Origin of the sequence: Brevibacterium ammoniilyticum, from assembly GCF_038429965.1 — a bacterium.
Taxonomy (GTDB): domain Bacteria; phylum Actinomycetota; class Actinomycetes; order Actinomycetales; family Brevibacteriaceae; genus Brevibacterium; species Brevibacterium ammoniilyticum.
The window spans coordinates 1-56,806 of the sequence record NZ_BAABNP010000017.1 but is presented as its reverse complement, the minus strand read 5'-3'; the positions used below and the strand labels follow the sequence as shown (position 1 = coordinate 56,806).

Genomic DNA, 56,806 nt, shown 5'->3' with positions numbered 1-56,806 from the left:
CATGATCCAGCGCCTCGGCAAGCCGGAGTTGCAGCCGCTGGCGGACTGGCATCCGCTCAACGAGGTGCTCTCGATCTCGCGCGGCATCCTCATGAACGGCTATGAGATCCCGTATGAGTACTTCGGGTACTTCGCCGTCTGGGCCTTCGGGATCTTCGCATTCGGCTTCGTCTTCTTCTGGCAGGCCGAGGAAAGGTACGGTCGCGATGAGTGAGGCAGAGAAGGTCCACACCGAGGTGACCGAGACAACGCCTCCGGTCGTCATCGCCGACGACGTGCACGTCATCTACAAGACACTGGCGACGGGCAAGAAGCTCAAGCTCGGCGGTGCCGGCGGCATGCTGCAGAAGACCCGCGGCCTGCGTGAGGTGCATGCGCTCAAGGGCGTGAGCTTCGTGGCGCATGCGAATGAGTCGATCGGCGTCATCGGCAGCAACGGTTCGGGCAAGTCGACGCTCATGCGGGCGATCACCGGGTTGACCCCGACCTCGCAGGGAGCGGTGTATGCGAGTGCGCGGCCGAACCTCCTCGGCGTGGGTGCGGCGCTGATCCCGGATCTCTCGGGTGGACGCAACATCATCCTCGGCGGGCTGGCTCTGGGGCTGACCCGGGCGCAGGTCGAGGAGAAGTTCGATGACATCGTCGACTTCACCGGTCTGGGTGACTTCATCGACATGCCGATGCGCACGTACTCCTCGGGCATGTCGCAGCGGTTGAAGTTCGCGATCGCCACCGCGGTCCAGCATGAGATCCTCATCGTCGATGAGGCGCTGGCGGTGGGCGATAAGAAGTTCCAGCAGCGCAGCGAGGGGCGGATCCGTGAGATCCGGGAGAACGCGGGAACGGTGTTCCTCGTCTCGCACTCGATGCGGTCGATCAAGGACACGTGCAATCGCACGCTGTGGATCGAGAAGGGCGTGCTCAAGGCCGACGGCCCCACCGACGACGTCGTCAAGGAGTACGAGTCGTATAAGTAGGGGAGTGGTCGTGGGCTCTTTGCTCGCTGATGGCTGAAACGTGAATGTGCTGTGAGCGCCCGGTTTCCAGGGCGCCCACTACTTAGTTCAGTCAGGTCGACACGGTGCCTAGTTCCACACGCCTCGGGTGTCGTGGACGATCTTCTGCGCGAGCAGGGAGCGGTCGATGCGGGCGAACTCGTTGTGAACGACGAGGGGGACGATATCGGCCTCCTTGACCGCCTCGTTGAGCTCAGTCAGGGTGGCGTTTTCGCGTGCGGTGAGATCGGACGGCAGCTGATCGATGTTCGGCTCAACCGCCATGATCGTGGCCTCGGGCAAGTCATCGGAGAGCTGATTAACGATCTGCCGTGCGGGGCTCTCGCGCGGGTCGTCGATGTTCGGCTCGAACGCCAGACCGAGTGCGGCGATGCGTACGTCCGTGATCCGCTTTGCCTGCGCCAGTGGCTTGTCGAGGACGAGCTGCGGCTTCGAATCACTGACCGCACGTGCTCTGTCCGAAACCAACTAAAACACTCTCTATGAAACACGACAATTGAAAGTCGACCTCTATCCGTGCAGCGACTCGCCGAGACCGGAGATCACCGACCTGCACTCTCGTTTACGAAGAGCCGCCAATCCTTCCACACCTCCAGCATCGGCATCTCCTTCGAGGCCACCGACCTCGCCGACCCGCGCCTTGACCCGGCGGCGTCCAACCTCGACGACCTGCTCAACTCGCTCGGCAGCCCCGCCCCGCGGTTCGGCGGCAATGGTCTCGATCGGCGCACGTTCTGGACATCGTCGGGGGAGACCCCTCAGGAAGCGAAACAGGTCGCCGACACGCCCGACGATCTCAGACGGCTGAAGAAGCGGCTCGACGCCACCGGTTCGACGGTGACGATCGGCATCCCAGTCGGCACCTACGACCCCAACTGGGGGGGGCCGACATGGCAGCGAATGCCGTCGACATCCTCGGCGACTCCCTGTTCGGGCTCGCCATCGGCAACGAACCCAACGGCTACACCGTCAAAGACGTGCCCAACGGAGCCGTCCGCGGCGACGGCTGGAACAGGGCTGAGTACGTCAAACAGCTCGAGGCCCACGCCGACGCCATCCACGCGAAACGACCCGACGCTCCCATCATCGGGCCCGACGCCTACGACCGTGCCTGGATGGACGCCTTCCTCGGCTCCGATGTCGACAACAAGACGGCACTCTCCCAGCACTGTTACCAGCTCTACGACTGCGACGCCACCCAGGTGCCCGGCCGCGGACCGCAGGCTGAGAACCTCGTCGACCCCTCCGCCAAGGCGGCCGCGAAGGAGAACATCGGCATCGGCAAAGCCAAAGCGGACGCCGCCGGCCTACCGTTGTGGCTCGAGGAGACCGGGCCGACGAGCTGTGGGGGCACGGACGACACCTCCCTTACGAACGCGATGTCCCTGTGGACCGCCGACTTCACGCTCTACGCTGCCTCACTCGGAGTTCAACGTCTCGCCATGCACTCGATGCTCGAGGCCTGCAACGGTGGAGCTCCGATGTCGCTGGTCTGCGACCCCGCCGGCCGCGGCACCGCCTCGTCGACCCTCCAGGGCCGCCCGCACTTCGCCGCGCTGCGCCTCCTCGTGCCCAGCATCGGCGGCACCTTCACCAAGACCACAGTGACCGGCGGCGGGAACATGAGCGCCTACACCGTGACGAAGAACGACGGGACGACCCTGGTCACGACGATCATCAACGCCAACGATGCCGCAGCCTCAGGTGGCAACCCCGTCACCCTCGAGATCCCCGAGGGCTTCTCCGTCGACAAAGCCACCCAGATCTACGGGCCCTCGAACGACGCGAAGAACGCCACGCAGGTCATCCCTGCGAACCCGTTACCAGAGAGCGTTCCCTACAGCGGACCGGCACCGACCGCCTCAGAGGCCGCCGATGACAACGACCTGCGGATCGATCTCGCCGGAAGCTCGGCGACCGTCTTCATCATGAGCAAGAACTGAAGCGCGCCGGCGTCTGGGCCGGTGCCAAGCCAGGACCGAGCCGCGGTGGACGACCTCAGTACCCGAGGGACGCGACGTAGCGGAGGAACTCCTTGAGATCCTCCCCGGCCAGCGCCTGACGCAGAGCCGGCAGCGCCTCGGCGTCGAAGGTCACCCGCACCGTGCCGTCGTCGACCCGCTGGGACTTCGCCGGCACCGTGACCGCAATGACGTCGTCCTGCGGGATCTGCCGGATGACATTCGCAAGCTTCCCCAACTCGATCGTCGTCAGCCCCGCATCCGTACGCACTCCCGCCGCTACCGCGCCGAGGACCGCCGTGAGCTTCGCCGGATCCTTCGCCAGACCGCCCTGCCGCAGCGCCTGCACGAGGGCGCGCAGCAGTGCGCGCTGATTGCGGGTGCGCGTCTGTCCCGGATCGTCGACGGCATCGGCGGCAGCGAACGTCACCGCCGCGGCACCGTCGAGCGAGTTGGTGCCCTCGACGAATGCGATTCCGCCGGACTCGAAGGCCGTGCGACTATAGACCGCCACCGGTCCGATGACGTCGATGACGTTGCCGAGCGCATCGGCGGAGAGCTCGATGATGTTATCGACGCGGATGCCGAGCACTTCCTCGGCAATCGCGACGAACACCGGCCACCCGCCCTCGTCGACGAGACTGCCGAGGCTGCGACCCGCCTCGATCTCGACGGAGGGATTGAGCACGAGGAACGCCGCGGTATCCCCGCTCGCGGGCACATGGATGAGCGCGAAGAGGTCGCGCAGGCTCGATGTGGCACCGCCTGCCTCGGACGACGGCGAGCCGGTCGCTGCCGCACCGGCCGAGGTCGTGATGCGCAGGGCAAGCATCCGCGCATCGCCGGCGGCGGGTCGGATGTCCGCGGGCAGGAACGCCTGGTCCTCGGCGAGCTTGCGCGAAGGATCGTCGAACTGCGACCGAGCCCGGTTGACGTCCCCCAGTGACCCCAGGGCCGATGCCACCGTTTTGAGCTTGACCATCGTCGTTCCCTTCCCGGAGCGCTGTGCAGTGTGTTCGAGCGTGCCGCGTCCCCGGCCATCGCAACCATCGCAGTGACAGTGGGTGACCGGACAGTGACCTCGACCGGCCGCACTGCCGGCCGACATCGTGTCTGTCACGACTGCGGGGGGAGGGGCTGGTGAGGGGCTCACTGACGCATCTCAAACTCTAGCCGCAACGACAGGACAAGTGGAGCGAGAACCACGGGGCGGACGCACATTCGTGCCCCCGTCCCGTGGATGGTGCCGACCGTTCAATCGGCCGTCATATCGTGGTCACGTCCGCGACAGTGCTGTCGCGGATTCCCCCGAGGTCGCCCCCACGGAGGTGTCCGACCCTGCTGGCGTCCCCGCCGAGGTGGTCGCGCCGGCCGAAGTCGTGACCCCAGCCCCCGCCTCGGCGGCGTCCGCAGACGCCCCCGTAGACTCTCCGTCAGTCTCACCCGCACCCCCGTGCGCCTCCGGGTCGAGGCTGAGTTCGTCGAACGGGCTCGACCCATCGAGTGCCGCGCGGGCCTGGCCGAGGTCGATCTCCTTCGTCCACGTGCCGATGAGCAGGGTGGCCACCGCGTTGCCGGTGAAGTTCGTCAGCGCACGGGCCTCGGACATGAACTTGTCGATGCCGACGATGACGCCCATGCCGTCGAGCAGCTCGGGCCGGTGCGCCTGCAGGCCCGCGGCCAGGGTGGCCAGACCCGCACCGGTGACGCCGGCGGCACCCTTCGAGGCGATGATCATGAAGACGAGCAGCGAGATCTGCTGGCCCAGGTCCATCGGCATTCCCATCGCGCTGGAGACGAAGAGCGCGGCCATCGTCAGGTAGATCGCCGTGCCGTCGAGGTTGAACGAGTACCCGGTGGGCACGGTGATGCCGACGACGGGCTTCGAGACCCCGGCGTGCTCCATCTTCGCCAGCAGCCGCGGCAGCGCCGACTCCGAGGACGAGGTGGAGAAGATGAGCAGGTACTCCCGGGCGAGGTACTTCATGAGGCGGAAGATGTTGAGCCCGGTGACGATCTTGAGCAGACCGCCGAGGACGATGACGATGAAGAGGGCACACGTGAGGTAGAAGGCACCCATGAGCACGGCCATCGACCCGATCGCCGCCCACCCAGTGGCGCCGACGACCGCGGCGATCGCCCCGAACGCACCGACGGGGGCGGCCCACATGATCATCATCATGAGCTTGAAGACGACAGCCTGGACGTTGCGGATGCCGGTGAGCACCGGTTCCCCGGCCTTGCCCATCGACTGGAGAGCGAACCCGACGAGGAGGGCGAGGACGAGGGTGGGCAGGACGGGGATGTCGCCGGGGATGAGGCTGAGCAGGAACACGACGGTCGCATTGTCATCGCCGCCGCCGGCCGCCTCGTAGGGCTTGAGCTGGAGTCCCGTGCCGGGGTGGATGATGTTGCCGACGACGAGGCCGATGATGAGCGCAAGCGTGGCCATGCAGAGGAAGTAGAGCATCGCGAGCCCGCCGACCTTGCCGACGGTCGCGGCCTTCGCGACCGAACCGACGCCGAGGACGATCGTGCAGAAGATGATCGGGGCGATGATCATCTTGATGAGCGCGATGAACGCGGTGCCCAGGGGCTTGAGCGCGATGCCGAGTTCGGGGGCGACGAGTCCGATCGTTGCTCCCGAGACCACGGCGATGATGACCATGATGTAGAGCCAGTGGGTGCGGTCCTTCTTCTTCGCCGGTCGGGTCTGACCGGTGACCGCGGGTGTGCTGGTGGTAGGCGACATTGCCCCTCCTCGTTGAGCGTCGATGATCCGGCTGCGCGCCGGTCGAAGTGCCCACTCAGAATGACAAGGATCACACGTCCTGTCGTGGTTGCGTTCATAGTGTTCACAGCCGGCCGTGGGCGTCTTCCCGGCACTCACCGAGGCGGGGAGTCGTGCGAAGCTTGTCCGTGTGAGGACAACGACGACGCCCCTGACCGGCCGCACCCGCACGCGGCATGTGCCGTTGGCGCGTCGCCTCTTCCTCCTCCAGCTCGTCCTCATCGTCGCGGTCTGCGCCGTCCTCAGCGTCACCAGCTACCTCTCGGCCCGGGATTCCGCGCGTGATGCCGCCGCCGACCGTGTCCTCAGCATCGCCGAGACCCTGGCCCACGATCCCTTCGTCGCCGAGGCGGTCGCCGGCCCCGACCCGTCCGCTGCACTCCAGCCCTACGCGCAGACCGTCATCGACACCGCCGAGGTGGACTTCGTCACGATCATGGACGCCGACCGCACCCGCTACACCCACCCCGACCCGACCGAGATCGGCAAGCCCTACATCGGCAGCATCGGCACGGCGCTGACCGGGCAGAGCGAGGTCGAGGAGTACGCCGGGACCCTCGGTCCCTCGGTGCGGGCGATCGCGCCGATCATGGACGCATCCGGCGAGGTCACCGCGATGGTCGCCGTCGGCGTCACCCTCGAGACGATCTCGCTCACCCACGCTGCAGCGCTGCCGCAGATCCTCATCGTCGCCGCCGTCGCGATCGCCCTCGGCGGGCTCGGCGCGTGGATCCTCAGCCGCTACCTCAAGCGCGTCACTCTGGGCTACGGTCCCGAACAGCTCAAACGGCTCTTCGCCTTCTACGACTCCGCCCCCATTCGCTGCGCGAGGGTCTCATCCTCGTCGACGACCGGGCCCGACTCGTCCTCTACAACGACGAGGCGGCGGCCCTGCTCGACCTGCCCCGTCCCGCTGACGGTGAGCCGGTTCCCCTCACCGAGGTGGCCCTGCCCGCCTCGATCCGCGCCCTCCTGACCTCGGGGCGGGTCGCCGTCGACGAAACCCACCTCACCGCCGACCGTGTCCTCGTCATCAGCCAGAAGGCCGCGGCCGGGCCCGAGGCGCGAGCCGCCGGGCAGGAGGGCGCCGAGGCGTCCGGCACCGTCGTCACGCTGCGCGACCGCACGGACTTCGAGGAGCTCTCCGGGGAGCTTGCGACGATGCGCACGCTCTCCGAGGCGCTGCGCGCCCAGACCCATGAGCACGCGAACCGGCTGCACACGGTCTCCAACCTCATCGAACTCGGCCGCATCGACGATGCCCTGGAGTTCGCCGTCCGCGACGAACAGGAATCCCAACGGCTCACCGACACCTTCGTCGACTCCCTCGACGAACCCTTCATCACGGCACTGATGATCGGCAAGGCCGCGCAGGCCCACGAGCGCGGCATCGAACTCACCGTCACCGCGACAGGGGAGCTGCCGCCCGGCAGCCTCGACGCCCGCGACCTCGTCACGGTCGCCGGCAACCTCCTCGACAACGCCCTCGACGCGGCCGCCGACTCTCCGGACCGGCACGTGTGGGCGGACTTCGTCGCCGCCGACGGGGAACTGCTCATCACCATCGCCGACTCGGGCACCGGGATCGACCCGGCGGACATCGACACGATCTTCCGACTCGGCACCACGGAGAAGACGGCGCCGGTGGACGCGGGCGGGCGCGGATTCGGGCTTGCGCTCGTCCGCCAGGCCGTCGCCCGCCTCGGCGGGGATCTGCGCATCGAATCCGACGGCGGGGCGATCTTCACGGTGACGCTGCCGCTGGCGGCGGACACTCGGAGAGGTGGGGACGCAGATGACGAATGAGCCGAAATCGACCGAACCCGAACTGCGCGTCCTCATCGTCGAGGACGATCCGCTCACGGCGGAGGCGCATGCGGACTTCGTCCGGCGGGTCCCCGGTTTCACGGTCGCGGGAATCAGCCTCGGCGGGGTCGAGGCGCTCACCCGGTTCGATGCACTCACCGCATCGGGGGAACCTGCGGACATCGTGCTGCTCGACATGAACCTCGTCGATGCGCACGGACTCGATGTCGCCAAGCGGATGAACAGCCGGAACACAGGGGTGGACATCATCGCGATCACCGCGGTGCGGCATCTGCCGGTCATCCGCTCGGCGATCTCGGTGGGGATCACGCAGTACCTCATCAAACCCTTCGCGTTCGCCGCGTTCCGGGAGAAGCTGGAGAACCAGCGGGCGTTCCGGCAGGGGCTGAGCGGGGGAGGGGAGCTCGCGACGCAGGAGTCCGTCGACAGTGCGCTGAGCGCACTCCGCTCGGTCGCCCCGGGACGTCTGCCCAAAGGACTCATCGCCGAAACGCTCGATGCGGTCTCGGAGGCGGTGCGATCAGCGGGGGAGCCGGTGTCGGCGACCGAGGTGGCCCGGCAGCTCGATCTCTCCCGGGTCACGGTCCGCCGCTACCTCGAACACCTCGTGACGACGAGGCAGGCGGTCAAGCAGCCTCGGCACGGGACGCCGGGCCGGCCCGAGTACGAGTACCGCTGGGCGTGAGAGTGGCGGGTGTTGGTCGGTGGTGGAGGTTCGGGTGGGAAACGGTGCTCGGTCCGGCTCAGCGCTGTGCGCTCATCGAGGGCACTGCCCCCGATACCTCCGCTTCCGGCGTTGCAGGCGCGCCCGCCTCTGCTTCCGGCGGGACTGTCAGCGCCGCCGGGCTCACAGACTCGAGGTCGTCGAGGAACCGCGTCGCCCACGCACACAGGCTGCGATCGGCCACCGTGGCGGCCATCGCCTCGATCCGGGTGTGCGCCCCGCCGGACTCCATCCGCACCGCCCGGGTGATCGCGGCCCCGAGCGCATCCCGGTCATGGGGGTTGACGATGAGCGCCTCGGTGAGCTCATCCGCGGCACCGGCGAACTCCGAGAGCACGAGCACCCCGCCCCGTCCGCGCCGGGCAGCGACGTACTCCTTCGCGACGAGGTTCATGCCGTCGCGCAGCGAGGTCGCCAAGAGCACATCGGCGGCGAGGTACCACGCGACGACGGACTCGAACGGATAGTCGCGGTGGAGGTAGTGGATGCTCGCCCCGCCCAGGCCCGCGAACTTCCCGTTGATCCGACCGACCGTGCGCTCCACCTCGGCGCGCAGATCCCGATAGGCGGGGATCGCCTCCCGGGAGGGCACGGCGATCTGCACGAGCCGGGTCGTGACCGGGTCGAGGGCCCCGGTGTCGAAGAGCTCCTCGACGGCGAGCAGTCGCTCGAGGATCCCCTTCGTGTGATCGAGGCGGTCGATGCCGAGCAGCACGGTCTGCGGATCGCCGAGGTCGGCGCGGATCCGCTCCGGCTCGTCCTGCCTCTCCGCGTCCCTGGCCAGGGCCGTGATGTGCGCGGAGTCGACGGAGACCGGATACGCCTCGACGATCCTGCCCTCGGCCCGCGGATCGATGCCGAGGAGACGGATGCATGCGGCGGTGAAGTTCTCGACATCGGCCCGGCGTTGGAAGCCGATGACGTCGGCGCCGAGGAGACCGGAGAGCACCTCGGCGCGCCACGGCAGCTGTGCGAAGAGTCCGACGGGTGGGAACGGGATGTGGCAGAAGAACCCGATCCTCACATCCGGGCGCAGCCGGCGGACCATCTGCGGCACGAGCTGCAGCTGATAGTCATGCACCCACACCCGTGCTCCGGGCGCGGCCGAGGCAGCCACCGCCTCGGCGAACCGACGATTGACCTGTTGGTGGGACTCCCACCACGAGCGTGAGAACCGCGGGGCGATGACGTTGTCGTGATAGAGCGGCCAGATCGTGCTGTTGGCGAAGCCCTCGTAATGGGCGGTGACCTCCGCAGCGCTCAGGCGCACGGGGATGAGCGTCATGCCGGCGTGCTCACCGGGATCCGTGTCGTCGTCGGCGATCCCGGACCAGCCGATCCATCCTGCGCTGTGCCGCGTGGCGACGGGCGCGAGGGTGGCGACGAGGCCGCCGGGGGAGGCGCGCCAGGCATCGGCGGCACGCCGGCAGGGCAGTCTGTTGGCGACGACGAGGAAGGAGTGTCGTCCGGTCTGTGGGGACATGATGAACTCTCCGGGGCAGCCGGGCGGCTGCCGCGACTCTCGGGGCGGAGCGCGCCGGTCGGCGTCGCTCGTTCGCGACGAGAGTACCCCCGCTACTTTACGCCGTAAAGATCGAAAAATGAACCCCGGGTGACCTCCTGATGACGTGGCGCCGATCGGTGCTTTACTCCGTACTTTGGATATTTCCCGATAAAGGTCTTACAGTGTAAGCAATTGAGGAGCGGGACTCCCTCTCCTCGATCACCCGGGCCGGATTCACGGTCCGGGCAGTGGACAACGAAAGCAGAGTCTCATGGGTTTCATCGCCTACCTCATCCTCGGTCTCATCGCCGGTGCCATCGCCAAGGCCATCCTGCCCGGCCGTCAGGGCGGCGGATGGATCGCCACCCTCGTCCTCGGTGTCATCGGCGCCGTCGTCGGCGGCTGGCTCGGCGGACTGATCTTCGGCGCCCAGATGGACGCCTTCTTCTCGCTCTCGACCTGGCTGTGCGCCATCGGCGGTTCGCTCATCGTCCTCGTCATCTGGGGACTGATCACCGGCCGTTCGCGCGCTGCCAAGGCGTGAGCCGCTGACCTGTGATCACTTCGTCGCAGGTCATGTCGGCGGGCGTGTTCGGTGCACTAAACTGGGCAGAGAACGCGCCCGCCGCTGACGTCGGTCCAGCGGTCCGGGCACGATCGAGTACCTCGCGACAGATCGGGGCTGGGCAGGACGGCGCCTGCCCGACTCGGATCAGTGATTCCAGGAGTGACCATGGCCCGCCAGCGTTTGCGCCAAGAGGACATTGTTCGGGCAGCGATTGCCTTCATCGATGAATTCGGCGTCCAATCGCTGTCCATGCGCAGATTGGGGATGTCGCTCGAGGTGGAGGCAATGGCCCTGTACAACTATGTGTCGGGACGGGAAGAACTCGTCTCGCTGGCCGTCGACGAACTCATCGACGACCTCTTCGACGACGAGCTGATGCAGGAGCAGCCGGCGTCATGGGAGGCGTTCGTGAGATTCGTGGCCAATGCGATGCGCGATCTCGCGCTCAGCCATCCGCGGATGTTCCCGCTCATGATCACCCAACCGCCTGAGGCGCCCTGGCTGCGCCCGCCCCTGCGCAGCGTGCGCTGGGTCGATTACTTCCTCACCACCCTGCAGGACTACGGGTTCTCCGATGACCGTGTCGTCGACGCCTACAAGGCGTTCACGAGCTTCCTGCTCGGCCACCTCGTCCTCGAGGTCTCCGCACTCGGCATCGACATCGCCTCGGAGATCGACGACGACGCCGGCGGCGGGGAGAGCGAAGGACTCGGGGGCTACCCGACGCTGCGCCGCCTGCAGACCATGCTCGCCGAGGACCATTCGGACCGCGAGTTCGACGACGGCCTCGACGACCTCATCGAACGCATCCGCGCGACCAAGGACGCCTGAAGCCCAGGCGTTCGGCCGCTTCCATCGACCCCGATCCCGGGGTCATCCATCAGCAGGGCCCCGATCCCAGGGTCGCCGCGGCGACCCTTGATCTCGGCCGACCTCGCCGTTCCAGCGACCCCGCTCCGGCGACCCCGCACCGCTGCCGACCGCACCGCTGCCGACCGCACGATCATGTCGATCGAAGGGACGAGTCCCGTCATGCACACACCCATCGTCGGAACCCTGACCGAACCGGCCAAGCCCTGGTACCGCCACGGCACCGACTCCCCCTACGAGGAGGAGTTCCTCCGTCTCGTCACCAGCGATGCCCCGTTGGCCCGGAGATTGGGCGCGCTCACCCGGTTCTGGCATCTGACCGGTTCCTCCTCCCAGCTCAAACAGTGGGACGCTCTGGCCGCGATCGCCTCGGCGGACCTCGCCGTGGCCCGGATGCTCGAACCCCACCTCGACGCGCTGACCATCCTCGCCGAGGCGGGTGCCGGGGAGCCGGCCCCGGAATCCACCTGGGGCGTCTTCGCCGCCGAAGTGCCCACCTCCCGGGTCGACGCCGTGCCCGCGCCCGACGGCGTCCTCTCCCTGACGGGGGAGAAGGCGTGGTGCTCCCTGGCCGGGGAGCTGACCAATGCCATCGTCACCGTCCGCCTCGGCGAGGAACGCCAGGCCGTGGCCGTCGACCTCACCCATCCCAGCGTCCGCCCTCTCCCGGTGGACTGGCCCGCCCGCGGGCTCAATGAGATCCCCAGCGGAGCGATCGTCTTCGCGGGCACCCCGGCCACCCCGATCGGCCCACCCGGCTGGTATCTGCAGCGTCCGAGTTTCGCGTGGGGCGGCATCCGCGTCGCCGCCTGCTGGTACGGCGGGGCGCTGGGACTGGCCCGCAACGCCGCCCACCGGCACTTCGCGAGGCCCGGTGCCTCACCGCTGGGGGCGATGACGCTCGGGCAGATCGACACGGAGATCACGACGATCCGCTCCGCTCTCGCCCACGCGGCCCGGCTCGCCGGCGGCGGAGACGTCGACGGCCGCGACGACTCGTGGACTCAGGCCCTGCGGGTGCGCACGATCGTCTATCGGGCCGTCCAACGCATCCAGCAGCTCAGCCGTGAGCTCGCGGGTCCCGCTGCCCTGACCGGCGACGCTGAGTTCGCGAAGGCCGACGCCGACCTCACCGTCTACATCAGCCAGCATCACGGCCCCCGTGACGAAGCCTCCCTCGGCGAAGCGATCATCGCCGACGCCGCCCGGTCATGACGTTCTCCCACCTTGAAGCGGGCACCGCGGAGGACGAGTGGCGCTGGGCCGGTGTGCAGGGCCTTCCCGAGCTGCGCCTCGAGACACCGACCGAGGCTCACGTCGTCGTCCTCCTTGCCCATCCCGATGACGAGGCGCTCGGCTGCCCGGCCCTGCTCGCCCGCCTCGGCGCGGCCGGGCACTCGGTGAGAGTCCTCCTCTTCACGGCAGGCGAGCACTCCCATCCGCACTCCTCGACGCACTCGCCGGAGCGTCTGCGCACGATCCGACTCGCGGAGTTCGACTCCGCCCTCACCGCGCTGGGAGGAGAGGTGACGTATGAGTTCCTCGACCTCGGCGACGGCGCCCTGCCGCACCGGGGTGAGGAGATCCTCGCCGAGGTGGAGGCCGCGACCGCGGATCTGCCGGGTCCGCTCACCCTCGTGGCACCGTACAGCGGCGACGGGCACGGCGATCACGAAGCCCTCGGCGCTGCAGCCCTGAAGGTCGGGCGCCGGCGGCAGGCGACGGTCGTCGAGTTCCCGATCTGGTACTGGCACTGGGCGACGCCCGAGGACCGGGCGTGGCGGACGTGGGAGTTCCTGCCCGACCCTGCGGGGTTGGACCGGGAAGCACTGTGGGCGCTCTACCGCTCGCAGACCGCGCCGCTGTCCGAGCGTGCCGGGGATGAGGCGATCCTCCCGCCGAGCCTCCTCGATCACTTCAGGCGCGGGGGAGACACGGTCGCCGTCACGCGATTCGGCGACGCCGCGGCGGAGCGTCCGGCCGCGGAGACGGGGGGCGCGGCCGATGGACACGAGCACACCGCCGCTGAGCTTGCGGCCGGAACCACGGCGCATGATGCCCGGACCGCCGAGGCGGTGTTCGACCGCGTGCACAGCCAGCGGCCCGACCCCTGGAGCGTGCGCACCTCGGACTACGAGATCGCCAAACGCCGGGCGCTCATCGCCGCGCTTCCACCCGGACCGTACGCGCATATCCTCGAGATCGGGTGCTCGATCGGGGAGCTCAGCCGCGCCCTCGCGACCGTCGGGGACCGAGTCACCGCCGTCGATGCGAGTTCGGAGGCCCTGGCCCTGGCGCGCGGCCGCCACGGCGGCACCGGCATCGACTTCGTCCACGGAACGATCCCCGGCATGTGGCCGGAGGGACGGTTCGACTGCGTCGTGCTCTCCGAGACCGGGTACTACCTCTCCCCGGAACAGCTCGAGGAGACGCTCGATCGCATCGAGGCGAGCATCCGAGACGAGTTCGTCCTCGTCCTCTGCCATTGGACCGGGACGATCGAGGACTGGCCGCTCGACGCCGAAGCCGTCCATGCCGCCTGTCTCGCCCGCTGGCCCGACGCGCTCCGCCTCCATCACAGCGAGGGCGACTACCGGCTCGACGTCCTCCGTGTCTCCCGCCCCGCGGCCTCGCATTCAGCCCATGAGGGAGCAGAGCGGAGCCTGCGGTGATCGACCACCTCATCGCCATCGTTCCCGCGCACAACGAGGAAGCGGAGATCATCGGCTGCCTCACCGCCCTCGTCGCCGCCGCCGAACACGCACAGACGGGCGAGCCGGCGCAGGCCGACGAGCAGGCGCAGGCCGGTAAGGCGGGCTCGGGCGCGGTCACCAGCCGGCCGCCTGCGGTGAGGATCGTCGCGATCGCCGACGACTGCTCCGACTCCACCGCCGGCCTCATCCGCGGCTTCGCCGCCAGACACCCACTCGTCACCCCCATGGTCGTGCCCTTCGGCAACGTCGGGCGGGCCAGAGACGCCGCCGCCCATGCGGCGCTGAGGACGATCGCCGAGGCGGATCCCGGGGCGCTCGCCGCCACCTGGCTCGCCTTCACCGACGCCGATAGCCGCGTCCCGGTCAACTGGCTCACCGCGCACCGCGATCACGCCCTCCGCGGCGCGGACTGCGTCGTCGGCACGGTCGAACCGCGCCGAACCCCCGGCACAGGGGCACTCGTCGATGCCTGGTTCGCCGGCCACAGCCTCGGCGAGGGACACGAGCATGTCTTCGGTGCCAATCTCGGGATCCGGGGGTCGCTGTTCACCCGCATCGGCGGGTGCCCGCCGCTGCGCCTCGGCGAGGATGCGGCGCTCGTCGCCGCAGCAGCGGAGGCCGGCGGGACGATCCACCGCACAGACGACTGCCGGGTGGTCACCTCGGCGAGGATGCACGGCCGTTGCCACGGAGGATTCAGCGCCTACCTGCGCGGGCTCGTGGCCGAGTCGGGCTCCGACCGCCTCGGCGAGGACCCGGTCGACGACCTTCGCACCGGATGAGAACCGGCGCGCCTTCGAATCGACTGAGCATCGACTCTGACCGGGATTGGTACACTGGAGGGGAACTTGATGTTTCAAGAACTCATGCACCGCAGACCGAATTGGGAGTGAAGCCGCACGTGGGAACCGCCGCGGAACTGGGGTCGTCGTCCGACGACCCCGGCGATTGTTGCAGTTGTGCCCTGAGCGCGCATCGACGCGCTGAACCGATCTCGACCCGGCTGGGGGTGAGCACCCCATGGGGTCTGCCCTCCTGATGCTCGCCGTCGGCATCGTCGTCGTCCTGGCCATCATCGCCGTCAACGGCTACTTCGTCGCGCAGGAGTTCGCGTACATGTCCGTCGACCGGGCGCGGTTGGCCGCCCGCGCGGAGACCGGGGATCCTGCGGCGAAACGCGCGCTCGCCGTCACCCGCCGCACCTCCTTCATGCTCTCGGGCGCGCAGCTCGGCATCACCGTCACCGGCCTCCTCGTCGGCTACGTCGCCGAACCGATGATCGGGCAGTCCCTCGGCCAGCTCCTCGGCGGACTCGACATTCCGGCCGCGGTCACCGTCGCCGTGACCACCGTCGGTGTCCTGCTGGCCGCGACGATCGTGCAGATGATCTTCGGTGAGCTCTACCCGAAGAACCTCGCGATCGCCGCCCCCGAACCGCTCGCGCTCGCCCTGGCCCGGTCGACGCAGATCTACCTCGCCGTCTTCGGCTGGCTCATCGCGATCTTCGACGTCGCCGCGAACCTATTCCTCAAGCTCCTGCGCGTCGAACCCGTCCACGACGTCGATTCGAGCGTCTCCGCCGACGAACTCCGCCGCGTCATCGACGAATCCCGCCAGACCGGAGACCTGCCCGAAGACCTCTCCCTGCTCATCGACCGGGTCATCGAGTTCCCGAACGCCGACGTCGAGCACGCCATGATCCCCGGATCACGCGTGGCCACCGTCGGCCAGGACGCGACCCTCGGGCAGCTGCGCGAGCTCATGGCCCACGCCCACAGTCGATATCCGGTTCTCGACGAGACCGCAGCCCCGGTTGGCGTCGTCGAACTCGTCGATCTGCTGCGCACGAGCCAGCCGATGAGCGCCCCGGTGACGACGATCATGCGCAGCCCCGTCGTCGTCCCCACCCTCATGGCGCTGCCCGATGCGCTCGAGGAGATGAGCCGCGGCGATTCGCAGCTGGCCTGCGTCATCGACGAGTACGGCGACCTCGCCGGCATCCTCACGACCGAGGACGTCGCCGAGGAGCTCGTCGGGGAGATCACCGACGAACACGACGACGACCGCCCGACCGAGATGGTCGAAGAGGCCCCGCTCACGTGGCTGGCCGACGGCGGCATGCCGCTCGACGAGGTCAGGCGCATCGTCGGCTTCGACCTGCCCGAAGGGGATTTCGAAACCCTCGCGGGGCTCGTCATCGCGACGATCGGCGGGTTCGCCGAGGTGGGCGACCGGATCGCGGTCCCCGTTCTCGCCGAGGCCTCCGACCTCCTCGCCGACGATCCTGTGCGCCGTGAACTCGACGTCGAGGTCCTCACCGTCGACCGGCATGTGCCCGGAGAGATGCGTGTGACCCTCGTGGAGACGGTCGACGGAGACGATGCCGACGATGAAGGGAGCGCATCATGACCGAATCGCCTCTCTTCGTCGCGGTTGCCACCGTGCTCCTCATCGTGCTCAGCGCCTTCTTCGTCATCATCGAGTTCTCCCTGCTCGCAGCCCGTCGCCACCGCCTCGAAGAGCAGGCGCCGACGAGTGTGAGCGCGCGGGCGGCCCTGCGCGGGATGAACGAGCTGACGATCATGCTCGCCGTCGCCCAGTTCGGCATCACGATCTGCACCTTTGCCCTCGGTGCGATCACGAAACCCGCGGTCGACGCGTGGCTGACCCCGGCGTTGAGCGACCTCGGCGCTCCGTTCTGGCTCGCCGATGTCGCCGCGTTCGTCCTCTCGCTCCTCTTCGTCACCTTCCTCCACCTCGTCATCGGCGAGATGGCGCCGAAGTCGTGGGCGATCGCCCACCCGGAGCTCGCGGCGACGATCATCGCCGTGCCCGCCCGGGCGCTCGCGTGGGTGCTGCGACCCCTGCTCGTGTGGGTCAACGCGATCGCCAACCGGCTCGTCACCGCCAGCGGCCACACCCCGGCTGAGAGCCGGGCCCTGGGCGGTCAGGACATCGACACGATCCGGCAGCTCGTCGAGCATTCGGCGGCGGCCGGCGAACTCGACGACTCATACCGGGATCAGCTCGCTCACGTCTTCGAACTCCAGCGGATGAGCGTGGGCAGTCTGTTGCCGGTGCCTGCGGTGCCCCTGACCTCCGTGCCGGAGACGGCCGGGGCCGGACAGGTGCGCGATGCGGCGGCCGAGTCGGGGCACATGCGCATCCTCGTCGACCGGGCAGGTGCCCAGCCCGGTGTCGTCCATGTCCGCGACGTCCTCCTCCTGCCCGCCGACCATGGCATCGAGGAGGTCACGCGCGACTGCCTCGTCCTCGCAGCGGACCTTCCCGTCCATGAGGCGCTCACCCGGATGCGCGATGAGGCGGAACAGCTCGCCGTCGTCACGCGCGACGGGCAGATCGCGGGTGCCGTGACGCTCTCGGACATGCTGCGCCGGATCCTCCCCGACGGCGGTCGCATCACGCTCTGACGGGAGCCGACTGTCGGGGGAGGGGCGACTTCCCTGCCACCGGGAGTTCGCCCGGGCGGGGACAGGGGAGGCGTCGACGGCCCGGCGGGTTCGCGCGCTACTCGGCGTTCGCCTCGGCGAGGGATGCGTGTCTCATCGATGGGTTATGCTGACACGACGCACGGCCGACCCGATCAGTCCGTGCTCGCCACGGCGAGCCGGCCGTGCAGCGCGCGATCCTCCGACCCTCACCCGGGTCGGCGGGAAGCGCCCGAAGTCACCGTCCATCCCTCCGGCGACCGCACATCCGCCCGACCGCGTTCGCGGTCCGGCCCACGCTCCGACGGCCGCCGAGGTGCGCCGTTCACAACGACGAGGATCCACGATGACGACTCCGACCGCCGATGACAAGGGACAGGCTCAGGCCGCTGCCATCACCGAAGACGAGATCTTCGCCGGACATCACGGCGGGAAGCTCGCCGTCGAACTCACCCGCCCGCTCGAGACCCAGCGGGATCTCTCGATCGCCTACACCCCGGGCGTGGCCCGGGTGTGCACCGCCATCGCCGAGGAACCCGAGCGGGCGAAGACCCTGACCTGGACCGGCCGCCTCGTCGCAGTGTTCTCGGACGGTTCGGCGGTGCTCGGACTGGGCGACATCGGCGCGACCGCCTCGCTGCCGGTCATGGAGGGCAAGTGTGCGCTGTTCCGGCGCTTCGCCGGGCTCAACGCGATCCCCATCGTCATCGACACGAACGACGTCGATGAGATCGTCGAGACCATCGAGCGGATCGCCCCGACGTTCGGCGCGATCAACCTCGAGGACATCTCCGCGCCGAGGTGCTTCGAGATCGAGGACCGGGTCAAGGCCGCCCTCGACATCCCCGTCATGCACGATGACCAGCACGGCACGGCGATCGTCGTCCTTGCGGCCCTGATGAACGCCGCCCGCGTCGTCGGCAAGGACATCACGGATCTCACCGTCGTCATCTCCGGCTCGGGTGCCGCCGGTGTCGCGGTGACGAAGATCCTCCACGAGGCGGGGGTCTCCGACATCGTCGTCCTCGACTCGAAGGGCATCGTCGAATCCGGGCGCGATGACCTCACGCCGACGAAGAAGGCGATCGCGGCGAACTCGAATCCGCGCGGTCTGCGCGGGGATATGAAGACAGCTCTGGACGGGGCCGATGTCTTCATCGGGCTGTCCTCGGGCACGGTCGATCCGGAGCTGCTCGGGGCTATGGCCGATGACGCGATCATCTTCGCACTCTCCAATCCCAACCCCGAGGTGGCCCCCGACGTCGCCGCCCAGTATGCGACGGTCGTCGCCACCGGGCGCAGCGACTTCCCCAATCAGATCAACAACGTGCTCGCATTCCCCGGTGTCTTCCGTGGGGCACTCGACGCCGGTGCCACGTACATCACCGAGGAGATGAAGCTCGCGGCCGCGAGTGCGATCGCGGCCCTCGTCGGCGACAGGCTCGCCGCCGACTACATCGTTCCCGGGGCGCTCGACGAGCGGGTAGCGCCGGCCGTCGCGGCTGCGGTCGAGGCGGTCGCGCGGGGGTAGAGGCGCAGGCTTCCGTGGCGGTGAACCGTCGTGGGCTTCGGGCCTTCGGTCGGTGACGATGTCGCCGGGCGGAGGCCCGATGTCATGTTCGGAGGCTGGGTGCGGAGGAGTCTGCGTACGGTCGTTGCAGCGCCCTCGTTCACAGGCTTCTCTGATGATCGGTGAGCGTCGTGACTGCGGCGTGATCGCTCTACAGACGGTTTCGAGCTCCGTGGAAGATGAATTCTCGGTGTCGGTCATCGGCCGACGATGCACTCAATACAGGTGAAGTAGCAGGTGGAGGGATCGGCTCTACTGCAGGGAAGCGGCTGCTGGCGGCAGGATCGGTTGACAAGGCAGATGATCAGATGAGCCACAGGGAATCTTGTGAATGTTATGAATTCGTGACCTAGGCGCATGTTCCCGCGTAGTAGATTGTTCGTTGAACGTGCAACCAACCCTCGCGTGTCCAGACGCGGTTCGCACGTGACATCCCCAATATCCCCGTCCCCCAGATCAGAGGCATCCCCGAACCACCAGCACCACTTTCATTTGAGGATCAGTATGGCGTTCTCCAGGTCCATATTCTCCGCGAACCCCCGGCAGAACACCGGCGTCGCGTCGCGAATCCGTGCACTCGTGTGCGCGACGATCGTGCTCGCCTTGCTGCTGTCGATGACCGGAGTCCTCTCTCCCGCCTCCGCGGCACACGCTGCTGGGTCGAGCCTGGGCTCGGGGCCGTCTTCATCGGGGTCGTCGACCACGGAGCAGACAGAATCGCCTTCACCGAGCGAGTCGTCGCAGCCGAGCGAGGAATCTTCGGACTCCGGTCTCCAAGACAGCGGCGACGCCTCACACCCTGCGCCCGTACCGTCCACGTCCCCTGCGCCGACGAAATCAGAATCTGCCCCGGTGCCGACCCGGGTGGAACCACAGGCGACCATGTACTGCACGACAGGAAACGTGTACTCGGTGGCCAGCACTACCGCCAATGGAGTGGTCAGTGGTCAGCTCCGGCGGATCAGCGCGACAGGCGTGGTTGAGGATGTCGGCTCTCCCGTGCGAATCTCGACGCAATTCAACGGACTCGGAATCGGGTCGGGCGGTGATCCCATCTACGCCTACGACCGCACTCCGAACGCTCAGTCGTTGAGAATGTATGTGTTCGACCATTCGACCAACACCTGGACGGATACCGGACGCACCTACAACACAGCCACCACAACCACGGGTTCGTTCAACGGCAGTCTGATCGGCGGAGCAGTCGACCTGTCGACGGACCAGTATTACTTCGGCGGTTTCGTCAGCGGAGGCAACCAGTTCAAGATCTGGCGGTACAACCATTCGACGGGTGCCTTTACGTTCAAGGGCACGATCAACACCGCCGGGACGACAACAGGCAACGCCAACGGCGATTTCGCATTCGACAACGCAGGCAACCTCTTCATCGTTCGCAACCTGAATACTGAAACCAGGATCTTCAGTGTGACCAACGAAGCACTTGCAGCTGCAAACGGAGGTACGATCTCGTCGTCTGCCAGCGGTCCGCGTACGACCTCCGCCGGTATGAACGGCGTGGCATTCGACTCGGCGGGCAAAGCCTACATGGCGACTGGCACAACCCTCTACTCCTACGACATGCCGGGGTTCACCAACGAGGATCCGGTGACAAGTACGCTCGGCACAAGCACAGATCTTGCCTCGTGCGGTTCGGCGCCGACGGTCACTGTCGAGAAGGACGTAAAGAACCGCGTCAACTCCAGTGACCAATTCGCACTCACACTTGCGCTCGGGCAGAGCCAAATGGGGACGACGACGACGTCGGGAACCGCAAACGGGATACAGCCGCAGCGAGTCGGCCCAATCGTCACCGGCCGCGGAGCGCAGATCACGGTGAGTGAGGCCGCGGCAAGCGGAACTGACTTGAGCAAGTACTCTTCGAGCTACAGTTGCACGATTGACGGCCAGCCATTGAGCGGGTCGTCCGGAACCGGCACGTCGAAGACCATCACCATTCCGCCGACCGGAACCGAAATCGTCTGCCGATTCGTCAACTCGCCACTCACCGCGGATGTGACGGTGAATAAGAAGACTCAGGACCAGAACGGCGCTAATACGCAGGATGCCGCCGGTTGGACGGTCGGAGCGAAGGCGACGGCGACGTCGGGGACCGTGACAAGGACTCCGAATCAGGACACCCAGCAGACAGGCACCGACGGCAACGCGAAGTGGACTCTGGCTTTCGGCAGTGCTTCCGCACGCGCCAACCTCGCTGTGAGCGAGTCTCAGCAGACCGGCTACGAGTTCGTCAGTGGGTCGTGCAAGATCACGCGTCTTGACGGGACCACGGCGAATGTGACGTTGAGTGGTGCTGCTGAGCAGACCTTGTCGTCGGCGATCCAGCCGGGCGACAAGGTCGAATGCGGGTACGTCAACAAGAAGACGGCCGCCGATGTCACTGTCAACAAGGACTGGGTCATCGACGGCAAGACCGTCGCCAACGGCAGCCAGCCCGACGGGATCAGCGCGAAGCTGCTGCTCGATCCGGCCGGTCAGCCCACCGGCGATCCCGCCTTCGGTCAGAAGCGCACCGGGTTCGCTGTCGGCGACACCGTGAAGATCGGTGAGACGACGACGATCGACGCCCAGAAGTTCCCCGGCTGCACCCTGAAGTCGAAGACCATCTCGGGTCCGGGTATCACGGGCACTGTGGCGCTGACCGATAACTTCAGTACGAAGCTGCAGGGTGCGTCGAGCACGTACAAAGTGACGAACACCGTCGAATGCCAGACTCTGACGATCGTCAAGAACGTCGAGAACGACAACGGCGGCACGCTCACGGCTGCTGACTGGAATCAGAAGCTCTTCGCGACACCAGGCAGCGGCAGCCGCCTGGTCTACAACTCCGGTGAGAAGAAGTACGTCCCCACCGGCGTCTATACGATCTCCGAGGACAGTGTCGTCGGTTATGAGCAGGTCTCTGTGGTCTGCACGGGTGGGGCATCGTATGACGATGCGACGAAGAGGGTCACCGTCAACGGCGGCCAGAACGCGACGTGCACGATCAAGAACACGGACTCGACGGGCACTGTCGCGTGGCAGAAGACCAATGAGAGTGGTGACCTGCTCGACGGCTCCGAATGGACGATCCGGGACAGCTCCGGCAATGAGATCAACCTCGACGACTGTGTGGCGAACTCGGCTGACGGCTGCACGGGTCGGGACAAGGATCCTGCCGCCGGTAAGTTCCGTGTGGACAAGCTGGGCTGGGGCGACTACACGCTTGTCGAGACCAAGGCGCCAGGCGGGTACAAGCTCGACGAGACTCCGCGGAAGTTCACCATCAGCCGCGAGAAGCTCGACTTCGCCTTCGACGAGCCGATCGTCAACAAGCAGGCCAAGTCGCCGCAGCTGCCGTTCACGGGTGGCATCGGAACGGTCGGATTCGTCATCGCCGGGGCAGCTCTGCTCCTGGCTGGTGCGGCTGCCGCCCTGTGGCAGTACCGACGTCGCATGCACGGGAGGAGCTGACTCACCATCCCCACTCCAGTGCACGACAACCCCAATGAAGTTTTACGAAAACACCGAAAGGAACAACCAGGAATGAAAGCGACTCTGTTCAAGCGGATGAGGTGGATCCCCGCTCTCGCAGCTGCGGCTGCGCTCAGCCTCGTCGGCGTCAGTGTCAACGCACCGGCCGCCGAAGCCGCGGCAGGCAACATCGATCCGACCCGTTCGACCTCGCTGACCATCAACAAGTACGACGGTCCGCAGGGCGCTCGTGGTGACGGCACGAAGATCGACGACCCCTCGAGCCTCGGTACGCCGCTTGCAGGCGTCGAGTTCACCATCACCCCGGTGGCGACCAAGGACGGTCAGACGATCGACCTCAAGACCGACGCCGGCTGGAACCTCATCGACGGAGCCACGATCGGCAACGTCACCGAGGGCAACGGCTACACCTTCGGCACGCCGATCAAGGTGACGACCGACGCCAACGGCCAGGTCACCCAGGACCTGCCCTTCGGCCTCTACAAGGTCGAAGAGACCGGCTCGGGAGGAAACAACATCGTCTCCCCGGCGCAGCCGTTCCTCGTCACCCTCCCGCTGCCGCAGTCCGGTGGCAAATGGCTCTACGACGTCAACGTCTACCCGAAGAACCAGACGAACAAGACGAAGCCGACCAAGGAGATCTCCAACCCGACCAAGCTCGACATCGGAGCCGACGTCACCTGGACGATCACCGCGCCGGTGCCGCCGAAGTTCGGCGACGACACCTACCGGTCGTTCACCATCACCGATAGCCTCGACCCGCGACTGACGTGCAAGACCATCGAGCTTGACGGCTTCACCGAGGGCACCGACTACACGGCCACCTGCGACGGCCAGACCGCGAACATCGAGTTCACCTCGACCGGTCTGGGCAAGCTCAAGGCGGGCGAGAACGTCGTCATGAAGGTCACCACCACCGTCACCTCGCTGGGCGACAACGGTGTGATCGAGAACCAGGCCATCGTCACGACCAACGACTCGAAGGTCACCACCGGCAAGCCCACCACCAACTGGGGCAAGCTCGAGGTCCTCAAGTACGCCGATGCCGACAAGGCCTCCACGCTGGCCGGCGCGGTCTTCGAAGTCTACGACTCCAAGGACGGACAGCCTGTCGGAACGATCACGACCGGTGCCGACGGCAAGGCCTCGATCCGCCTCTGGGTCGGCAACAACGACGTCCAGGCGAAGGACTACTACCTCAAGGAGATCAAGGCTCCTGCCGGTTACACCCTTCCCCAGGACCCGTGGACCGGTCCGATCTCGGTCAAGGCCGGCGGCGAGAACTCCCCGACCACGATCGACATCTCGAACAAGCAGAAGGACCGCGGTGAGCTTCCGTTCACCGGCGCCAACGGCCAGCTCATGCTGACCATCCTCGGCATCGCCCTGCTGCTGCTCGCGATGGGTGCCGCAGTGATGCGCTACACCCGGGCCCGCAAGGCCTGAGGACAACGTCTCCTGCTGAGGCGGCGGTGACCCCGCCGCCTCAGTGAAAGGCAGACCAGGGGCCGGGCGACAGAACAGTCGCTCGGCCCCTTCCCACACCAACCATGAGATGCTGGAGTTATGACCGCGACGACCACTGATCCCGCACCCGCGGACCCGACCCCGCCGAAGCCTCGGTGGAAGCTGTCGGTGCCCGCCGTGATCATCGCGGTCCTCTTCCTCGTCGGCACCTGCGTGTGGACCTACCCGTCGATGGCGGCCTGGTTCTCCCAGCTCGACCAGTCGAAGGTCCTCAAGAACGCGACGGGGACCGAGGACCCCAACGCCCCGCTCAACGCCGAACAGCTCAAACTCGCCGACGAATACAACAAGAAGCTCCAGGCTGGCGGCGCTCGGATCAACGCCGGCGAACGACTTCCGCAGCCCGGCCAGAGCGCCGGCAAGAAGCCCAGCGGCACGCTCGGCTACAACGACATCCTCACCAGCCCGACCACCGACGTCATGTCGCGTATCCAGATCCCGAAGATCAACGTCGACCTTCCGATCTACCACGGCACTTCGGACGAGACCCTGCTGCGCGGCGCCGGCCACCTCGAAGGCACGGCCCTGCCCGTCGGCGGCGTCGGCATGAACACCGTCGTCACCGGCCATCGCGGTCTCGCCGAGGCGGAGATGTTCACCAACCTCGACAAGATCGGCGAAGGCGACTACTTCACCTTCAACACCTTCGGCCGCGTCGTGACCTACCGGGTCATCGAGACGAAGATCGTCGACCCCGACCAGACCGAGACCCTCGACCCGGTCCCCGGCAAGGACCTCGCGACCCTCGTGACCTGCACCCCGCTGGGCATCAACACCCAGCGCATCCTCGTCATCGGCGAACGTGTCATCCCGACCCCGCCCGACGCCCTCAAGGACGCCACCCAGCCGCCGGACATCCCCGGCTTCCCGTGGTGGATCGTCATCATGGCCGGCGGCGCCGTCGCCGGTGCCGGCTACGTCTGGTTCGCCGGCCGCCCCGTCAAACCCAAGCCCCGCCCCGCACGCAAGCCCGCGCACTGAGCGACCGGAGGACCACCTCGGCGAGGGATTGAACCAACCGAGGGCCGGTGTCGTGTACCCTCCGAAGGCACACGCCGAGGCGGGGAGACGAGTTGATCAGAGGACGCAGAGCCGAAGCGCTCAAGGACGTGCACGATCAGCACGCGGCACCCCTGTGGCGCTACGCGATGTCGCTGACCGGGGACGCCGCGGAAGCCGACGACGTCGTCCAGGAGACCCTGCTGCGAGCGTGGAAGACGACGCGCATCCTCACCGAACCGCCCGAGCAGGTCGGAGGATGGCTGTTCACCGTCGCCCGCAACATCGTCATCGACAAGTCCCGCAGCGCCCCCAGACGACGGGAATCTCCCGGCAGCGAGCTTCCGGATGAACCGGTGTCCGATCGGGTCGACGAGGTGCTCGACGCGATGATGATCCACGAAGCACTGGCCGCGCTGAGCCAGGCCCACCGGGTCGTCATCGTCGGCGCCTACTACCGGGGCCGGACGGTCGCAGACCTGTCGGAGGAACTCGGCGTCGCCGAGGGAACCGTGAAGTCGAGGCTGCACTACGGGATGCGCGCCCTGCGTCTGGCGCTCAAGGAGAGAGGGGTCAGCAGATGACCGAGCACGAGGAGTTCGAGGAGTGGGACGGCGCCTACGTCCTCGGCGCACTCTCACCCGAGGACCGGCGACGCTTCGAGTCCCACATGGAGGACTGCCCGCGGTGCCGGGCCGCCGTCGCCGAGCTGGCCGGGCTGCCCGGACTGCTCGGTCGGGCCGCTGCCCCGCCCGAGGACTTCGAGGCGATGGACCCGGTTGAAGACCGTGCCGACACCACGAGCCTGTTCGAGGGGACGCTGCGCCGGGTCGACGCGCAGCGCAGTCGGCGCCGGATGGCGTGGACGCTCACGGCCGCCGCCGCTGCCGTCCTCCTCGCGATCGCCATCGTGCTCGTTCCCCGGATCGTCGCCACCGACCCGCCCGATGCGACGGTCGCCCTCGACCCGGCGGTGTCGACGGCGATGACGGCGGGCCTCGAACTGCGCAGCGTGGCCTGGGGGACGAAGATCAGGATCGACTGCGACTATCCTGCCTCCCCGGAGTGGCAGGGGCAGACACCTCCCGCCTACGTCCTCGAGATCACCGATTCGGCGGGGAACACGAGTCAGGCGGCGACGTGGAATGCGGTGGTCGGCAAGGAGGTCACCGTCGATGCGGCCACCGCCGTGCGCCTGAGCGACATCGTCACAATCGCGGTGCGCACGACCGGTGGGACGACGGTGCTCGAAAAGGACGTGTGAGCGGTGAACCATACGCGCGGTCGTCTCGTGTACACGACAACCGCGCCTGCGGTTGAACCGTGACGAAAGGATCGAATCCATGTCCACGAAACTTGCCTCCATCCTCGCCGCCTCCACTCTCGTCATCGCGGGCCTCAGCGGCTGCGGATCCTCCGACGGCGGGGGAGGGTACGGCGCGCCCGCCTCGGATGGGGCCTCGGACTCCGCCGAATCGAGCGGGACGGAGTCCGGCGGCACCGACGCCGCCGCAGGAGCCGGCACGCTGAGCACCGCGGAGACCGACCTCGGCGAGATCATCGTCGACGGCAACGGGATGACCGTCTACCAGTTCGCCAAGGACACCCAGGGTGCGGACAAGTCCGCGTGCGAAGGCGACTGTGCGGCGAAGTGGCCCGCAGTGCCCGGCGGCGACCAGGTCAAGCTCGACGGTGTGACCGGTGACCTCGCGACGATCACCGGGGTCGACGGGAAGCCGCAGCTCACCCTCGACGGCTGGCCGCTGTACTACTTCGCCGGCGACTCGGCGGCGGGCGAGACGAAGGGCCAGGGACTCATGGACGCGTGGTGGGTGCTCTCACCCGAGGCCAAGCCCATCAAGTGAGGGCTCGGCGACGGGAACAGGTGACGCGCATATGCCACCGAGCCAGCCCTCGGTGGCATATGCGCATCCTTCAGTCGTGCGGCGGAGGCGGAAACTCACTCCAGTCGCTTGTTTGGAACTCGTTGCCTGACTCGTCAGCAGCCATTGATCGGATGTAGTCGCCCAGGTATGGCAGAGAGAAGGCAACGTAGCCTCGACCGTCCGGCTGAACGTACCCACTGTCCAAGAGTCGTTTCTTGTAGATCTGCACGTACTGGCCGTACGTACCCATCCGGGTTGCAATGTCTGACATCTTGCTGCGACCGGTCACGTCGTGTGCCATAGCATTGACGAAGTCCTTGTCGCGTTCGGACAAGTCCTCATACACCCTGCTGATGACGCGACGTTGCACTGACTTGATTGCTTTGTCATGAGCGACTTGCGCATCGTCCACGGAGATACTCTCGGATTCGGGAGTGTTCCGCCAGGCGTAGTCACCAGCGAGCTGGATCAGATAGGGATAACCCTGAGCAACACGAACAAGCAGATCGAGTGCTTCTCGGTCAATCGATCTTCCTGCAATTCTGGCTGTCTCCTCGAAGACGTGAGCAGTTTCCTTGGGATTCAGTCGGCGGAATGTGAGATCACGCGACCGGCGGATGAACGTGGTGTGCTCGTTTTTCACGAGCTCGTCGAGATCGACTTTGATTCCGGCGAAGGCAATCATGATATTCGCGCCCTCGGACTTCGCATGAGCGACCTCGAGCGCAAACCGAGAGAGCTCTCGAAGACGAACCTTCCCCGACGACACTTCGTCAATCGTGATGAGAATTCCGGCCCGTCCGCTGAGAGCTTCGGAAAGAGCGACCAGATCGTTGCGCAGGAGCGGTCGGATCTCGCGGTTGCGATCGACGAAATCGAACTCGGCAGAGAACTTCCAGATGCCGACGCTCTTCAGACGAACACGGTCAGCTTCTGCCAGGCGATTGATCTCGGTTGGGATCGAAGTTTCGGTGACCCGATCCATGAGTCCCTTGCTCGCGTCGTCGGAGAGGACGATCCACCCCGAACTACGAGCGGCATCCTGAAGGCGCGCAAGCATGGAGGTCTTACCTGAGCCCCGAAGCCCCGAGATGAGGAGCGAGTCATTCTCGCCGAAGTCGAGAGTGCGGAAGACCGCGGTGAGCTCTTCGAGTTCGTCTTCGTGACCCCCGAAGACCAAAGGAGGTTTGCTGTAACCTGGGGTGAACGGGCTGGGCGACGAAGTTTCGCGTTGAGACACCATGGCTCCTGAACGAAATTGCGGAACGCTATTTATTGTATTTAGTTTAGCGGTTCAGGGGAGTGGCCTCTCGGTCTGTCTCCGGGCGCAGCGTCTGATCTGCGTATGTGGGATGCCCAGCTTCTCGTCGCGCGAAGGCTGAGCACGGCCTGCGCGCGGGGCCGAGTGGCCGTATGGGAAGATTGGGGGCGTGCCGAAAGTTCGCGAACCCCTCACCCCCGACGGCCTGCCGCCCCTGACCGGCAAGCCCGGAGTCTCCTACATCATGCCGGTGCTCAACGAGGCTGAGCACATCACCCAGGCGATCACGACGATCCTCTCCCAGGACTACGACGGGGAGAAGGAGGTCGTCCTCGCCCTCGGTCCCTCGACCGATGACACGAACGCGATCATCGCGCGCATGGCCGCCGCCGATCCCCGCATCCAGACGGTCGACAACCCCGCAGCCGCGACCCCCATCGGACTCAACCGCGCGATCGCGCACACCCGGCACCCCGTCGTCATCCGCGTCGACGCGCACTCCGGCCTCGAACCCGACTACACGCGCCAGGCGATCGAGACGCTCCAGGTGACGCAGGCGGCCAACTGCGGCGGCCTCATGCGCGCCCGCGGGAAGTCGCCGTTCCAGAAGGCCGTGGCCCGGGCGTACATGTCCCCGATCGGTCTCGGCGGTCCTGCCTACCACTCCGGCGACGAGGCGGGGGAGTCGGAATCGGCCTACCTTGGGGTCTACCGGCGGGAGGTCTTCGACCACCTCGGCGGGTTCGATGAGGACATCAAACGCGGGCAGGACTGGGAACTCAATCTCCGCATCCGCTCCGCCGGGGGGCGGATCTGGTTCAACCCGGACATGGAGGTCACGTACTGGCCCCGCGGGACGTGGTCGAAGATCGCCCGGCAGTTCTGGGCGACCGGGATCTGGCGAGCCGAGCTCATCCGCCGGTACGGGTCGAAGAACTCCCTGCGCTACTTCGCCCCGCCGATCCTCGTCATCGGGATGGCCGCGAGTCTCATCGAAGCGCTCCTGCAGCTCACCGGACGCACGAAGCGGTGGCCGAAGCTCGTGCGGCGCTTCACCTCGCTCGTCCACGTCCCGAGCTTCGCCTACATCGCCGGCATCGTCGCTGCAGCGGGGGCGGCGAAGGACTGCGGACGCCGGGAGCGATTCTGGTTCGGCATCATCCTGCCGACGATGCACCTGTGCTGGGGTGCCGGGTTCCTCCGCGGACTCGTCACCGGAGCCGGAACGACGAAGGACGGAAGCCGATGAGCGATGACCGCATTCCGATGCCCGAGCGGCCCGAGCCGAAGAAGTTCAACGCGCCCCTGTGGGCGGGAGCCGTCGTCGCCGTCGGCCTCATCGTCGTCCTCCTCGTCAACGTCTTCGGGCACAAGGACAAGCTCACCGTCGCCGAGCTCACCCCGCCGGCCGTGGCCGCCCTCGACGGCGGATCGGAGGTCTATCCCCCGAACTCGGAGGGTGCCTTCACCGAGGACGTGAAGTTCGGCTACCTGCCGGCACCCACCCTGACCAGCCTCGACGACGGCACCATCGTCGCCGCCGACCCCGAGACCACGGCGGAGACGATGGGACTGCCCGACGGCCTCGGCGGCCTGACGAGCGAGCAGTTCCTCGCCCAGACGATCAAACCGCCGCGCAAGGACACGCAGGCGGGCAAGCCGATCACGTGGAACGACCTCGTCGACGACGCGGCCGGCAGCACGGTGCTCGTGCCGCTCATCTCCGATATGACGGTCGCTGATCGGGCGCTGGCGAAGATCACCGAGGCGGACATGGCGGAATCGACGATCGTGCGCACCGCCGACGCCCAGGTCGCCAAGGCCGCCCAGGACGCGGGCATCGACGCGATGTTCGTCGGGGACTACTCGAGTGCCGGCCCCGACGAGCTCACCGCGTCCGGGTACACGATGATCGCCGTCCCCGCCGAGGCGGTGCCCACTTGGGGCGAGACCGACCTCAACGTGTGGGTCACCGACGTGAAGGACAAGAAGCAGCTCGACGATCTCGCGAAGCAGGGGATCATGGGCGCGCTGAGCACGAACCCGTACGAGGTCCTGCCCTCGACGGTGAAGACGAATTGACAGCCGTACTTCCAGGCGAACCAACGAACAGGAGTGAGAATGACGCAGCCCATCGGCAACCCTTCGCACATCGGCAACCTCGACGCAGGGCAGCTCGGCCCGCAGCCGACGTTCCTGCCCGATGACCACCCCGACGTCGAGGCCAAGCGCCGCCTCGACGCCGGCGAGGAAGCCCTCGACATCGTCGCCGACCTCCCCGCCTCTTCGCTCGCATGGGCGGTCCTCGCCGACGAAGCCCACGATGAAGGTCGCCTCGTCGACTCCTACGCGTACGCCCGCGTCGGCTACCACCGCGGACTCGACGCCCTGCGCGGCGCCGGCTGGCGCGGTGCCGGACCGATCCCGTGGTCGCACGAGGTCAACCGCGGCTTCCTCCGCGCGCTCTACGCCCTCGGCCGCGCCTCGGCGGGGATCGGGGAGAGCGAAGAGGCCGCGCGCATCGAGGAGTTCCTCCGCTCCTCCGACTCGACCGCGATGGACGCCATCGTCGCCGAACGGTGACCACGGAGCCGGCGTGAGCGCGGGGCGGGCGTGAGCACGGGGCCGGCGTGAGCATCTCCTTCGACGAGCTCATCCGCCTCGGCGCCGACGCCGACGTCTCCGGCTGGGACTTTGCGTGGCTCGACGGTCGGGCCACCGAGGAACGGCCCCCGTGGGGCTACGCCCGGCAGCTGAGTGACCGGTTGGGGACCGCCTCGGCGTCCCTGGACATCCAGACCGGCGGGGGAGAGGTCCTCGCCGAGGCGACCCGCTTCCCGCCGACGGCCGTGGCCACCGAATCCTGGCCGCCGAACATCGCCCGCGCCACGGCGCGACTCCATCCGCGGGGAGTGGTCGTCGTCGCCGATCCGGACGAACCGCCGCTGCCGTTCGCCGAGGCGGCCTTCGACCTCGTGACGAGCCGGCATCCGGCGACGATCTGGTGGGACGAGATCGCCCGTGTGCTCACCCCGGGCGGAACGTACTTCGCCCAGCACGTGGGCCCGGCGAGCGTGTTCGAACTCATCGAGTTCTTCCTCGGACCCCAACCCGCGGCCCGTCGCGGCCGTCGCCCCGACGATGAGGTCGCCGCCGCCGAGGCTGCCGGTCTTGAGATCGTCGACCCCGAGACCGCGCGCCTGCGCATCGAGATCCGCGACGTCGCCGCGGTCGTCTACCTGCTGCGGAAGGTCATCTGGTGGGTGCCCGGCTTCACCGTCGAGGGGTACATCGAGCGTCTGCGCGACCTGCACGCACTCATCGAGTCCGAGGGGCCGTTCATCGCGCACTCGACCCGCCACCTCATCGAGGCCAGGCGGGTCTGAGGAGTCGCCCCGGGGAGGATCGGGTGCGAGATCGGGCTGGGATGCGAACTCGATCCTCCTCGGTGACGCGCTTTGACACCCTGCCGGGCTGTCTTCCCGCGACCTCGGCGAAGCACAGTGGTTCGATCGGTTCCATTCGTGCATTTGAGGCAGTAGAATGGAATGCACGATACGCATGATTGGAGTGGGTGATGGGCGCTGTTTCCAGGCCGCGTGCGGACGCCGATGGCGGACAGTCGTTCCACGACACTGTCGAGTCTCTGCGCGCTTCGCTCAGGGGAATCTCTCCCCACGATGCGATCACCCGTCTGAACGATCTTGAAGACGATCTGCGCCTCCTGCGATTCGAGGTGCTCGAGGGCGAACTGCAGAGCAGCATCGCGAATGCGCAGCCGAGCCCGGCCATCGCCGCGGGCTTGGCGGCGTCTCAGCGACGACTGGCCGCGCTCGAGGACAGTGACGAGACGCGTCTGCTCAGCGCGGGTGAGATGGCTGAGTATGTCGGCCGCGGACGCAACTGGGCAGCTCAGCGCTCCAAATCCGGCAGCCTCATCCGCGTCGAGCATGCCGGCAGGACGCTCTACCCCGCCTTTCAGATCGATCCCGAAACCCGAGCCGTCCGTGATTGGGTCACTCCGATGGCTGCCATACTCGACGAGCTCGGATTGGTCGGTCGAGACTTCGCGCTCTGGGCGGCCGCGCCCTCTCCGAAGTTCGCAGGTGACCCGCCTGCGCGACACGCGGGAGACCCCGAGTTCCTCTCCACGGCAGCGGCCGCCCTCGCGGACGCCTGATGGTGCGACCGGTGGCGACGCCGCCAGACCCTTTCGAGCCTGCCGAGGACCTGGTACGCGCTGGGACCGTTCTCCTGCGCGTGTACTCGCCGGGACGCTCGAACCGTGCGCCGAACGACTTCAACCCGGGAACGTCCTTGGCAGTCCAGGCGACGCGGAGGGATGACGTCTTCCCGGTTTCGCGGTTCTCGTTCTTCCTCGACGATGCAGAGCCCGCGAGGCCGGTCCCGACGCTCTACGCGTCGCCCTCAGAGAACGTCGCGCTCTGGGAGACGCTGCTTCGCGACCGCGCCCCTGATGACACCGATGCTCTTCCACGCGCACTGTTCCGCGGTCGGATGTTGGCACAGGTTCGTGCGCGCCGAGACCTCAGAGTGGCCTCGCTGGCGGGCGCTGACATGCACACGCTGAATCTGTCGCCGGATGAACTGACATCTCCCGGGGCGGACCGATATGCGGAGACGATTCCGTGGGCGCGCGCCGCCTGCCGAGCGGGCTTCGACGGAATCCGCTATGTGTCGCGGCGAGATCCCTCGGGACTGGCATTCGTCTTCTTCGACTCGAGGCAGTCGGCCCCATTGTTCGAACCAGCCCGCCCGGGGGACATGCTGCAGTCGTTCGACGATCTCAGTGACGACGGCGGCTTCGGCTGGCTTGCGGCCCGACTTGCCCGTTGGGGAATCGTCGCCGAACTCTGATTCGCCGCCGGAGCGAGGAGACGGGGCGTCAAAGGTCGCGGGTGTGGGTTGGAGCGCCAAGCGGCGGCGTTCTTCCATCGCAACACGGCGGTCTTCATCAGCACGGCTGACTTCGCGTCACGCTGCCTTAACCGGCAGGAGGTTTGTTCCCGCTGATCATCGGACGAATCACTCCGGTAAGCGCTTTCGCGCCCTATCCTCCTCGTCGAGGCAGCCGAAGGTGGGGCGAGGGCAGACGTGGGCGCTGTTCCCGGCGGAGGTCGGGCCTCGGGGCCGCGCGGTAGCATGGGTGGGAGGCCCGCGGGGTGCAATGGACCTCGGAATGACGAGGCAGAGTGGGAGCAGATCAGTGGCGAACGTCGAGAGGTCGGCGGTCTATGACGTCGAGGCCAGCGACCCGCAGCACAGGCTGATCGACCGTTCAGGCATGGCCGAGGCCGACGTCGAGCAGATCACGGAGCTCATGACCGCGTTCGGGCAGCTGCGCGACGCCGAACAGGAGCTCTCGGAAGCATCTCGCCGCTACATGCGACTCGGCGCCACGGACATGAAGGCCCTGCACTACCTCATCATCTGCCGTCATCGCGAGATCCTCGGCACCCCGAGCGGCATCGCCGAGCACCTCTCGATCTCCCCGGCGGCGACGACGAAGCTCCTCGACCGCCTCGAACGCGGCGGCCACATCACCCGCGCCCCGCACCCCCGCGACCGCCGCGCCCAGACCGTGTCGATCACCCCGGAGACCTACGCCTCGGCGATGGAGACCGTGGGACGCCAACAGGCCAAGCGCTTCCACGCCGCGGCCAGGCTCACCCGCGACGAACGCGACGTCGTCATCCGCTTCCTCCGCGACACCCGCAACGAGATCGCCCTGGGCGGTGAGGACTGGGCCGATGCCGCCACCAAGGCGGACGGCCCTTCCTCCGTCGACGACTGAGATCGCACGGACCGTCAGTGCTCGGCGAGGAGCCTCGTCGCCTCCCGGCGGGACCGCGGTGGTGTCTCTGCCGGCTGCTCCTGGGTTCTCCGAGCCAGCCGCGAGGGCCACCACAGTCGGTCGCCGATCCAGATCGCCAGCGCCGGCACGAGCAGAGTGCGCACGACGAGCGCGTCGAGGAGGACGCCGAGGGCGACGATGATCGCGAGCTGGAGGAGGAACTGGATCGGGATGACGACAAGGGCGGCGAAGGTCGCGGCGAGGACGATGCCCGCGCTCGTGATCACCCCGCCGGTCACCGATAGACCCCGCAGCGTGCCTTCCCTCGTGCCGTGCGCGAACGACTCCTCACGGACGCGGGTCATGAGGAAGATGTTGTAGTCGATGCCGAGAGCGACGAGGAAGACGAACGCATAGAGCGGCACGGACGGATCCGACTGCGGTTGGCCGATGACCTGGAAGATGAGCGCACTGAGCCCCAATGCCGTGCCGAAGCTGAGCACCGTCGTCGCGAGGAGGACGAGGGGTGCGACGAGGGAGCGCAGCAGCAGGGCGAGCATGATGGTGATGACGACGAGGACGATCGGGATGATCACCGTTCGGTCCGCCGACGAGGTCTCATTGGTGTCGAGGTCCACGGCGGTGGTGCCGCCGACCGCCGCATCATAGGGTGCCAGGGCTGCACGCAGATCCCGGACGGTCTCCTCGGCCTCGAGGGAATCGGCAGGGTCGGCCAGCGTGACGGAGAACATCAGCTCACCGTCGATGACGGTCGGTTCGACCGCCGGGACCTGAGCACCGCCGGGGACACCTTCGCCCGGGCCTGCGCTCTCGACATCACCTGAGGCATCGACGGGAACCGTCCCGGCCGGTGAGTCCTGGGCGATGAGCGCGAGCCCGTCGACACCGGGGGTCCCGGCGATCGCCTCGGCGACCTCCTGCCGATCGGACTCCCGGGCGAGCACATACGCCGGCGAGCCCGAACCGCCGGGGAAGTGCCGGTCGATGACGACCTGCCCGTCGCGGGCCTGGGACTCGCCGAGGACGAACTCGCTCTGCGGGACGCCCTCGGCGTCGAGAACGAGAAGACCCCCGCAGCCGAGGACGAGGACGACGGTGACCCCGGCGGCCGTCCGCTTGGGACCGGCGGCGACGGTACGGCCGATGCGGGCCCAGAGCCCTGTCGCCTCGGCGCCGGTGAGGACCCGGTGGTCGGAGCCGAACCGGGGAACCCGGGGCCAGAACGCGACGCGACCGGTGACGGCGAGCAGCGCCGGGAGGAAGGTGAGCGAGGTGAGCATGGCGCAGACGATGCCGATCGCGGCGACCGGGCCGAGAGCGGAGTTCGATCCGAGGTCGGACAAGAGCAGGCAGAGGAGACCGGCGATGACGGTGCCGCCCGAGGCGGCGATCGGTTCGAGCACACCCCGGACGGCACGCAGGCCTGCAGCGAAGGACGACCGATTGTCGCGCAGCTCCTCCCGGAAGCGGGCGATGAAGAGCAGGGAGTAGTCGGTGGCGGCGCCGATGACGAGGATGAAGAGGATCCCCTGCACCTGGCCGTTGAGTGTGACGAAGCCGGCCCGGGCGAGGGCGACGTTGACGAGGACGGCGGCGCAGAGCGCGGTCATCGAGGAGAGGAGGACGAGGATCGGCAGCAGCGGTGAACGGTAGACGATGACGAGGATGACGAAGACGACGGCGAGGGCGACGAGAAGGAGGATGCCGTCGATGCCGCTGAACGCCTCCTCCAGGTCGGCCGACAACCCGGCGGGTCCGCTCACCCACACGCCGAGGTCGTTCGGCAGGATCTCCTGCGCCTGCGCTTCCAGGGCGGTGACGGCGCCGCCGACCTCGGCGTCGGAGGGGACCGCGACGATGATCTCCGCGGCCTGTCCGTCCTCGGACGGGATCAGCGGAGACGCTGACGCCCCGGCGACGCTCTCCTCGGCGGTGTCGGCGAGTTCTGCGAGACCGGAGAGATCCGCCTCGGTGAGGCCGTCACGGCGTTCGGCGACGATGATCGCGGGGACGGCGTCGGAGCCGGTGAACTCCGTGATCTCGTTCTGCACGCGGGTCGATTCCGCGCTGTCGGGAAGGTAGCTCGACCGTTCGTCCGAGGAGACCTCGCTGATGTCGCCGAAGCTCGCACCGCCGAGGCCGAAGACCGCGAGCCAGGCGAGGATGAGCACGATGGGGACGACGATGCGGAGGGCGCCGGGTGCCCCAGGGGAGTCCTGCATGCCAATAGTATTTCACCAAGTTAACTAAATTTCCAGACAATGAAACGCCCGAGTCCCGATCCGCTCCCGGGGGAGGCGGATCGGGACTCGGGCGCTTGGGTCTGTCGGAGGCTCACCAACCGGCCGGGGTCAGCTGCCGGCGGTGGGCCGGCTGCTCACCTGACCATGGGTCGGGCGACCGTGGGGGCCTCAGCCCTTGCGGTAGCCGTCCTCGATGGCCTGGCCGACCTCTTCGTCGATGCTCTTCCAGTAGGCGAACACGTTCGAGAGGACCGGTTCCTCGAGATCGGACTTGAGCATGTCGACGACCGTGTTGACGAGCTCCTGACGCTCCTCCTCGCTGAAGACCTCGCGCACGAGGGTGTGCGCTTGGCCGAAGTCGTCGTCATCCCTGTGTAGGGTGTAGGCCGTGCGGACGAGTTCGCCGTCGGCCTCCCACCCGTTGTCGACGACACCCTGCGTGTCCTGGAAGGCGCGACCGTACGAGTTCGGCGCGTACACGGGTGCAGCACCGGTGTGGTGGTACTGCATGTGCCCTTCCTTGTCGTAGTTGTTCGTCTTGACGACGGGGGCGTTGACCGGCAGCTGGTTGAAGTTCGTGCCGATGCGGTTGCGGTGCGCGTCGGGGTAGGAGAACACCCGGCCGAGCAGCATCTTGTCCGGCGAGACCCCCGTGCCGGGCACGGTGTTCGACGGGCTGAAGGCGGCCTGCTCGATCTGCGCGTAGTGGTTGATCGGGTTCTGGTTGAGCGTGAACCGACCGACCTCGATGCGCGGGTAGTCGTTCTTCGACCAGGTCTTGGTGAGGTCGAAGGGGTTGAACCGGTAGGTCTTCGCGTCCTCGAAGGGCATGACCTGGACGTGCAGCGTCCACGACGGGTAGTCGCCCTTCTTGATCGCGTCGAAGAGGTCGCGACGGTGGACGTCGGCATCCTCACCGGCGAGCTTCGCGGCTTCCTCGTTCGACATGTTCTCCACGCCCTGATCGGTGAGGAAGTGGTACTTGACCCAGAACTTCTCGCCGTCCTCGTTGACCCACATGTAGGTGTGCGAGGAGTAACCGTTCATGTTCCGCCATGTCTTCGGTAGACCGCGCGGTCCCATGAGGTAGGCGACCTGGTGGGCCGACTCGGGCGAGAGCGACCAGAAGTCCCACTGCATGTTCGGGCTGCGCAGACCCGAATCGGGCAGGCGCTTCTGCGAGTGGATGAAGTCGGGGAACTTCATCGGGTCGCGGACGAAGAACACCGGGGTGTTGTTGCCGACCATGTCGAAGTTGCCCTCTTCGGTGTAGAACTTCAGGGCGAAGCCGCGGACGTCGCGCCACGAGTCCGGCGATCCGAGCTCACCGGCGACGGTGGAGAAGCGGGCGAGCATCGGCGTGGTCTTCCCGGGCTGGAGGAACTTCGCCTTCGTGTACTTCGAGACGTCACCGGTGACGACGAACTCGCCGAACGCACCCGAGCCCTTCGCGTGCGGGCTGCGCTCGGGCACGCGCTCACGGTCGAAGCGGGCGATCTTCTCGACGAGGGCGACATCGTGGAGGAGGAGAGGGCCGTCGGGACCCACGCTCAGCGAGTGTGCGTCCGACTCCCGCTTCGCTCCCACCTCGGTGGTCGAGGGCTTCTTCGGATCGAACCACTGGTCGACCTGTTCTTCGGGCGTAGGCATATTCGTTCTCCATTCGCTTCGATGCTGAAGAGGAGTGACACGCGTATGACTGCAGGTCACACGGCAACCTCTGTTCCCACTTTAGGCATGTCGGGCCGTGACAGTAAAGGCCGGTGAACCTGCCGTTCTCACCAGGCAAGATGACTGCCGTGGTGCGGCAAGGGTGAGGGCATCTGCGGAGATTTGAGCAGAACGTGCATTGCCGGAAAGAAGCCTGTGGATCCGCCGGTGGGGCGGTGAGGCAATCCTGCCGGCGGAGGTGGTTCAGGCTCCCCCGCCGAGGCGGATCAGACCAGACCGCCGAGCAGGAGTCCGAGGCCGGCCGCAGTCGTGGCGAGCACGAGGGTGCCGAGCCCGCTCATCGCGCTCGCCCACCACGCGCGCTGTTCGAGGAGGCGGATGGTCTCGTAGCTCGCCGTCGAGAACGTCGTGTACCCGCCGAGGAAGCCCGTGCCGATGATGAGGAACCACTCCGTGGGCAGGAGGCTCCCTGCCGCCAGCCCGGTGAGGAATCCGAGCACCAGAGAACCCGAGACATTGATCGCGATCGTCCCCCACGGTGTCGCCCCACGGGTGCGTGACCTGATGAGCCCGTCGACGACCATCCGCGCCGCCGCGCCGATCCCGCCGGCCACGGCGATGCCTGCGAAGAGCAGCGGCGTCATCGGCGGTCACCGTCCCGTCGGCCCGTCCCGGCGGCGCCGGAATCGTGCGGATCCGATTCCACCGGAAGGACCGCCTCGGCGGGGGAGCCTGTCGCCTCCGTGCGGGTCTCCGCCGTACGAGTCGCGGGGGTGCGAGTCGCAGCGTGCGGGCCCTGGGCTCGCGTGATCGTGCCGAGGGCGATCCCCGCCCATGTCGCGAGCCCGCCGATGATGAGGGTCGCGAGCCCATAGCCGATGCCGATCCCGGTGGAGGCCGTGACCGCGGGGACCCCACCCGCCGACTCCGTTCCCGGCACCCCGCCGAGGAAGAGCGCCGCATCCGTGGCCAGCGCACTGTACGTCGTGAACCCGCCCATGAACCCGGTGCCGACGAGGAGACGCACCCGGCGTCGAGCGCTCTCATCCGGCCCGCGCCGGGCGAGGGCGGAGAGGAGGAGTCCGAGGAGGAACGCGCCGAGGAAGTTGATGCCGAAGATCGCCACCGGGATCCCCGCGAGGGAGGGAACGGTGAGACTGATCGCCTCCCTGGCTGCCGTCCCGAGCGTGCCGCCCGCAGTGACGAGGATGAGGGAGGACGCTCGCAGGTGGGTGGGGGCGGTGCTCATGGTCTCTCCTACCTTTCGGGCATGCTGGCGCCGGTCGAGGTAGGGACTGTTGTCGGAGCGGACTGCTCCGAGGTTGGGTACGGCGAGCCCCACCGCCGTGACGGATGCGCGTCTCTGTCATTGTGGCACATGCGTCGAAGCGGTGGGGCTCGCAGCGATCATCGTGGGGCGGGGTGTCGGCCGCCGATGTGGTCAGCCCTCGCGGATCGTCATCGAGGTGAGCTTGTCTCCCTTGGTGGTGAACCTGAACGAGGACCGCCCATTGGCGTAGTTCGACTTCCAATCGCCCACCACGGTGACGGAGTCGTCGTCGGCGCTGACTTCCTCAGGGGTGAGGACTCCCTGTGAGCCGATGAACTCCTTGTCGCTCCAGCCTTTGATCTCGTCACGGCCGGTGAAGGTGCGACCCCAGTCATCGACGAACGCGTCGTCGGTGAATGAGTCGAGGAAGCCTGCGTCGTCATGGGCGTTGACGGTGGCGATGAAGTCGGCGACGGGCTGGGGGATGGACTGGTCGGTCATGATTCCTCCTGGGTCGGCTGGTCTCAGCCAAGAGGCTGGAGTCCCAGCGGTGAAGGGGTGGGCGTCGGCTCAGCGGGTGCTGAAGCCGCCGTTGGGGAAGATCGTCTGGCCGGTGATCCACCAGCCGTCGGTGGTGAGGAAGCGGACGATCGGGGCGATGTCCTCGATCTTCGTCAGCTGGTCGCCCATTGCCTGCGACTTGAGGAACTCGACGCGCTCAGGCGTCTCCTGGCCGTAGAGGAACGGAGTGTCCATCGGACCGGGGGACAGGGTGACGACGGAGATGCCGCGCTCTGCATACTCCTTCGCAGCGGCCCTCGTGAAGTGCTCGACCGGGGCCTTGCCGCCGGCATACGTCGAGTACCCGTCGGTGAATGCCGCGAGCAGCGAGGTGGCCATCGTGACGATCTTCCCGTTGTCGGCGAGGTTCTTGCCCGCCTCCTTGATGAAGAAGTACGCGGCCTTGGCGTTGACGGCGAACATCTCGTCGAACTCCTCCTCCGTCGTCTCGACGATGGGCTTGCGGAGCACCTTGCCGACGGTGTTGAACGCGATGTCGATCGGGCCCAGCGCCGAGGCGGCATCGGCGAAGAGCTTCTCGACGTTCGCCGGCTGGGTGAGATCCCCGGTGAGGAGAACGCCCTTGACACCTGCGGCTTCGACCGCCGCCAGGGTTTCCTCGGCATCCGGACGGGAGGATTCGGAGTTGTAGTGGATCGCGACGTTGGCCCCCGCCTCGGCGACCTGCCGGGCGACGAGGCCGCCGAGGTTCTTGCCGCCGCCGGCGATGAGGACGTTCTTGCCTTCGAGGGTGTGAGTGGTCATGTCTGCTCCTGATCGGTCGTGACGATAGGGACTCTGCGGGCACTGCCGTGCGGTGGTCCCGCAGAGACGAGATGTAGCGTCGGTACATCTCGCTATACCGACAGTACACGATAATATAGCGATATGACAGAGGGATCTTCGCTCGATACACAGGCGGTCGATACACGCACCCGCCTCCTCAACGCCGCGGCCGACCTCATCGCCGCCGCGCCGGGAGAGGACTTCTCGCTGCGCGCCGTGTGCGACGCGGTCGGGGTGAAGATGCCGACGCTCTATCACTTCTTCGGCAGCAAGCAGGGACTCATCGACGCGGTCATCGAACGCGGATTCGACATGTACCTCGCTGAGAAGTCCGCGGCAGAGCCGAGCCACGACCCCATCCAGGCGCTGCGCCAGGGCTGGGACGCCCACGTCGCGTTCGGGCTCGAGAATCCCGGCTTCTACACACTCATGTACGGCAAGGTCCGGCCCGGCCATTCGCCCGACGCGCAGTCGAGGCCCGGCGAGATGCTTCGGGCAGTGACGAAGCGCGCCGAGGAGGAGGGGCGACTCGTCGTCGGCTACAAGGAGGCGGCCGCCCACATCATCGCGACGAACATCGGGGTGACGCTGCGCCAGATCATCCTCGGCGAAGCCGATCCCGACCTCTCAGCGCACGTGCGCGAAGGCGTGCTCGCAGCGATCACCGGGACCGGTCCCTCCGGCGCGGGCGACGAGGCCGATGCCCGCCTCGGGCGCGCGGTCATCGAACGCGCCGCCGCGAACCCGGAGATCCTCGGCGAGACGGAGACTCAGCTCCTCATCCAATGGATCGGTCGCCTCGGCGAGACGACAGGGTAGTCTGTTCCCACAGTGTCCCCGCTGCCGATCCGGACGCAGGGGCTCGCACCGAGACGCAGCGACGCGCCTCGCCTACCCATCAGCGAGGACCCGATGGCAGAGACCGACCTCACCGAGACCATCCCGTCCGCCCACCATCCTCGCTCTGTGCTTGTGCTCGGGGCCACCGGCTACATCGGCGGTCGCCTCGTGCCCCGCCTCCTCCAAGCCGGTCACTCGGTGAGCGTGGGCGTGCGCTCGCCGGACAAACTCAGCGCGGTGCCCTGGGCCGATGAGGTCACCGTCCACACCGTCGACCTCGACGACGGCACCGGTCTGAAGGCGGCGATGGAGGGCATCGACGACGTCTGCTACCTCGTCCACTCGATGAACTCCGGCCGCGACTTCGAACGACGCGAAGCGCAGGCGGCGACGAGACTCGTCGAGGCCACCGCTGCGGCCGGGGTCGGCCAGATCATCTACCTCGGCGGCCTTCACCCCGAGTCGGCGAAGCTGTCGATGCACATGCGCTCCCGGGCGAAGGTCGGGGAGATCTTCCTCGCCTCGAGCACCCCGGCGATCGTCTTCCAGGCCGGGATCATCATCGGCTCCGGGTCGGCGTCGTTCGAGATGATCAGGCACCTCGCCGACGCCCTGCGCTGGATGCCCGCCCCCGACTGGGTGGCCAACCGGGTCGAACCGCTGTCCGTCCGCGACGTCCTCTACTACCTCGTCGCCGCCTGCGACCTCCCGAAGCCGGTCAACCGCGCCTTCGACATCGGCTCCGGAGACGTCCTCACCTACGCCGAGGTGATGAAGGACTTCGCGCGCATCCGCGGTCTGCCCCCGCGCCACGTCATCGCCCTCCCGCTGCCGGCCCCGACCCTCTCGGGCATCTGGGTCGGGCTGGTCACTCCGCTGCCGTTCAAGCTCACGCTCCCACTCGTCCAGTCGCTGCAGGAGGACGCGGTGACCCGCAACGACGACATCGACGCCGTCATCCCACCACCGGCGTCGGGACTGCTCAGCTTCGACCAAGCGGTCCGGCTCGCCCTGCGCCGGGAGAAGGAAGGGGCGGTGGCGACGAACTGGGATGCCGATTCGGGGGAGCTCGAGCAGGCGGCGAAGCCGTTGCCCAACGACCCGCAGTGGGCAGGCAAGAAGGCGTTCGTCGACGACCGCCGGCGGCTGCTGCGCGACCTCGCCGTCGCCGACATCTGGCCGGTCATCGTCAGCATCGGCGGCCGCAACGGCTGGTACTCGTGGCCGCTGGCGTGGAAGATCCGCGGCCTCTGGGACAAGATCGTCGGCGGGGCCGGTCTCAACCGCGGACGCCGACTGCCCGATGCCCTGCGGGTCGGCGATCCCGTCGACTGGTGGCGGGTCGAGGAGATCGTCCCCGACCACAAGCTCCTCCTGCGCGCGGAGATGAAGGTCTCCGGAGACGCATGGCTCGAGTTCACCGTCGACCAGGTCGGCCCCGACTGCGAATACCGGCAACGGGCGATCTTCTTCCCCCGCGGCATCCGCGGCCGCCTCTACTGGGCGTTCGTCTCCCCCTTCCACCGGTTCATCTTCCCGGCCATGGCCCACAACATCGAACGGGCTGCTCGGCGCAACGAGAGGCGACGGCGATGAGTGAACGCTCCTCCCTCGAGACCTATTCGCGCACCGCCGAACGGGCCGCGAAGTCCGTCATCGACGGATACTCGACGTCGTTCGGCACAGCGACCGCGCTGCTGGGACCCTCCCACCGGTCCCACGTCCGCAACGTCTACGCCCTTGTCCGCGTCGCCGATGAGATCGTCGATGGGTTGCCGAGCAGTGCCGGGGTGGGGCCCGACGAGGTGGGGGAGATGTTCGAGGACTTCGTCGCCGAGACCTATCGGGCGCTCTCGCGCGGGGTGAGCACCAATCTCATCATCCACGCGTTCGCCCGGACGGCGCGGCAGACGGGGATCGGCAGCGACCTCATCGAACCGTTCTTCGCCGCCATGCGCTCCGATCTCGACGCCGAATCGCCTGCGGGACACCCGGCGGCACCCGGGGTGCGGTGCCTGAGTGCCGGGGAGCATGCGGACTACGTCTACGGATCCGCCGAGGTCGTCGGCCTCATGTGCCTGCGCATCTTCCTCCACGACAACCCCCGCGACGACGCCCAGCTGCCCACCCTCGAGTGCGGGGCCCGCCGCCTCGGCGCGGCCTTCCAGAACATCAACTTCCTCCGCGACCTCGCCGACGACCGTGACCGCCTCGGTCGCAGCTACCTCACCGAGGAAGCGCGCCTGAGCACGAGTGCGCGGGACGCCTGGATCCTCACCATCCGTGATCAGCTCGCCGATGCCGAGGCTGCGATCCCGCTCCTGCCCTACGACGCGAGGCTCGCCGTCGGCGCCGCCACCGCGCTCTTCGCCGCGCTCATCGACACCATCGCCGCCGCCCCCGTCGAGCGGCTCTACCGGGAGCGGATCCGCATCCCCGGCCACGTCAAGGCGCGTCTCCTCGCCCGCTCGACCCTGGGCACCCTGCGCGGCCGGAGTTCGTGATGGCGCAGGTGAGCGTCATCGGGGCGGGTGCCGCAGGACTCGCCACCGCCGCCCTGCTCGCCCGGGACGGTCACAGTGTCGACGTCTTCGAGAAGAACGCCGAGGTGGGCGGGCGCATCGGTCGGATCGTCCGGGACGGGTTCCGCTTCGACACGGGCCCGTCCTGGTATCTCATGCCCGAGGTCTACGATCATTTCTTCGCGCTCATGGGCACGAGCGCGGCGGTTGAGCTCGACCTCGTGCCCCTCGACCCCGCGTACACCGTGTTCACCGACCCGGAGGCGTCGACCGCGCCGAGCGTCACCGCCGAGGCGGCACCGGTGAGTGTTCCGCGGGGACGCGACCGGGTTGTCGCGGTCTTCGAGGGCCGCGAGTCGGGTGCCGGCAGGCGCCTGCAGGCCCATCTGCGCTCGGCCGCCCATGCGAAGGCGATGGCCGAGAGGCTCTTCCTCTACAACCCGTTCACCTCTCCGCTCTCCGTCCTCGACCGTGCGCTCCTGCCCTCGCTTCCGTCCCTGACCCGCCTGCTCACGGAGAGCCTGAGCAGACGAGCCGAGCGGACTGTGGCCGATCCGCGTCTACGGCAGATCCTCCAATACCCTGCCGTCTTCCTCGGCACCGACCCGCGCCGGGCACCGGCGATCTACCACCTCATGAGCGCCCTCGACCTCGACGAGGGGGTGGACTACCCGATGGGCGGTTTCCGCACGGTCGTCAATGCTCTCACCCGTCTCGCCGAACGCGCCGGGGCCCGCATCCACACCTCGGCGGAGGTCATGGCGATCGAGACCGAGGCCACAGGTCGCAGGCGACCGCGGGTGACCGGGGTGAGCTGGACAGATGCCCGATCAGGTGCCCGGCGCACGGGGGCCGATATCGTCGTCTCCGCCGCCGATCTCCACCACACGCAGACCCGGCTGCTCCCGCCCGCTCTCCGCGGTGGCTCGGAGGGCCGGTGGTCACGGATGGTCAGCGGCCCCGGGGCGGTGCTCGTCCTCCTCGGCGTCACCGGCGACCTTCCGCAGCTGCCCCACCATTCCCTCTTCTTCACCCCGGACTGGACGGAGAACTTCGACGCGATCTTCGGCCCGCGCCCGCGGGTGCCCCACCCGGCGTCGCTCTACGTCTGCCGCCCCAGCGCCACGGACCCGACCGTGGCACCGCCGGGATGCGAGAACCTCTTCGTCCTTGTCCCCGTCCCCGCCGATGCCGGGCTCGGGGGCGGTGGTCCCGAAGGCAGCGGCGATCCCCTCATCGAACGCGCCGCCGATCGGGCGATCGCGCAGATCGCGGAGTGGGCGGACATCCCCGACCTCGCCGAGCGCATCGTCGTCCGCCACACGATCGGTCCGACCGACTTCGCGCGCGACTACAACTCGTGGCTTGGCGGCATGCTCGGGCCCGCGCACACTCTGCGCCAGTCCGCGATGTTCCGGACGCAGAACGTCTCCCGCACCGTCGACGGCCTCTACTTCGCCGGTGCGACCACGGCGCCGGGGGTGGGCGTGCCGATGTGCCTCATCAGCGCCGAGGTGGTCCTCAAGCACAGCCGCGGCGACTCGAGTCCGGGCCCGCTTCCGGTCGGGGACGGCGTCTAGGGGTGCCTGCCCGCGCGGCCCTGTCTGGGCGGTGTGGGCTGCCAGTGCCGCCGCACGTGCCGCCTGAGCACCGTGCCGCCTCTGCGGCGTGCCATCTCCCGCCGTGCCGTGGTGTCCCATCGTGCCGTAGTTTCCCGCCGTGGCGCCTGAGCGCGGTGCTGTCTGAACGCCGCGCCAGGGCGTCCTGCCGGGCCGTCTCTGCGCCGTGCCGCATCCGCCGCGCCGTGGTCTCCCGCCATCTCAGCCGCGCGTCGTCGTCCGCCGCATTCGCCCGAGCAGACCGCGCCGGAGCAGGCCGCGCGGCGGCGGTGACCACAGGTCGGTGCCCGCGACCCGCCACCGGGCGAGCAGAGCGTTCGCGGCGAGCGCACCGGTCGTCGCCGCGCGCTCCATGAGGGCGACGGGCGCATCGCAGCGCACCCAGTCCCCGGCGAGGACGAGTCCGGGCAGCGGGGTCTCGACGCCAGGGCGCTCGTGCCACGGGCGCGGGTCGGTGAGTCCGCAGTCGTCACGGATGAGCAGCTGCGACTCGCGGGCGGTCAGTCGCGACGTCTCCGGCCAGACGGTGTGGAGGTCGGCGAGCAGCCGGTCGGCGATCTCCTTCTCGAACACCGTCCCTGGAGACACCGCTCCCTGGGACGCCCCACCCTGGGGCATCGCGGTCTCCGGCACCGAGGTCTCCGACACTCCGGCCTCCTGCACCGCGGTCTTCTGCAGTGCAGTCTTCGGCAGTGCGTAGGCGTGGAGTTCGACGACGGACCCTCCGTGCTCGCGCACCCAGTCGGCGGCGCCGGCCTCGAAGCGGTCGACGACGGAGACGTTGTCAAGGAGGTCGAAGCCGCTCGTCCCGAGGAAGGCGGGACGGTCGGGGTCGACGGGTCCGTCGAACCAGAGCCTGAGCACCGCGAACGGGGGCGCGTTGCGGGCGGCGGCGACCCGGCTCAGCCACGCGACCTCCGACGGCGACTCCGGGCGCAGCGTGGCGGCGAGGCTGCGGGCCGAGGCCGGATCGGCGGCGAGGACGACGGCATCGGAATCGACCTCCCCGCTGTCCGTCGTCACCGTCCACCTTCTCGGGCCACGTCTGAGCGCAGTCGCCGTGCGGTCGGTCTCGATGCGCACGCCGAGGTCGGTGAGATGGTCCCCGAGGGGTGCCCACAGCGCGGTGTCGTAGTCGTCGGTGGGGACGTCGAAGAGGAGGCCTTCGGAGGAGCCGGCGAAGTACGTGTGGAACATGGCGACGAGTTCGCCGGCGGAGAAGTCATCGGGGTCGGCGAAGAACGACCGGGCGAACACCTCGAGTGCGAGATGCCGGGCCTCCGCTGGGAAGCGCAGGCGGTCGAGGAAGGCCGCCGCTGATTCGCCGTCGTACCGGGCGAAGGAGTCGGGGAAGTCGACGTCGATGAGTTCGAACGCCGCCGCGGTGTCGATCTCGGTCAGTCCCGACAGTGGGAACGTCGGGCTCGAGAGGACGAACCCGGCGAGGTTGAACGGCGGCGTCGTCGGGATCGCGGCGAACGAATCGGTGGCCCCGCCTCGGCGGGTGAGGGGATAGTCCGCGAGCGGACGCAGACGGGAGAGGTCAGGATCGGCACGGCGGAGCAGGTCGCGGAGGTTGTAGTACTGCCGGAAGAACGCGTGGAACCCGCGACTCATCGTCCGCCCGCCGGGCAGCGGCCATGCACTCACCCGCCCGCCGAGGCGGGGGCCCGATTCGACGAGCACGACGTCGACTCCGCGTTCGGCGAGGACGGTGGCGGCGTTGAGTCCCGCGATCCCGCCGCCGATGACGGTCACGCTCTTCGGCCGCAGCGGCCGCGACCTGCCGGGGGCGGCCGGGAGCCGGACGGCATGCCGGTCGGCGGGGCGGAAACGGCCCTCGGTGCCGGCACCGGAACCGGTGCGGGTCCGGGCGGTCATCCGTCCGCCTCGGTGGGGGAGTCCGCCTCGGCGGGGGTGCGCCGGTTGAGGTTCCACTGCCAGAGCATGAGGACCGCGGTGATCATTGCGAAGCCGAAACCGAAGTCCTCGATGGGGATGTCGAAGGGGACGCGGATGCCAGAGAACATGTCCGGGTTGTAGACGACGATGGGGTCGCGCAGCTTCGTCAGCCAGCCGTCGACGAGGCATTGGAAGAAGAGGCAGATCGCCAGCGCGGCCCAGTACTGGGCGCGTCGGAAGATGCCGCTGCGGAAGACGAAGAGTTCGAGGGCGATGACGAGGACCATGCCGGCGACCGTCATGACGGTGTATTCGGGGATCATCGCTCCTTCCTCCTCGTCAGCCGCGCCCACCAGTGCGGGGCGCGGGCAAGCACCGTGCCGACGGCCTCGTAGCTGAGCAGGGCGCAGATGGGGATGACGACGAAGAACACGAGCTCTTCGAGCGGCAGGGCACCGAATTCGATTCCCGTGACGAACTCCGGGTTGTAGGACCAGTGCTCGCGGGCGATCGCGATGAGGTCCCAGACCGCGAAGACGATGACGACGGGGATGAGGGCGGCGAGCAGGAGCCTCCACCGGCGATAGACCCGCGCGGCGAACGCGAACTCGAGGGGCAGGGTGATGAGCACACAGGCCGCCATGAGCGCGAGGTACTCCCACTGGCCGAACATTAGCGCCGCCGCGGACGGGACGGGACGGTGAAGCCGAGGTCGAGACCGCGCAGTCGGGCCCCGGCGATGACGGAGTCGTGACCGACAACCGGGGTTGTGAGGAGGGTGGGTTCGCACGCCAGGAGGCGGTGGAGGAGAGCGTCGGCGACGACGAGCGCCACGGGCTGTCCCGGGCAGCGGTGGGCCCCGTCGCTGAAGCTCAGTCCCGCGGGAAGCGCTGTCCGCGGGCGGCCGGGGACGCGACCGCGCTCGGTCGGGGCCGGACAGACCGCCTCGGCGGCCGTCCCGAACGCGGACGGATCGACGTTGGCGGCTGTGACGTCGATGTCGACGAGGTCGCCGGCGGGGATCGTCGTCGCCTGTCCGTCGATGTCGACGGTGAGATCGTCGGTGACGCGCCGGTAGAGGTGGCCGACGATGGGGTCGAGGCGGATGACCTCCTCGAGCATCGCCAGCCGGGCGTCCCGGGCGGCGCCGAGGTAGTCATGGCGGAGCTCATCGTCCCTGAGCAGCCGCCACGCGGCGAAGGAGATGAACTCACGAGTGGTGACCATGCCCGCGGTGCCGTAGGTGACGCATTCGACGAGGATGTCCGCGGTGCCGGCACCGGTGGCGAGGAGGTGGGAGATGATGTCGTCGCGAGGGCTGCGCCGGTGGTCGCGGATGGCGGGCAGCACGTCGCAGACGTGGAAGGCGGTGAGCGGGAGGAGCCCGTTGACGGCGGCCTGCAGCCATTGGCGGTTGGTCCGCCCCCAGTTCGGGGCGGCGAGGTCGACCGGGGGCTGCCGGAAGAACGCCGTGAGCCGCGAGGCGAGGGCCGGGACCGGGGACGCGGTGAGGCCGACGATCCCGGCGGTGACTCCAACGGTGTAGAGCAGAACGGCGTCGTCGAGGCGGCAGCGTCCGGTGACGACGGCCTCATCGACGATCGCCTGGGCCTGCGCCTCGATGTCTGCCGCGTACCGTTCGTCGACGACAGACGGGGCGAAGAAGCGGGCGAGGGCACGCCGCTGCTCATCATGCGCGGGGCCGTCGGAGATGAGGATCGGGTGGCGGCGGAACCATCCGCGGGGGATCCGCTCCGCGGTGAAGCCGGCCTGGACCGTGGAGCGGCGGGCTCGGAGGACCTCTCGGGCCGCCGCAAACGAGCGGATCCGGTGGTAACCCGGGGCAGGTTCGGCGCGCGCGGAGTCGGGTCCTCTCACGGCCGCAGGCTCTCGAAGACGCCGGCGGCGAACTGATCGACCATCCACGGGCTGAAGACGAACGGTGTCGCACTCAGCGCCGCACGGACCTCAGCGATCGGAGTCCAGGACCATTCGGCCACCTCGGCGGGGGAGGGGTCCAGCGGCGAGGCGATCCGGGCGACGTAGACCGGGCACACCTCGTTCTCGACGATGCCGCCGGCATCGACGGCACGGTAGCGGAAGTCGGGGGCGATGACCGTCACGGCGCTCACGGTCGTGCCGAGCTCCTGGTCAGCCCGCCGGACGAGGGCGTCCTCGATGTCCTCCCCGGGTGCCGGATGACCGCAGAAGCTGTTCGTCCACACGCCCGGCCACGCCGCCTTCGTCAGGGCGCGGCGGGTGAGGAGGATGCGGTCCTCGTCGTCGATGAGATAGCAGGAGAACGCGGAGTGCAGCGGGGTGTCGGCGGTGTGGACCTCGGACTTGGGCATCGACCCGATGGGGCGGGCGGCCTCGTCGAGGAGGACGACGCGTTCGACGGCAGTGTCAGCGGTGTCGGGAGTGGTCATCGATCATCAGCTCCTTCGAACACCGGACGGTCTGCCCCATGCTACCGGTGCGAGGGCCCTATCGGGGTGGGGCCGTGGGTCTTATCGGGGCGGGGTCGCGGTCGGAACGAGGGTTGCATCGGGGTGGGGCCGCGGACGGAACGGGGGCCGTATCGGGGCGGGGCCGCGGACGGAACGGGGGCGATGTCATGACCAGCAAGTAGACTGTGGAGGTAATGATCCCCTTCTTTCACTTGAGGTGAAACACTCATGCCAGCAATCGTTGTCGTCGGCGCTCAGTGGGGCGACGAAGGTAAAGGGAAGACCACCGACATCCTCGGCACCAGCGTCGACTACGTCGTCAAGCCCAACGGCGGGAACAACGCTGGTCACACGGTTGTCGTCGGCGGTGAGAAGTACGAGCTCAAGCTCCTTCCCGCGGGGATCCTCTCGCCCAACGTCACCCCCGTCATCGGCAACGGCGTCGTCGTCAACCTCGAAGCGCTCTTCGAGGAGATCGACGCCCTCGAATCGCGCGGCGCCGACACCTCGAAGCTGCGGATCTCGGCGAACGCGCACCTCGTCGCGCCCTACCACCAAACGCTGGACAAGGTGACCGAGCGCTTCCTCGGCAAGCGCGCGATCGGGACGACCGGGCGCGGCATCGGGCCGGCGTACATGGACAAGATCGGGCGCCTGGGCATCCGCGTCCAGGACATCTTCGACGAGTCGATCCTGCGCCAGAAGATCGAGGGCTCGCTCCACCAGAAGAACGAACTCCTCGTCAAGGTCTACAACCGTCGCGCGGTGAGCGTCGAGGAGGTCGTCGACTACTTCCTGCCCTACGTCGAGCGGCTGCGCCCCTACGTCGCCGAGACCGAGCTCATGCTCAACGACGCCCTCGACCGGGGAGACGTCGTCGTCATGGAGGGCGGTCAGGCGACGATGCTCGACGTCGACCACGGCACGTACCCGTTCGTCACGTCCTCCAACCCGACCGCTGGCGGTTCGTGCGTGGGATCCGGGATCGGCCCGACGCGGATCAACCGCGTCGTCGGCATCGTCAAGGCCTACACGACCCGCGTGGGCGCCGGACCCTTCCCGACCGAGCTCTTCGACGAGATGGGCGAATACCTGCAGAAGGCCGGCGGCGAGTTCGGCGTCAACACCGGACGACCGCGCCGCTGCGGCTGGTACGACTCGGTCATCGCTCGGTACTCCGCACGAGTCAACGGCTTCACCGACTACGTCCTCACGAAGCTCGACGTCCTCACCGGCATCGAGCAGATCCCCGTCGCCGTGGCCTACGACGTCGACGGTGAGCGCTTCGACGAGATGCCGATGACGCAGACCGACTTCCACCACGCGACGCCGATCTTCGAGTACTTCGACGGCTGGACCGAGGACATCTCCGGCGCCCGGACCTTCGAGGATCTGCCCGAGAACGCACAGAAGTACGTTCTCGCCCTCGAGGAGCTCTCCGGCTGCCGGATCTCCGTCATCGGCGTCGGTCCCGACCGCGAGCAGTCGATCGTCCGCCACGACCTGCTCGACTGACGAGCGGGTGGCCGTCGCGGGCCAGGGCTCGGCTGGGCACGGGCCCGGCTTGGCCTGGGCACGGGCCCGGCTTGGCCTGGGCGCGACGGCTCGAGTCGCTGTGCCGCTGAGCTGCGGCTCGGGTCGCTGAACTTCGCCGTCGTTCCACGCGCAGCTCGACGGCTGGGTGCCGATCCACGCGCAGCCGGATTTCCGCGTCGCGGGCGACTCGGAATTCGAGCCTCGCGTTGATCGAGCGCGCGGCGGTTCGTGGGAGGCGCGGATTTCGAGTTTCGCGTGGATCGAGACCATACAGCCGTTCCGGCAACCTGACGCGCTGGCCTCGTCGGGTGGAGGCGCAGCGCCTGCTCATCGACGATGAAGCCCCATGGTGCTAACCCCACGCGCCAAAGAGGTCTGCCAGCTGGAACACGGCCAAGCCGGTGACGACGAGGCAGATGAGCCACCCGAGGATGTTCGCGACCACGCCGTTGCGGTAGCGACCCATCAGCCGGCGATTGTTCATCACGATCATGAGGAAGGCGGCGATGATCGGCAGGAGCAGCCCATTCGCCGCCTGAGCGAGGATGATGATCTGCACCGGGTTGATGCCGGTCACGGCGAAGATCCCGCCGATGACGAGCACGCTGATCCAGATTATGCGGGCAGGCTTCGCCTTGAGGTCGGTGCTCAGCCCGAGGGTGCCGCTGATCGCATAGGCGGCGCCGAGCGGACCGGCGACCGCCGACGTGAAACCGGCTGCGAACAGGCCGGTGGCGAAGACCCACGGGGCGGCGGAGCCCAGAAGAGGTTCGAGCGCCTGGGTCATGTCCTCTGCGGTCTCGGCGGTCATCCCCTTGACGTACATGCCGCCGAATGCCGTGGCCATCACGGCGAGCGTGATGACTCCACCGACGGAGATCGAGAGAACGGTGTCTCGACGGGACTCCTTGAGAGATTCTTCGACGTCGCCCTTACCCCATTTCTCCTGCACGAGGCTGGACTGAAGGAACAAGTTGTAGGGGACGACCGTCGTGCCGATGAGCGCGATGGCGACGAGAAGACTGCCCGAGGGGATTGTCGGTACGAACAGCCCCTTGAGCATCTCGCTGATCGGGGGCTGCACCACGACTACGGTCACCACGAAGATCAGGCCGAGGATGACGACGAGGACGGTGAGCACGACTTCGATGGCCTTGTAGCTGCCCGTCCACAGAAGCGCCCCGATGAAGGCGATGACGACGATGACGATGATCCTCTGGTCGATGCCGGTGACGGTCGACAGGGCCAGAGCCGTTCCGGTCGTGTCCCCGCCGGCATAGCTCGCCCCGCCGATGCCGATGGCGGCGACGACAAGAACGACCATCGCCATGCGCGCAATCCGGGACGCGAAGACCGTGCGGAGCGCCTCGCCAAGGCTGAGGCGGGTGGCGATTCCCAATCGGCCGCTCATCTCCTGGAGGATGATCGTCGCGATGATCGAGAAGAGCACCGTCCATGCGAGTGCGAATCCGTACGATGCGCCGGTGACGACCGAGGTGGTGATCGTTCCGGGGCCGATGAACGACGCGGCGATGATGAGGCCAGGGCCGAAGCGCAGTCGCCGCGATCGGCTGGTATCTCTCTCGGCCCTCGGGAGTGGGCGGCTGGCATCGGTCTCGTTCAACGCGTTCTCCTTCGAAAGGCGTCCAATTACCCGAAAGCCTATAGATGGTTCAACCATCTGACAATAGGAGAAGTTGATCCTTCCGCAGAGAAAGGGGATCCTTCCTGTTCAGTGTCGAGTGAAGAGTTGCACTTTCTGAAGTTTGGTTGAACTCTGCTATCTTCGTCGTATGGCAACGAGTGCAGACAATGAAAGCGCCTCGAGGATGGTGCGCACGCGCCTTCGCGACCAGATCCTGCGGGGAGAGCTGCCACCCGGTACGCGGTTGAGGGATCGGGTGCTGTCTGCGGAGCACGAAGTGTCGAGGAACAGCGTTCGAGAGGCCCTGCGTCTGCTCGTCAGCGATGGGCTCGTCACGCTCACTGTGAATTCCGGAGCTGCCGTGCGCGTGCTCACCACGGAGGACGTCGCCGACATCTACGCCGCTCGTCGACTCCTCGAGTTCGGCGGAATCCGTGCCAGCAGCCGCGCCAGTGACGCAGAGCTGGCCGAGATCGACGTGGCAGCCGACACGGGGATTCGACAGCGAGCGCAGAAGAGGTGGCAGCAGACGGGAACTGCCAGCCTGGAGTTCCATGCCGCAGTCGTTGCGTTGGCAGGTTCCGAGCGGGTCAACCACTTCTTCGCGGCCCTCGCTGCTCAGCTTCGTCTGGCATTCGCGATCATGCCCGACGAGGCCGAGTTCCAGGCCTTGTGGGTGGACCGTGACAGGGTGATCGCCGATCTTCTGCTGGCAGGGCGACGAGACGCGGCCGAAGCCGAACTGATGGCCTACCTCGCCGATTCGGAGGCGGCGATCGTCGATGCCGTTCGCGGCGCGGCGATTGCGCGGCCCTGATGGCTCTGCCCTTCGACGACTGCCGACCAAGATGCCCGAGATTTCGAGAGGAAACATGATGACGAACAACCCACGACTGACCGAAGCCGCCTACCAAGGCGACGCCCTCGAGGTCGACCGGGATTTCTACGGCCGCCTCGGCGAACTCACCGATGCTCGGACCGTCGTCTCCGAGCTCACCGTAGAGATCCGCTCGGGTGAGGCGTGGGAGATCCCCGCGGGACACATCTGCCGGATCTCCTCAGTCGAGGGGCCCCAGGTCGGGGACCTCAATCTGTGGAATAGGAACGACCCCCGGGAACGCTTCTGGGCGTCGCGGACTCGTCAGCTCCAGGCCGCCCACGTCTCGACGTTCGACCGGCTGTGGTCGACCCTGCCGTTCCTCCGTCCGATGGCCACCATCGTCGGCGATACCCTCGCAGACTATGGCGAGGACAGCGAAGGCGGGCGCCTGCACGATACCTTGGGTACCCGGTGTGACCCGTACGTATCCCAGATGCTCAACGGCGTCGACTTCGACTACCACTGCCACTCGAACCTCGTGCGTGCGATCCTCCCGTTCGGGCTGACCGAATTCGACGTCCACGATGTGCTCAACGTGTTCCAGTGCACCGGCCTGAATGACGACGATGAGTACTTTATGAAAACCTGCCCGGCGCAGCCCGGTGACTACTTCGAGTTCTTCGCCGAGCAGGACCTGCTCGCGGCACTCTCCGCATGCCCGGGCGGCGACCTGTCGCAGCCGATGTTCGGTGAGGACGGCGACGATACCGCGGAGAACTGCCACCCGCTCAAGGTCACGGTCTATGCGGTCTCGGACGACCTCCTCGAGGGCTGGACCGAACCGCAGTCGCCGCGATACCGCGGTGCGCACGGCCTCAGTTCTCAGCCCTGGAGCTGAGCAGCCGGCGGTTCGCGTGATTCCTGCGCTCACTCCGCGCCGGTTGGCGGAGTGAGAGTGGTCCGACGCGAGAGTTATTGTTTCGGCTCGGTTGGACCCTGCAATCGGAGTGCATGTCTCAGATTGAGTATTATCAATTGTGTTCGGATCAGCGGCGATGTTAGCGTCCGGAAATATGTACCCGATGACGTCCGCGAAGACGCGGACACGACTTTCGACTCGGCTCACCTCGCTGGCACGACGGTGGGTGGCAGTCATATCCGCTTCGGTCCTTGTCGGGGCTACCTCCGCCTGCATGCCCGAAGTCGACAGGAATGAAGGCTTTCCGCCGCCTCGTGTCACCGCAATAGCGGCCGGCTCGCCTGGTGGTGGTCTCGATCTGACTGCTCGGATCACCAAGGACGGGCTTGAGGCCGCAGGCGTGGAAAGTTTCGTCTCTATTGAGAACATGGGTGGTGGAGGAGGCAACCCGGCTCGCGCTGCTGTTCTCAAGCGGGAGAACGACGGTACAACGGTTGTTTTCGAATCGAACCGCGTGCTCCTCTCAAACATCACGGGCACTACTGACATGTCGATTGATGACTTCACTCCGATCGCGCAACTCACCACCGATTACGAAGTCTGGATGGTCAAAACGGGTTCGCGGTTCGATTCGGCGAAGTCAGTGCTCGACCAGCTCAAACGGGATCCTTCCGCGGTCACCTTCGGTATCGGGACCGTCCCGAGCGACGACCAACTCAACGTCCTGCGCCCGGCTTCTGATTACGGCGTCGAGAACTTGAACTCGCTGAAGATGATTGCCTTTTCGGATGGAGGTGACCTCAACAATGAACTCCTCGGTGGGCGAATCGATGTGGCTTCGACCGGCATATCAGAAGCAGTGGAACTCGTGGAGAGCGGTGACGTCGAGATCATCGCGGTGTCAGCCCCCGAGACGATTTCCAGCGGACCGGGAGCAGGCGTGCCTACGTGGCAGGACTTGGGAATGGACATCACCATAAATCACTGGCGCGGGGTGTTTGGCCCTGCGGGAATGCCTGAGGAAGCCGTCGCGTGGTGGAGGGAAGCTTTGGAGGCAAGCGTGGCCTCTGACGAATTCACCTCACAAGCCGAAGCGCTTGGAATCAATCCTGCGTATATGGCAGGCGATGAATGGCTCGAGACAGTGATCCGACCGGAGGAGGCAGAGTCGCGTGAGGTGCTCGAAGAGGTAGGACTTGCCAAATGACTTCAACGACCGACAAAGACACAGGGTCTGAAGAACAAAGCGCTGCCGCTGATGTGAACGCCCGAGCCTCCTGGTCTAAGGCCCTGGCTGCAGTCGTTCTAGTGGGGATTGCGATCTTCTATTTCGTCAGCGCAATGCTTCTGCCCAGTTCCGAGACGGATGAGGTCGTCGGCCCGAAGATCTTTCCCGTAGTTGTCTCCGTAGTCCTGTTGTGTACGACGGCGTTGGGAGTCGTCTCAATGATTCGAGGGAGGGCGGACGTCAGAGCGGTCTCGGCGCGCGAGCTTATTCGAGTACTCATCTGTGTCGTGCTTTTCGGGCTTTTCACAGCATCCATCTTCCTCATCGGATTTGCCGAAGCCGCGGCTGTGTTCTCAGTGCTCGTCATCATGCTCGTCTTCGGAATCCGACTTGCTCCACTCCGCGCGGTTTTCGTGCTGCTCATCGGCCTGGTCATCGGACTGGTGCTGTTCCTCATCTTCGATGTATGGCTCAATGTGCTGCTTCCCGTTGGATGGATTGAGTTTCTGCTCTTCGGAGGTCTGGGGCTATGAACTCCTGGAACGAACTGTTGTCGGCGTTGGGGAATATCACAACGTCACCGACATTGTTGGCCGTCATCCTGGCAGGAGTTCTGCTGGGAACAATCGCTGGGTTGCTTCCCGGGCTGGGCCCTTCCACGGCAATCGCCCTGCTTCTGCCAGTCGCAATCACCGTGCCGGCTGAACTATCTCTGCCTGGGCTGTGTCAAGTTTCGTAGACGATCTCTTTGTGGATCAGGCGGCGATCGCGGCCTGAAGGGTGTAGTCGGCGCGCGCTT

The 56,806-nt window shown here is 67.3% G+C and carries 55 protein-coding genes (1 of these 55 cut by a window edge); 37 read left to right on the top strand and 18 right to left on the bottom strand.

Annotated features, from left to right (window positions below; genetic code table 11):
• A protein-coding gene (locus AAHA49_RS15795) for an ABC transporter permease (protein WP_342038960.1) crosses the window boundary here: on the top strand, positions 1–214 show its end. The gene continues 647 nt to the left of window position 1, outside the view; 214 of the gene's 861 nt are visible here — the last part of the coding sequence; its start codon lies off the left edge, out of view; it ends in the stop codon at positions 212–214.
• On the top strand, positions 207–977 hold the full coding sequence (locus AAHA49_RS15790) for an ABC transporter ATP-binding protein (protein WP_342038959.1): 771 nt from the start codon (positions 207–209) through the stop codon (positions 975–977). The genes AAHA49_RS15795 and AAHA49_RS15790 overlap by 8 nt, the downstream gene beginning before the upstream one ends.
• A gap of 108 nt (positions 978–1,085) precedes the next feature.
• Here AAHA49_RS15790 and AAHA49_RS15785 read toward each other — a convergent pair whose 3' ends face one another.
• Positions 1,086–1,484, bottom strand: coding sequence for a UDP binding domain-containing protein (locus AAHA49_RS15785; protein WP_342038958.1), 399 nt, complete (start codon positions 1,482–1,484; stop codon positions 1,086–1,088).
• A gap of 422 nt (positions 1,485–1,906) precedes the next feature.
• Between AAHA49_RS15785 and AAHA49_RS15780 the strand changes: the two genes are divergently transcribed.
• Complete coding sequence (locus AAHA49_RS15780; protein ID WP_342038957.1) at positions 1,907–2,959, top strand: hypothetical protein; 1,053 nt, start codon at positions 1,907–1,909, stop codon at positions 2,957–2,959.
• Between the two features lie 55 nt (positions 2,960–3,014).
• On the opposite strand, the gene AAHA49_RS15775 is transcribed toward AAHA49_RS15780, so the two are convergent.
• Positions 3,015–3,959 (bottom strand): LCP family protein, encoded by a 945-nt coding sequence (locus AAHA49_RS15775; protein ID WP_342038956.1) that lies wholly within the window; start codon positions 3,957–3,959, stop codon positions 3,015–3,017.
• 294 nt (positions 3,960–4,253) lie between these two features.
• Positions 4,254–5,729, bottom strand: coding sequence for a cation:dicarboxylate symporter family transporter (locus AAHA49_RS15770; protein WP_342038955.1), 1,476 nt, complete (start codon positions 5,727–5,729; stop codon positions 4,254–4,256).
• 169 nt (positions 5,730–5,898) lie between these two features.
• On the opposite strand from AAHA49_RS15770, the gene AAHA49_RS15765 reads away from it, so the two are divergent.
• The 3 genes from AAHA49_RS15765 to AAHA49_RS15755 are packed head-to-tail and all read left to right on the top strand — an operon-like array spanning position 5,899 to position 8,280.
• The gene (locus AAHA49_RS15765) at positions 5,899–6,744 is read left to right on the top strand and encodes a sensor histidine kinase (RefSeq protein ID WP_342038954.1); all 846 of its coding nucleotides are present in this window, start codon (positions 5,899–5,901) and stop codon (positions 6,742–6,744) included.
• Positions 6,711–7,574, top strand: a complete 864-nt coding sequence (locus AAHA49_RS15760) for a sensor histidine kinase (RefSeq protein WP_342038953.1) — start codon at positions 6,711–6,713, stop codon at positions 7,572–7,574. The genes AAHA49_RS15765 and AAHA49_RS15760 overlap by 34 nt, the downstream gene beginning before the upstream one ends.
• Positions 7,564–8,280, top strand: coding sequence for a response regulator (locus tag AAHA49_RS15755; protein WP_342038952.1), 717 nt, complete (start codon positions 7,564–7,566; stop codon positions 8,278–8,280). Before AAHA49_RS15760 ends, AAHA49_RS15755 begins: the two co-directional genes overlap by 11 nt.
• Before the next feature lie 58 nt (positions 8,281–8,338).
• On the opposite strand, the gene AAHA49_RS15750 is transcribed toward AAHA49_RS15755, so the two are convergent.
• Positions 8,339–9,802 (bottom strand): alpha,alpha-trehalose-phosphate synthase (UDP-forming), encoded by a 1,464-nt coding sequence (locus tag AAHA49_RS15750; protein ID WP_342038951.1) that lies wholly within the window; start codon positions 9,800–9,802, stop codon positions 8,339–8,341.
• A 292-nt stretch (positions 9,803–10,094) separates the two neighbouring features.
• On the opposite strand from AAHA49_RS15750, the gene AAHA49_RS15745 reads away from it, so the two are divergent.
• The 8 genes from AAHA49_RS15745 to AAHA49_RS15710 all read left to right on the top strand — a co-directional run bounded on the left by AAHA49_RS15745 (position 10,095) and on the right by AAHA49_RS15710 (position 18,955).
• A complete protein-coding gene (locus AAHA49_RS15745; protein ID WP_342038950.1) occupies positions 10,095–10,367 on the top strand; it encodes a GlsB/YeaQ/YmgE family stress response membrane protein in 273 nt (90 codons plus the stop codon).
• A gap of 309 nt (positions 10,368–10,676) precedes the next feature.
• Positions 10,677–11,222: a TetR/AcrR family transcriptional regulator gene (locus AAHA49_RS15740; RefSeq protein ID WP_342038949.1), complete on the top strand. Its 546-nt coding sequence runs from the start codon at positions 10,677–10,679 to the stop codon at positions 11,220–11,222.
• Between the two features lie 87 nt (positions 11,223–11,309).
• Positions 11,310–12,476, top strand: coding sequence for a hypothetical protein (locus tag AAHA49_RS15735; protein WP_342038948.1), 1,167 nt, complete (start codon positions 11,310–11,312; stop codon positions 12,474–12,476).
• Positions 12,473–13,933 (top strand): PIG-L family deacetylase, encoded by a 1,461-nt coding sequence (locus tag AAHA49_RS15730; RefSeq protein ID WP_342038947.1) that lies wholly within the window; start codon positions 12,473–12,475, stop codon positions 13,931–13,933. Before AAHA49_RS15735 ends, AAHA49_RS15730 begins: the two co-directional genes overlap by 4 nt.
• Positions 13,930–14,757: a glycosyltransferase family 2 protein gene (locus AAHA49_RS15725; protein ID WP_342038946.1), complete on the top strand. Its 828-nt coding sequence runs from the start codon at positions 13,930–13,932 to the stop codon at positions 14,755–14,757. Before AAHA49_RS15730 ends, AAHA49_RS15725 begins: the two co-directional genes overlap by 4 nt.
• Positions 14,758–14,995: 238 nt before the next feature.
• The gene (locus AAHA49_RS15720) at positions 14,996–16,384 is read left to right on the top strand and encodes a hemolysin family protein (protein WP_342038945.1); all 1,389 of its coding nucleotides are present in this window, start codon (positions 14,996–14,998) and stop codon (positions 16,382–16,384) included.
• A complete protein-coding gene (locus AAHA49_RS15715) occupies positions 16,381–17,406 on the top strand; it encodes a CNNM domain-containing protein (RefSeq protein ID WP_342038944.1) in 1,026 nt (341 codons plus the stop codon). The genes AAHA49_RS15720 and AAHA49_RS15715 overlap by 4 nt, the downstream gene beginning before the upstream one ends.
• A 364-nt stretch (positions 17,407–17,770) precedes the next feature.
• Entirely contained in the window at positions 17,771–18,955 is a 1,185-nt protein-coding gene (locus AAHA49_RS15710; RefSeq protein ID WP_342038943.1) for an NAD(P)-dependent malic enzyme, read from the top strand.
• 527 nt (positions 18,956–19,482) lie between these two features.
• Here AAHA49_RS15710 and AAHA49_RS15705 read toward each other — a convergent pair.
• Positions 19,483–19,917: a hypothetical protein gene (locus tag AAHA49_RS15705; protein WP_342038942.1), complete on the bottom strand. Its 435-nt coding sequence runs from the start codon at positions 19,915–19,917 to the stop codon at positions 19,483–19,485.
• Between the two features lie 76 nt (positions 19,918–19,993).
• Between AAHA49_RS15705 and AAHA49_RS15700 the strand changes: the two genes are divergently transcribed.
• The 6 genes from AAHA49_RS15700 (at position 19,994) to AAHA49_RS15675 (ending at position 26,877) form a co-directional block, all read left to right on the top strand.
• A complete protein-coding gene (locus AAHA49_RS15700) occupies positions 19,994–22,465 on the top strand; it encodes a SpaA isopeptide-forming pilin-related protein (RefSeq protein WP_342038941.1) in 2,472 nt (823 codons plus the stop codon).
• A 72-nt stretch (positions 22,466–22,537) separates the two neighbouring features.
• A complete protein-coding gene (locus tag AAHA49_RS15695) occupies positions 22,538–23,932 on the top strand; it encodes a SpaH/EbpB family LPXTG-anchored major pilin (RefSeq protein WP_342038940.1) in 1,395 nt (464 codons plus the stop codon).
• 120 nt (positions 23,933–24,052) lie between these two features.
• Complete coding sequence (locus AAHA49_RS15690; RefSeq protein WP_339393993.1) at positions 24,053–24,994, top strand: class C sortase; 942 nt, start codon at positions 24,053–24,055, stop codon at positions 24,992–24,994.
• Between the two features lie 92 nt (positions 24,995–25,086).
• Positions 25,087–25,596, top strand: coding sequence for a sigma-70 family RNA polymerase sigma factor (locus AAHA49_RS15685; protein ID WP_339393992.1), 510 nt, complete (start codon positions 25,087–25,089; stop codon positions 25,594–25,596).
• On the top strand, positions 25,593–26,276 hold the full coding sequence (locus AAHA49_RS15680) for an anti-sigma factor family protein (protein ID WP_339393990.1): 684 nt from the start codon (positions 25,593–25,595) through the stop codon (positions 26,274–26,276). The genes AAHA49_RS15685 and AAHA49_RS15680 overlap by 4 nt, the downstream gene beginning before the upstream one ends.
• Positions 26,277–26,355: 79 nt before the next feature.
• Positions 26,356–26,877 carry a COG4315 family predicted lipoprotein gene (locus tag AAHA49_RS15675; protein WP_339393989.1) on the top strand — a complete coding sequence of 174 codons (522 nt, stop codon included), beginning with the start codon at positions 26,356–26,358 and terminating at the stop codon, positions 26,875–26,877.
• 70 nt (positions 26,878–26,947) lie between these two features.
• Here AAHA49_RS15675 and AAHA49_RS15670 read toward each other — a convergent pair whose 3' ends face one another.
• Entirely contained in the window at positions 26,948–28,141 is a 1,194-nt protein-coding gene (locus tag AAHA49_RS15670; RefSeq protein ID WP_339393988.1) for an ATP-binding protein, read from the bottom strand.
• A 187-nt stretch (positions 28,142–28,328) separates the two neighbouring features.
• Between AAHA49_RS15670 and AAHA49_RS15665 the strand changes: the two genes are divergently transcribed.
• From AAHA49_RS15665 to AAHA49_RS15635, 7 genes are all read left to right on the top strand, one after another.
• Positions 28,329–29,408: a glycosyltransferase family 2 protein gene (locus tag AAHA49_RS15665; RefSeq protein WP_342038939.1), complete on the top strand. Its 1,080-nt coding sequence runs from the start codon at positions 28,329–28,331 to the stop codon at positions 29,406–29,408.
• Complete coding sequence (locus tag AAHA49_RS15660) at positions 29,405–30,241, top strand: hypothetical protein (RefSeq protein ID WP_342038938.1); 837 nt, start codon at positions 29,405–29,407, stop codon at positions 30,239–30,241. Before AAHA49_RS15665 ends, AAHA49_RS15660 begins: the two co-directional genes overlap by 4 nt.
• 39 nt (positions 30,242–30,280) lie before the next feature.
• The gene (locus tag AAHA49_RS15655; protein WP_342038937.1) at positions 30,281–30,742 is read left to right on the top strand and encodes a DUF3151 domain-containing protein; all 462 of its coding nucleotides are present in this window, start codon (positions 30,281–30,283) and stop codon (positions 30,740–30,742) included.
• Positions 30,743–30,789: 47 nt separating this feature from the next.
• Complete coding sequence (locus tag AAHA49_RS15650) at positions 30,790–31,545, top strand: class I SAM-dependent methyltransferase (protein ID WP_342038936.1); 756 nt, start codon at positions 30,790–30,792, stop codon at positions 31,543–31,545.
• 191 nt (positions 31,546–31,736) lie between these two features.
• Positions 31,737–32,339 (top strand): hypothetical protein, encoded by a 603-nt coding sequence (locus AAHA49_RS15645; protein WP_342038935.1) that lies wholly within the window; start codon positions 31,737–31,739, stop codon positions 32,337–32,339.
• An 11-nt stretch (positions 32,340–32,350) separates the two neighbouring features.
• The gene (locus AAHA49_RS15640; protein ID WP_342038934.1) at positions 32,351–33,037 is read left to right on the top strand and encodes an RES family NAD+ phosphorylase; all 687 of its coding nucleotides are present in this window, start codon (positions 32,351–32,353) and stop codon (positions 33,035–33,037) included.
• A 322-nt stretch (positions 33,038–33,359) separates the two neighbouring features.
• On the top strand, positions 33,360–33,974 hold the full coding sequence (locus AAHA49_RS15635; protein WP_425286529.1) for a MarR family winged helix-turn-helix transcriptional regulator: 615 nt from the start codon (positions 33,360–33,362) through the stop codon (positions 33,972–33,974).
• Between the two features lie 14 nt (positions 33,975–33,988).
• Here AAHA49_RS15635 and AAHA49_RS15630 read toward each other — a convergent pair whose 3' ends face one another.
• The 6 genes from AAHA49_RS15630 to AAHA49_RS15605 all read right to left on the bottom strand — a co-directional run bounded on the left by AAHA49_RS15630 (position 33,989) and on the right by AAHA49_RS15605 (position 40,505).
• Positions 33,989–36,217, bottom strand: a complete 2,229-nt coding sequence (locus AAHA49_RS15630; protein WP_342038932.1) for an MMPL family transporter — start codon at positions 36,215–36,217, stop codon at positions 33,989–33,991.
• A 189-nt stretch (positions 36,218–36,406) separates the two neighbouring features.
• Positions 36,407–37,888, bottom strand: a complete 1,482-nt coding sequence (locus AAHA49_RS15625) for a catalase (RefSeq protein ID WP_342038931.1) — start codon at positions 37,886–37,888, stop codon at positions 36,407–36,409.
• A gap of 287 nt (positions 37,889–38,175) precedes the next feature.
• Entirely contained in the window at positions 38,176–38,553 is a 378-nt protein-coding gene (gene crcB / locus AAHA49_RS15620) for a fluoride efflux transporter CrcB (protein ID WP_095375057.1), read from the bottom strand.
• Positions 38,550–39,158, bottom strand: coding sequence for a fluoride efflux transporter FluC (locus AAHA49_RS15615; RefSeq protein ID WP_095375056.1), 609 nt, complete (start codon positions 39,156–39,158; stop codon positions 38,550–38,552). The genes crcB and AAHA49_RS15615 overlap by 4 nt, the downstream gene beginning before the upstream one ends.
• A gap of 192 nt (positions 39,159–39,350) precedes the next feature.
• Positions 39,351–39,680, bottom strand: coding sequence for a nuclear transport factor 2 family protein (locus tag AAHA49_RS15610; protein ID WP_063248929.1), 330 nt, complete (start codon positions 39,678–39,680; stop codon positions 39,351–39,353).
• 69 nt (positions 39,681–39,749) lie between these two features.
• Entirely contained in the window at positions 39,750–40,505 is a 756-nt protein-coding gene (locus AAHA49_RS15605; protein ID WP_342038930.1) for an SDR family oxidoreductase, read from the bottom strand.
• A gap of 123 nt (positions 40,506–40,628) precedes the next feature.
• Between AAHA49_RS15605 and AAHA49_RS15600 the strand changes: the two genes are divergently transcribed.
• The 4 genes from AAHA49_RS15600 (at position 40,629) to crtI (ending at position 45,468) form a co-directional block, all read left to right on the top strand.
• Positions 40,629–41,345 (top strand): TetR/AcrR family transcriptional regulator, encoded by a 717-nt coding sequence (locus AAHA49_RS15600; RefSeq protein WP_095375055.1) that lies wholly within the window; start codon positions 40,629–40,631, stop codon positions 41,343–41,345.
• Between the two features lie 93 nt (positions 41,346–41,438).
• Positions 41,439–42,962, top strand: a complete 1,524-nt coding sequence (locus AAHA49_RS15595; protein ID WP_259820667.1) for an SDR family oxidoreductase — start codon at positions 41,439–41,441, stop codon at positions 42,960–42,962.
• A complete protein-coding gene (locus AAHA49_RS15590) occupies positions 42,959–43,870 on the top strand; it encodes a phytoene/squalene synthase family protein (protein ID WP_190247217.1) in 912 nt (303 codons plus the stop codon). The genes AAHA49_RS15595 and AAHA49_RS15590 overlap by 4 nt, the downstream gene beginning before the upstream one ends.
• Positions 43,870–45,468, top strand: a complete 1,599-nt coding sequence (gene crtI, locus AAHA49_RS15585) for a phytoene desaturase family protein (protein ID WP_259820664.1) — start codon at positions 43,870–43,872, stop codon at positions 45,466–45,468. The genes AAHA49_RS15590 and crtI overlap by 1 nt, the downstream gene beginning before the upstream one ends.
• 240 nt (positions 45,469–45,708) lie before the next feature.
• Here the strand turns inward: crtI and AAHA49_RS15580 are convergent, their stop codons facing one another.
• The 5 genes from AAHA49_RS15580 to idi are packed head-to-tail and all read right to left on the bottom strand — an operon-like array spanning position 45,709 to position 49,838.
• Entirely contained in the window at positions 45,709–47,388 is a 1,680-nt protein-coding gene (locus AAHA49_RS15580; protein WP_342038929.1) for an FAD-dependent oxidoreductase, read from the bottom strand.
• Complete coding sequence (locus tag AAHA49_RS15575) at positions 47,385–47,732, bottom strand: lycopene cyclase domain-containing protein (protein WP_342038928.1); 348 nt, start codon at positions 47,730–47,732, stop codon at positions 47,385–47,387. The genes AAHA49_RS15580 and AAHA49_RS15575 overlap by 4 nt, the downstream gene beginning before the upstream one ends.
• Positions 47,729–48,082 (bottom strand): lycopene cyclase domain-containing protein, encoded by a 354-nt coding sequence (locus AAHA49_RS15570; protein ID WP_140955243.1) that lies wholly within the window; start codon positions 48,080–48,082, stop codon positions 47,729–47,731. Before AAHA49_RS15570 ends, AAHA49_RS15575 begins: the two co-directional genes overlap by 4 nt.
• On the bottom strand, positions 48,082–49,287 hold the full coding sequence (locus tag AAHA49_RS15565) for a cytochrome P450 (RefSeq protein WP_342038927.1): 1,206 nt from the start codon (positions 49,285–49,287) through the stop codon (positions 48,082–48,084). Before AAHA49_RS15565 ends, AAHA49_RS15570 begins: the two co-directional genes overlap by 1 nt.
• Positions 49,284–49,838 carry an isopentenyl-diphosphate Delta-isomerase gene (gene idi / locus AAHA49_RS15560; protein ID WP_095375048.1) on the bottom strand — a complete coding sequence of 185 codons (555 nt, stop codon included), beginning with the start codon at positions 49,836–49,838 and terminating at the stop codon, positions 49,284–49,286. Before idi ends, AAHA49_RS15565 begins: the two co-directional genes overlap by 4 nt.
• A 249-nt stretch (positions 49,839–50,087) precedes the next feature.
• Here idi and AAHA49_RS15555 point away from each other — a divergent pair, with 249 nt between their 5' ends.
• Positions 50,088–51,374 (top strand): adenylosuccinate synthase, encoded by a 1,287-nt coding sequence (locus tag AAHA49_RS15555; RefSeq protein ID WP_009380296.1) that lies wholly within the window; start codon positions 50,088–50,090, stop codon positions 51,372–51,374.
• 373 nt (positions 51,375–51,747) lie between these two features.
• On the opposite strand, the gene AAHA49_RS15550 is transcribed toward AAHA49_RS15555, so the two are convergent.
• Positions 51,748–53,019, bottom strand: a complete 1,272-nt coding sequence (locus AAHA49_RS15550; RefSeq protein WP_342038926.1) for an Nramp family divalent metal transporter — start codon at positions 53,017–53,019, stop codon at positions 51,748–51,750.
• 169 nt (positions 53,020–53,188) lie between these two features.
• On the opposite strand from AAHA49_RS15550, the gene AAHA49_RS15545 reads away from it, so the two are divergent.
• From AAHA49_RS15545 to AAHA49_RS17890, 5 genes are all read left to right on the top strand, one after another.
• A complete protein-coding gene (locus AAHA49_RS15545; protein WP_342038925.1) occupies positions 53,189–53,857 on the top strand; it encodes a GntR family transcriptional regulator in 669 nt (222 codons plus the stop codon).
• Positions 53,858–53,915: 58 nt separating this feature from the next.
• Positions 53,916–54,758, top strand: coding sequence for an urea carboxylase-associated family protein (locus tag AAHA49_RS15540; RefSeq protein ID WP_342038924.1), 843 nt, complete (start codon positions 53,916–53,918; stop codon positions 54,756–54,758).
• Between the two features lie 295 nt (positions 54,759–55,053).
• Entirely contained in the window at positions 55,054–55,986 is a 933-nt protein-coding gene (locus AAHA49_RS15535) for a Bug family tripartite tricarboxylate transporter substrate binding protein (RefSeq protein ID WP_342038923.1), read from the top strand.
• On the top strand, positions 55,983–56,540 hold the full coding sequence (locus AAHA49_RS15530) for a tripartite tricarboxylate transporter TctB family protein (protein WP_342038922.1): 558 nt from the start codon (positions 55,983–55,985) through the stop codon (positions 56,538–56,540). Before AAHA49_RS15535 ends, AAHA49_RS15530 begins: the two co-directional genes overlap by 4 nt.
• Positions 56,537–56,746 (top strand): tripartite tricarboxylate transporter permease, encoded by a 210-nt coding sequence (locus AAHA49_RS17890; protein WP_425286528.1) that lies wholly within the window; start codon positions 56,537–56,539, stop codon positions 56,744–56,746. The genes AAHA49_RS15530 and AAHA49_RS17890 overlap by 4 nt, the downstream gene beginning before the upstream one ends.
• Positions 56,747–56,806 lie beyond the last annotated feature (60 nt).

Coding starts and splice junctions, on each gene's coding strand:
- AAHA49_RS15790 (WP_342038959.1), top strand. CDS start 207: ATGAGTGAGGCAGAGAAGGTCCACACCGAGGTGACCGAGACAACGCCT.
- AAHA49_RS15780 (WP_342038957.1), top strand. CDS start 1,907: ATGGCAGCGAATGCCGTCGACATCCTCGGCGACTCCCTGTTCGGGCTC.
- AAHA49_RS15775 (WP_342038956.1), bottom strand. CDS start 3,959: ATGGTCAAGCTCAAAACGGTGGCATCGGCCCTGGGGTCACTGGGGGAC.
- AAHA49_RS15770 (WP_342038955.1), bottom strand. CDS start 5,729: ATGTCGCCTACCACCAGCACACCCGCGGTCACCGGTCAGACCCGACCG.
- AAHA49_RS15755 (WP_342038952.1), top strand. CDS start 7,564: ATGACGAATGAGCCGAAATCGACCGAACCCGAACTGCGCGTCCTCATC.
- AAHA49_RS15750 (WP_342038951.1), bottom strand. CDS start 9,802: ATGTCCCCACAGACCGGACGACACTCCTTCCTCGTCGTCGCCAACAGA.
- AAHA49_RS15745 (WP_342038950.1), top strand. CDS start 10,095: ATGGGTTTCATCGCCTACCTCATCCTCGGTCTCATCGCCGGTGCCATC.
- AAHA49_RS15740 (WP_342038949.1), top strand. CDS start 10,677: ATGGCCCTGTACAACTATGTGTCGGGACGGGAAGAACTCGTCTCGCTG.
- AAHA49_RS15730 (WP_342038947.1), top strand. CDS start 12,473: ATGACGTTCTCCCACCTTGAAGCGGGCACCGCGGAGGACGAGTGGCGC.
- AAHA49_RS15720 (WP_342038945.1), top strand. CDS start 14,996: ATGGGGTCTGCCCTCCTGATGCTCGCCGTCGGCATCGTCGTCGTCCTG.
- AAHA49_RS15715 (WP_342038944.1), top strand. CDS start 16,381: ATGACCGAATCGCCTCTCTTCGTCGCGGTTGCCACCGTGCTCCTCATC.
- AAHA49_RS15710 (WP_342038943.1), top strand. CDS start 17,771: ATGACGACTCCGACCGCCGATGACAAGGGACAGGCTCAGGCCGCTGCC.
- AAHA49_RS15695 (WP_342038940.1), top strand. CDS start 22,538: ATGAAAGCGACTCTGTTCAAGCGGATGAGGTGGATCCCCGCTCTCGCA.
- AAHA49_RS15690 (WP_339393993.1), top strand. CDS start 24,053: ATGACCGCGACGACCACTGATCCCGCACCCGCGGACCCGACCCCGCCG.
- AAHA49_RS15680 (WP_339393990.1), top strand. CDS start 25,593: ATGACCGAGCACGAGGAGTTCGAGGAGTGGGACGGCGCCTACGTCCTC.
- AAHA49_RS15675 (WP_339393989.1), top strand. CDS start 26,356: ATGTCCACGAAACTTGCCTCCATCCTCGCCGCCTCCACTCTCGTCATC.
- AAHA49_RS15670 (WP_339393988.1), bottom strand. CDS start 28,141: ATGGTGTCTCAACGCGAAACTTCGTCGCCCAGCCCGTTCACCCCAGGT.
- AAHA49_RS15660 (WP_342038938.1), top strand. CDS start 29,405: ATGAGCGATGACCGCATTCCGATGCCCGAGCGGCCCGAGCCGAAGAAG.
- AAHA49_RS15655 (WP_342038937.1), top strand. CDS start 30,281: ATGACGCAGCCCATCGGCAACCCTTCGCACATCGGCAACCTCGACGCA.
- AAHA49_RS15645 (WP_342038935.1), top strand. CDS start 31,737: ATGGGCGCTGTTTCCAGGCCGCGTGCGGACGCCGATGGCGGACAGTCG.
- AAHA49_RS15635 (WP_425286529.1), top strand. CDS start 33,360: ATGACGAGGCAGAGTGGGAGCAGATCAGTGGCGAACGTCGAGAGGTCG.
- AAHA49_RS15630 (WP_342038932.1), bottom strand. CDS start 36,217: ATGCAGGACTCCCCTGGGGCACCCGGCGCCCTCCGCATCGTCGTCCCC.
- AAHA49_RS15625 (WP_342038931.1), bottom strand. CDS start 37,888: ATGCCTACGCCCGAAGAACAGGTCGACCAGTGGTTCGATCCGAAGAAG.
- crcB (WP_095375057.1), bottom strand. CDS start 38,553: ATGACGCCGCTGCTCTTCGCAGGCATCGCCGTGGCCGGCGGGATCGGC.
- AAHA49_RS15615 (WP_095375056.1), bottom strand. CDS start 39,158: ATGAGCACCGCCCCCACCCACCTGCGAGCGTCCTCCCTCATCCTCGTC.
- AAHA49_RS15610 (WP_063248929.1), bottom strand. CDS start 39,680: ATGACCGACCAGTCCATCCCCCAGCCCGTCGCCGACTTCATCGCCACC.
- AAHA49_RS15605 (WP_342038930.1), bottom strand. CDS start 40,505: ATGACCACTCACACCCTCGAAGGCAAGAACGTCCTCATCGCCGGCGGC.
- AAHA49_RS15600 (WP_095375055.1), top strand. CDS start 40,629: ATGACAGAGGGATCTTCGCTCGATACACAGGCGGTCGATACACGCACC.
- AAHA49_RS15595 (WP_259820667.1), top strand. CDS start 41,439: ATGGCAGAGACCGACCTCACCGAGACCATCCCGTCCGCCCACCATCCT.
- AAHA49_RS15590 (WP_190247217.1), top strand. CDS start 42,959: ATGAGTGAACGCTCCTCCCTCGAGACCTATTCGCGCACCGCCGAACGG.
- crtI (WP_259820664.1), top strand. CDS start 43,870: ATGGCGCAGGTGAGCGTCATCGGGGCGGGTGCCGCAGGACTCGCCACC.
- AAHA49_RS15580 (WP_342038929.1), bottom strand. CDS start 47,388: ATGACCGCCCGGACCCGCACCGGTTCCGGTGCCGGCACCGAGGGCCGT.
- AAHA49_RS15575 (WP_342038928.1), bottom strand. CDS start 47,732: ATGATCCCCGAATACACCGTCATGACGGTCGCCGGCATGGTCCTCGTC.
- AAHA49_RS15570 (WP_140955243.1), bottom strand. CDS start 48,082: ATGTTCGGCCAGTGGGAGTACCTCGCGCTCATGGCGGCCTGTGTGCTC.
- idi (WP_095375048.1), bottom strand. CDS start 49,838: ATGACCACTCCCGACACCGCTGACACTGCCGTCGAACGCGTCGTCCTC.
- AAHA49_RS15555 (WP_009380296.1), top strand. CDS start 50,088: ATGCCAGCAATCGTTGTCGTCGGCGCTCAGTGGGGCGACGAAGGTAAA.
- AAHA49_RS15545 (WP_342038925.1), top strand. CDS start 53,189: ATGGCAACGAGTGCAGACAATGAAAGCGCCTCGAGGATGGTGCGCACG.
- AAHA49_RS15540 (WP_342038924.1), top strand. CDS start 53,916: ATGACGAACAACCCACGACTGACCGAAGCCGCCTACCAAGGCGACGCC.
- AAHA49_RS15535 (WP_342038923.1), top strand. CDS start 55,054: ATGCCCGAAGTCGACAGGAATGAAGGCTTTCCGCCGCCTCGTGTCACC.
- AAHA49_RS15530 (WP_342038922.1), top strand. CDS start 55,983: ATGACTTCAACGACCGACAAAGACACAGGGTCTGAAGAACAAAGCGCT.
- AAHA49_RS17890 (WP_425286528.1), top strand. CDS start 56,537: ATGAACTCCTGGAACGAACTGTTGTCGGCGTTGGGGAATATCACAACG.